General features: G+C 56.2%; 63 protein-coding genes, 2 tRNA genes, 17 pseudogenes and 1 riboswitch (1 of these 83 cut by a window edge). Of the genes and pseudogenes, 19 read left to right on the top strand and 63 right to left on the bottom strand.

From position 1 onward, the window contains the following. On the top strand, positions 1-259 hold the 3' portion of the coding sequence (locus ACTBDU_RS00410) for a GNAT family N-acetyltransferase (protein WP_438805214.1). The gene continues 107 nt to the left of window position 1, outside the view; only the last 259 of its 366 coding nucleotides appear in the window; its start codon lies beyond the left edge, outside the window; it ends in the stop codon at positions 257-259. Between the two features lie 155 nt (positions 260-414). Here the strand turns inward: ACTBDU_RS00410 and ACTBDU_RS00405 are convergent. Then, a protein-coding gene (locus ACTBDU_RS00405) for an IS3 family transposase (RefSeq protein WP_438805148.1) occupies positions 415-1,583 on the bottom strand; the annotation gives its coding sequence in 2 pieces (ribosomal slippage) (positions 415-1,334 and positions 1,334-1,583; 1,170 coding nt in all). A gap of 188 nt (positions 1,584-1,771) precedes the next feature. Here ACTBDU_RS00405 and rluD point away from each other — a divergent pair. The 3 genes and pseudogenes from rluD (at position 1,772) to clpB (ending at position 6,103) form a co-directional block, all read left to right on the top strand. Next, complete coding sequence (rluD, locus tag ACTBDU_RS00400; protein ID WP_438805147.1) at positions 1,772-2,752, top strand: 23S rRNA pseudouridine(1911/1915/1917) synthase RluD; 981 nt, start codon at positions 1,772-1,774, stop codon at positions 2,750-2,752. Further along, positions 2,749-3,399, top strand: a pseudogene (locus ACTBDU_RS00395) (laccase domain-containing protein). Before rluD ends, ACTBDU_RS00395 begins: the two are co-directional and overlap by 4 nt. Before the next feature lie 130 nt (positions 3,400-3,529). Beyond that, on the top strand, positions 3,530-6,103 hold the full coding sequence (gene clpB, locus ACTBDU_RS00390) for an ATP-dependent chaperone ClpB (RefSeq protein WP_438805146.1): 2,574 nt from the start codon (positions 3,530-3,532) through the stop codon (positions 6,101-6,103). A 206-nt stretch (positions 6,104-6,309) separates the two neighbouring features. Here the strand turns inward: clpB and ACTBDU_RS00385 are convergent. Further along, positions 6,310-7,480 (bottom strand): annotated as a pseudogene (locus tag ACTBDU_RS00385) (IS3 family transposase). Between the two features lie 76 nt (positions 7,481-7,556). Next, positions 7,557-7,632: transfer RNA gene (locus tag ACTBDU_RS00380), tRNA-Val, on the bottom strand. Positions 7,633-7,878: 246 nt separating this feature from the next. Between ACTBDU_RS00380 and gltX the strand changes: the two genes are divergently transcribed. Together gltX and ACTBDU_RS00370 are read left to right on the top strand one after the other, a co-directional pair. Beyond that, on the top strand, positions 7,879-9,306 hold the full coding sequence (gene gltX / locus ACTBDU_RS00375) for a glutamate--tRNA ligase (RefSeq protein WP_438805145.1): 1,428 nt from the start codon (positions 7,879-7,881) through the stop codon (positions 9,304-9,306). A gap of 108 nt (positions 9,307-9,414) precedes the next feature. Continuing rightward, positions 9,415-9,490: transfer RNA gene (locus ACTBDU_RS00370), tRNA-Ala, on the top strand. A gap of 18 nt (positions 9,491-9,508) precedes the next feature. Here ACTBDU_RS00370 and ACTBDU_RS00365 read toward each other — a convergent pair. The 10 genes and pseudogenes from ACTBDU_RS00365 to ACTBDU_RS00320 form a co-directional block, all read right to left on the bottom strand. Beyond that, positions 9,509-10,683, bottom strand: a pseudogene (locus tag ACTBDU_RS00365) (IS3 family transposase). A 96-nt stretch (positions 10,684-10,779) separates the two neighbouring features. Then, complete coding sequence (locus ACTBDU_RS00360) at positions 10,780-11,310, bottom strand: tail fiber domain-containing protein (protein ID WP_438805144.1); 531 nt, start codon at positions 11,308-11,310, stop codon at positions 10,780-10,782. After that, on the bottom strand, positions 11,307-11,789 hold the full coding sequence (locus ACTBDU_RS00355; RefSeq protein ID WP_438805143.1) for a hypothetical protein: 483 nt from the start codon (positions 11,787-11,789) through the stop codon (positions 11,307-11,309). Before ACTBDU_RS00355 ends, ACTBDU_RS00360 begins: the two co-directional genes overlap by 4 nt. A 30-nt stretch (positions 11,790-11,819) precedes the next feature. Next, on the bottom strand, positions 11,820-12,008 hold the full coding sequence (locus ACTBDU_RS00350) for a hypothetical protein (RefSeq protein ID WP_438805142.1): 189 nt from the start codon (positions 12,006-12,008) through the stop codon (positions 11,820-11,822). Next, positions 12,005-12,514, bottom strand: a complete 510-nt coding sequence (locus ACTBDU_RS00345) for a YmfQ family protein (RefSeq protein ID WP_438805141.1) — start codon at positions 12,512-12,514, stop codon at positions 12,005-12,007. The genes ACTBDU_RS00350 and ACTBDU_RS00345 overlap by 4 nt, the downstream gene beginning before the upstream one ends. 347 nt (positions 12,515-12,861) lie before the next feature. After that, positions 12,862-13,122: a baseplate J/gp47 family protein gene (locus tag ACTBDU_RS00340; protein WP_438805213.1), complete on the bottom strand. Its 261-nt coding sequence runs from the start codon at positions 13,120-13,122 to the stop codon at positions 12,862-12,864. Between the two features lie 60 nt (positions 13,123-13,182). Continuing rightward, positions 13,183-13,398: a hypothetical protein gene (locus tag ACTBDU_RS00335; protein WP_438805140.1), complete on the bottom strand. Its 216-nt coding sequence runs from the start codon at positions 13,396-13,398 to the stop codon at positions 13,183-13,185. A gap of 5 nt (positions 13,399-13,403) precedes the next feature. Next, the gene (locus ACTBDU_RS00330; RefSeq protein ID WP_438805139.1) at positions 13,404-14,132 is read right to left on the bottom strand and encodes a hypothetical protein; all 729 of its coding nucleotides are present in this window, start codon (positions 14,130-14,132) and stop codon (positions 13,404-13,406) included. Beyond that, positions 14,102-14,659 carry a DNA-binding protein gene (locus ACTBDU_RS00325; RefSeq protein WP_438805138.1) on the bottom strand — a complete coding sequence of 186 codons (558 nt, stop codon included), beginning with the start codon at positions 14,657-14,659 and terminating at the stop codon, positions 14,102-14,104. The genes ACTBDU_RS00330 and ACTBDU_RS00325 overlap by 31 nt, the downstream gene beginning before the upstream one ends. A gap of 2 nt (positions 14,660-14,661) precedes the next feature. Then, the gene (locus ACTBDU_RS00320; RefSeq protein WP_438805137.1) at positions 14,662-14,898 is read right to left on the bottom strand and encodes a helix-turn-helix domain-containing protein; all 237 of its coding nucleotides are present in this window, start codon (positions 14,896-14,898) and stop codon (positions 14,662-14,664) included. A gap of 170 nt (positions 14,899-15,068) precedes the next feature. Between ACTBDU_RS00320 and ACTBDU_RS00315 the strand changes: the two genes are divergently transcribed. From ACTBDU_RS00315 to ACTBDU_RS00305, 3 genes are all read left to right on the top strand, one after another. Next, the gene (locus ACTBDU_RS00315; protein ID WP_438805136.1) at positions 15,069-15,347 is read left to right on the top strand and encodes a helix-turn-helix domain-containing protein; all 279 of its coding nucleotides are present in this window, start codon (positions 15,069-15,071) and stop codon (positions 15,345-15,347) included. 21 nt (positions 15,348-15,368) lie between these two features. Further along, positions 15,369-15,647, top strand: a complete 279-nt coding sequence (locus tag ACTBDU_RS00310; protein WP_438805135.1) for a hypothetical protein — start codon at positions 15,369-15,371, stop codon at positions 15,645-15,647. 292 nt (positions 15,648-15,939) lie between these two features. Further along, positions 15,940-16,416, top strand: coding sequence for a hypothetical protein (locus ACTBDU_RS00305; protein WP_438805134.1), 477 nt, complete (start codon positions 15,940-15,942; stop codon positions 16,414-16,416). A 230-nt stretch (positions 16,417-16,646) separates the two neighbouring features. Here ACTBDU_RS00305 and ACTBDU_RS00300 read toward each other — a convergent pair. The 3 genes and pseudogenes from ACTBDU_RS00300 to dgt form a co-directional block, all read right to left on the bottom strand. Beyond that, positions 16,647-17,804, bottom strand: a pseudogene (locus ACTBDU_RS00300) (CdaR family transcriptional regulator). A 208-nt stretch (positions 17,805-18,012) separates the two neighbouring features. After that, positions 18,013-19,421: pseudogene (gene degP / locus ACTBDU_RS00295) on the bottom strand (serine endoprotease DegP). Between the two features lie 153 nt (positions 19,422-19,574). After that, complete coding sequence (gene dgt / locus ACTBDU_RS00290; RefSeq protein ID WP_438805133.1) at positions 19,575-21,089, bottom strand: dGTPase; 1,515 nt, start codon at positions 21,087-21,089, stop codon at positions 19,575-19,577. 88 nt (positions 21,090-21,177) lie between these two features. Between dgt and mtnN the strand changes: the two are divergent. From mtnN to ACTBDU_RS00275, 3 pseudogenes are all read left to right on the top strand, one after another. Then, a pseudogene (mtnN, locus tag ACTBDU_RS00285) lies at positions 21,178-21,878 on the top strand (5'-methylthioadenosine/S-adenosylhomocysteine nucleosidase). Further along, positions 21,879-22,673: pseudogene (locus ACTBDU_RS00280) on the top strand (ABC transporter substrate-binding protein). Next, a pseudogene (locus tag ACTBDU_RS00275) lies at positions 22,571-23,041 on the top strand (TRIC cation channel family protein); the annotation flags it as partial. The pseudogenes ACTBDU_RS00280 and ACTBDU_RS00275, both read left to right, overlap by 103 nt. An 80-nt stretch (positions 23,042-23,121) precedes the next feature. Here ACTBDU_RS00275 and erpA read toward each other — a convergent pair. Beyond that, positions 23,122-23,466 (bottom strand): iron-sulfur cluster insertion protein ErpA, encoded by a 345-nt coding sequence (gene erpA / locus ACTBDU_RS00270; protein ID WP_438805132.1) that lies wholly within the window; start codon positions 23,464-23,466, stop codon positions 23,122-23,124. 82 nt (positions 23,467-23,548) lie between these two features. Next, positions 23,549-24,194 (bottom strand): annotated as a pseudogene (locus tag ACTBDU_RS00265) (chloride channel protein); the annotation flags it as partial. A 292-nt stretch (positions 24,195-24,486) separates the two neighbouring features. Here ACTBDU_RS00265 and hemL point away from each other — a divergent pair. Continuing rightward, entirely contained in the window at positions 24,487-25,767 is a 1,281-nt protein-coding gene (gene hemL / locus ACTBDU_RS00260) for a glutamate-1-semialdehyde 2,1-aminomutase (RefSeq protein WP_438805131.1), read from the top strand. Between the two features lie 227 nt (positions 25,768-25,994). Here the strand turns inward: hemL and ACTBDU_RS00255 are convergent. The 3 genes and pseudogenes from ACTBDU_RS00255 to ACTBDU_RS00245 form a co-directional block, all read right to left on the bottom strand. Next, positions 25,995-26,952 (bottom strand): annotated as a pseudogene (locus ACTBDU_RS00255) (iron ABC transporter permease); the annotation flags it as partial. A 3-nt stretch (positions 26,953-26,955) separates the two neighbouring features. Further along, a pseudogene (locus ACTBDU_RS00250) lies at positions 26,956-27,655 on the bottom strand (ATP-binding cassette domain-containing protein); the annotation flags it as partial. Positions 27,656-27,942: 287 nt separating this feature from the next. Then, the gene (locus ACTBDU_RS00245) at positions 27,943-28,566 is read right to left on the bottom strand and encodes a TetR/AcrR family transcriptional regulator (protein WP_438805130.1); all 624 of its coding nucleotides are present in this window, start codon (positions 28,564-28,566) and stop codon (positions 27,943-27,945) included. A gap of 356 nt (positions 28,567-28,922) precedes the next feature. Between ACTBDU_RS00245 and ACTBDU_RS00240 the strand changes: the two are divergent. Both ACTBDU_RS00240 and ACTBDU_RS00235 read left to right on the top strand, forming a co-directional pair. Beyond that, a pseudogene (locus tag ACTBDU_RS00240) lies at positions 28,923-29,141 on the top strand (enoyl-CoA hydratase/isomerase family protein); the annotation flags it as partial. A gap of 19 nt (positions 29,142-29,160) precedes the next feature. Next, positions 29,161-29,418, top strand: coding sequence for an enoyl-CoA hydratase/isomerase family protein (locus ACTBDU_RS00235; RefSeq protein ID WP_438805129.1), 258 nt, complete (start codon positions 29,161-29,163; stop codon positions 29,416-29,418). 494 nt (positions 29,419-29,912) lie between these two features. On the opposite strand, the pseudogene ACTBDU_RS00230 reads toward ACTBDU_RS00235, so the two are convergent. From ACTBDU_RS00230 to ACTBDU_RS00095, 28 genes and pseudogenes are all read right to left on the bottom strand, one after another. Beyond that, a pseudogene (locus ACTBDU_RS00230) lies at positions 29,913-31,048 on the bottom strand (IS3 family transposase). A gap of 42 nt (positions 31,049-31,090) precedes the next feature. Further along, positions 31,091-31,438 carry a phage GP46 family protein gene (locus tag ACTBDU_RS00225; RefSeq protein WP_438805128.1) on the bottom strand — a complete coding sequence of 116 codons (348 nt, stop codon included), beginning with the start codon at positions 31,436-31,438 and terminating at the stop codon, positions 31,091-31,093. Positions 31,439-31,783: 345 nt separating this feature from the next. Beyond that, positions 31,784-32,137: a hypothetical protein gene (locus ACTBDU_RS00220; RefSeq protein ID WP_438805127.1), complete on the bottom strand. Its 354-nt coding sequence runs from the start codon at positions 32,135-32,137 to the stop codon at positions 31,784-31,786. After that, positions 32,097-32,669, bottom strand: coding sequence for a phage protease (locus ACTBDU_RS00215; RefSeq protein ID WP_438805126.1), 573 nt, complete (start codon positions 32,667-32,669; stop codon positions 32,097-32,099). The genes ACTBDU_RS00220 and ACTBDU_RS00215 overlap by 41 nt, the downstream gene beginning before the upstream one ends. Next, the gene (locus tag ACTBDU_RS00210) at positions 32,635-32,868 is read right to left on the bottom strand and encodes a phage protease (RefSeq protein ID WP_438805125.1); all 234 of its coding nucleotides are present in this window, start codon (positions 32,866-32,868) and stop codon (positions 32,635-32,637) included. Before ACTBDU_RS00210 ends, ACTBDU_RS00215 begins: the two co-directional genes overlap by 35 nt. Beyond that, positions 32,759-33,052 carry a phage protease gene (locus ACTBDU_RS00205; RefSeq protein ID WP_438805212.1) on the bottom strand — a complete coding sequence of 98 codons (294 nt, stop codon included), beginning with the start codon at positions 33,050-33,052 and terminating at the stop codon, positions 32,759-32,761. Before ACTBDU_RS00205 ends, ACTBDU_RS00210 begins: the two co-directional genes overlap by 110 nt. Before the next feature lie 421 nt (positions 33,053-33,473). After that, positions 33,474-33,731 carry a hypothetical protein gene (locus tag ACTBDU_RS00200; protein ID WP_438805124.1) on the bottom strand — a complete coding sequence of 86 codons (258 nt, stop codon included), beginning with the start codon at positions 33,729-33,731 and terminating at the stop codon, positions 33,474-33,476. Between the two features lie 26 nt (positions 33,732-33,757). After that, positions 33,758-34,420, bottom strand: a complete 663-nt coding sequence (locus ACTBDU_RS00195) for a hypothetical protein (protein ID WP_438805123.1) — start codon at positions 34,418-34,420, stop codon at positions 33,758-33,760. 89 nt (positions 34,421-34,509) lie between these two features. Continuing rightward, positions 34,510-34,665, bottom strand: a complete 156-nt coding sequence (locus ACTBDU_RS00190) for a hypothetical protein (protein WP_438805122.1) — start codon at positions 34,663-34,665, stop codon at positions 34,510-34,512. After that, positions 34,637-34,786: a hypothetical protein gene (locus ACTBDU_RS00185; protein ID WP_438805121.1), complete on the bottom strand. Its 150-nt coding sequence runs from the start codon at positions 34,784-34,786 to the stop codon at positions 34,637-34,639. The genes ACTBDU_RS00190 and ACTBDU_RS00185 overlap by 29 nt, the downstream gene beginning before the upstream one ends. A gap of 276 nt (positions 34,787-35,062) precedes the next feature. Further along, a complete protein-coding gene (locus tag ACTBDU_RS00180) occupies positions 35,063-35,401 on the bottom strand; it encodes a phage portal protein family protein (RefSeq protein WP_438805211.1) in 339 nt (112 codons plus the stop codon). After that, positions 35,385-36,338, bottom strand: coding sequence for a phage portal protein family protein (locus tag ACTBDU_RS00175; RefSeq protein ID WP_438805120.1), 954 nt, complete (start codon positions 36,336-36,338; stop codon positions 35,385-35,387). The genes ACTBDU_RS00180 and ACTBDU_RS00175 overlap by 17 nt, the downstream gene beginning before the upstream one ends. Beyond that, a pseudogene (terL, locus tag ACTBDU_RS00170) lies at positions 36,338-37,932 on the bottom strand (phage terminase large subunit). The gene ACTBDU_RS00175 and the pseudogene terL overlap by 1 nt, the downstream one beginning before the upstream one ends. A gap of 30 nt (positions 37,933-37,962) precedes the next feature. Continuing rightward, positions 37,963-38,175 carry a hypothetical protein gene (locus ACTBDU_RS00165; RefSeq protein ID WP_438805119.1) on the bottom strand — a complete coding sequence of 71 codons (213 nt, stop codon included), beginning with the start codon at positions 38,173-38,175 and terminating at the stop codon, positions 37,963-37,965. A 14-nt stretch (positions 38,176-38,189) separates the two neighbouring features. After that, the gene (locus ACTBDU_RS00160) at positions 38,190-38,372 is read right to left on the bottom strand and encodes a hypothetical protein (protein WP_438805118.1); all 183 of its coding nucleotides are present in this window, start codon (positions 38,370-38,372) and stop codon (positions 38,190-38,192) included. Next, a complete protein-coding gene (locus tag ACTBDU_RS00155) occupies positions 38,365-38,766 on the bottom strand; it encodes a DUF1804 family protein (RefSeq protein WP_438805210.1) in 402 nt (133 codons plus the stop codon). Before ACTBDU_RS00155 ends, ACTBDU_RS00160 begins: the two co-directional genes overlap by 8 nt. After that, a complete protein-coding gene (locus ACTBDU_RS00150) occupies positions 38,720-38,821 on the bottom strand; it encodes a hypothetical protein (RefSeq protein ID WP_438805117.1) in 102 nt (33 codons plus the stop codon). The genes ACTBDU_RS00155 and ACTBDU_RS00150 overlap by 47 nt, the downstream gene beginning before the upstream one ends. Positions 38,822-39,026: 205 nt before the next feature. After that, the gene (locus ACTBDU_RS00145) at positions 39,027-39,269 is read right to left on the bottom strand and encodes a hypothetical protein (protein ID WP_438805116.1); all 243 of its coding nucleotides are present in this window, start codon (positions 39,267-39,269) and stop codon (positions 39,027-39,029) included. 20 nt (positions 39,270-39,289) lie between these two features. Next, on the bottom strand, positions 39,290-39,643 hold the full coding sequence (locus ACTBDU_RS00140; protein WP_438805115.1) for a hypothetical protein: 354 nt from the start codon (positions 39,641-39,643) through the stop codon (positions 39,290-39,292). Continuing rightward, positions 39,624-40,112: a hypothetical protein gene (locus ACTBDU_RS00135; protein ID WP_438805114.1), complete on the bottom strand. Its 489-nt coding sequence runs from the start codon at positions 40,110-40,112 to the stop codon at positions 39,624-39,626. Before ACTBDU_RS00135 ends, ACTBDU_RS00140 begins: the two co-directional genes overlap by 20 nt. A 142-nt stretch (positions 40,113-40,254) precedes the next feature. Continuing rightward, entirely contained in the window at positions 40,255-40,590 is a 336-nt protein-coding gene (locus tag ACTBDU_RS00130) for a hypothetical protein (RefSeq protein ID WP_438805113.1), read from the bottom strand. 92 nt (positions 40,591-40,682) lie between these two features. Further along, positions 40,683-40,889, bottom strand: coding sequence for a hypothetical protein (locus ACTBDU_RS00125; RefSeq protein WP_438805112.1), 207 nt, complete (start codon positions 40,887-40,889; stop codon positions 40,683-40,685). Beyond that, the gene (locus tag ACTBDU_RS00120) at positions 40,855-41,013 is read right to left on the bottom strand and encodes a hypothetical protein (RefSeq protein ID WP_438805111.1); all 159 of its coding nucleotides are present in this window, start codon (positions 41,011-41,013) and stop codon (positions 40,855-40,857) included. The genes ACTBDU_RS00125 and ACTBDU_RS00120 overlap by 35 nt, the downstream gene beginning before the upstream one ends. A gap of 201 nt (positions 41,014-41,214) precedes the next feature. Next, complete coding sequence (locus ACTBDU_RS00115) at positions 41,215-41,532, bottom strand: phage protein GemA/Gp16 family protein (protein ID WP_438805110.1); 318 nt, start codon at positions 41,530-41,532, stop codon at positions 41,215-41,217. After that, positions 41,516-41,893: a 3'-5' exoribonuclease domain-containing protein gene (locus ACTBDU_RS00110; RefSeq protein WP_438805109.1), complete on the bottom strand. Its 378-nt coding sequence runs from the start codon at positions 41,891-41,893 to the stop codon at positions 41,516-41,518. Before ACTBDU_RS00110 ends, ACTBDU_RS00115 begins: the two co-directional genes overlap by 17 nt. Continuing rightward, positions 41,862-42,173: a 3'-5' exonuclease gene (locus tag ACTBDU_RS00105; RefSeq protein WP_438805108.1), complete on the bottom strand. Its 312-nt coding sequence runs from the start codon at positions 42,171-42,173 to the stop codon at positions 41,862-41,864. Before ACTBDU_RS00105 ends, ACTBDU_RS00110 begins: the two co-directional genes overlap by 32 nt. Positions 42,174-42,260: 87 nt before the next feature. After that, positions 42,261-42,467, bottom strand: a complete 207-nt coding sequence (locus ACTBDU_RS00100) for a hypothetical protein (protein WP_438805107.1) — start codon at positions 42,465-42,467, stop codon at positions 42,261-42,263. Positions 42,468-42,785: 318 nt separating this feature from the next. Continuing rightward, positions 42,786-43,403: pseudogene (locus ACTBDU_RS00095) on the bottom strand (DUF3164 family protein). A gap of 91 nt (positions 43,404-43,494) precedes the next feature. Between ACTBDU_RS00095 and ACTBDU_RS00090 the strand changes: the two are divergent. After that, complete coding sequence (locus tag ACTBDU_RS00090) at positions 43,495-43,641, top strand: hypothetical protein (RefSeq protein WP_438805106.1); 147 nt, start codon at positions 43,495-43,497, stop codon at positions 43,639-43,641. Between the two features lie 275 nt (positions 43,642-43,916). Here the strand turns inward: ACTBDU_RS00090 and ACTBDU_RS00085 are convergent, their stop codons facing one another. The 7 genes from ACTBDU_RS00085 to ACTBDU_RS00055 all read right to left on the bottom strand — a co-directional run bounded on the left by ACTBDU_RS00085 (position 43,917) and on the right by ACTBDU_RS00055 (position 47,051). After that, positions 43,917-44,375, bottom strand: coding sequence for a hypothetical protein (locus ACTBDU_RS00085; protein ID WP_438805105.1), 459 nt, complete (start codon positions 44,373-44,375; stop codon positions 43,917-43,919). After that, the gene (locus ACTBDU_RS00080; RefSeq protein WP_438805104.1) at positions 44,332-44,634 is read right to left on the bottom strand and encodes an AAA family ATPase; all 303 of its coding nucleotides are present in this window, start codon (positions 44,632-44,634) and stop codon (positions 44,332-44,334) included. Before ACTBDU_RS00080 ends, ACTBDU_RS00085 begins: the two co-directional genes overlap by 44 nt. 5 nt (positions 44,635-44,639) lie before the next feature. Next, positions 44,640-44,816, bottom strand: a complete 177-nt coding sequence (locus tag ACTBDU_RS00075) for a helix-turn-helix domain-containing protein (RefSeq protein ID WP_438805209.1) — start codon at positions 44,814-44,816, stop codon at positions 44,640-44,642. Between the two features lie 80 nt (positions 44,817-44,896). Further along, a complete protein-coding gene (locus tag ACTBDU_RS00070; protein ID WP_438805103.1) occupies positions 44,897-45,571 on the bottom strand; it encodes a Mu transposase C-terminal domain-containing protein in 675 nt (224 codons plus the stop codon). Next, positions 45,550-46,206: a hypothetical protein gene (locus ACTBDU_RS00065; RefSeq protein ID WP_438805102.1), complete on the bottom strand. Its 657-nt coding sequence runs from the start codon at positions 46,204-46,206 to the stop codon at positions 45,550-45,552. Before ACTBDU_RS00065 ends, ACTBDU_RS00070 begins: the two co-directional genes overlap by 22 nt. A gap of 258 nt (positions 46,207-46,464) precedes the next feature. Further along, positions 46,465-46,779, bottom strand: a complete 315-nt coding sequence (locus ACTBDU_RS00060; protein ID WP_438805101.1) for a hypothetical protein — start codon at positions 46,777-46,779, stop codon at positions 46,465-46,467. 53 nt (positions 46,780-46,832) lie between these two features. Further along, entirely contained in the window at positions 46,833-47,051 is a 219-nt protein-coding gene (locus ACTBDU_RS00055) for a helix-turn-helix domain-containing protein (RefSeq protein ID WP_438805100.1), read from the bottom strand. Between the two features lie 194 nt (positions 47,052-47,245). Here ACTBDU_RS00055 and ACTBDU_RS00050 point away from each other — a divergent pair, with 194 nt between their 5' ends. After that, a complete protein-coding gene (locus tag ACTBDU_RS00050; RefSeq protein ID WP_438805099.1) occupies positions 47,246-47,524 on the top strand; it encodes a helix-turn-helix domain-containing protein in 279 nt (92 codons plus the stop codon). A gap of 551 nt (positions 47,525-48,075) precedes the next feature. After that, entirely contained in the window at positions 48,076-48,507 is a 432-nt protein-coding gene (locus ACTBDU_RS00045; protein ID WP_438805098.1) for a hypothetical protein, read from the top strand. A gap of 44 nt (positions 48,508-48,551) precedes the next feature. Here the strand turns inward: ACTBDU_RS00045 and thiD are convergent, their stop codons facing one another. The 3 genes from thiD to ACTBDU_RS00030 all read right to left on the bottom strand — a co-directional run bounded on the left by thiD (position 48,552) and on the right by ACTBDU_RS00030 (position 51,454). Then, a complete protein-coding gene (thiD, locus tag ACTBDU_RS00040; protein ID WP_438805097.1) occupies positions 48,552-49,355 on the bottom strand; it encodes a bifunctional hydroxymethylpyrimidine kinase/phosphomethylpyrimidine kinase in 804 nt (267 codons plus the stop codon). Next, complete coding sequence (thiM, locus tag ACTBDU_RS00035; protein ID WP_438805096.1) at positions 49,352-50,140, bottom strand: hydroxyethylthiazole kinase; 789 nt, start codon at positions 50,138-50,140, stop codon at positions 49,352-49,354. Before thiM ends, thiD begins: the two co-directional genes overlap by 4 nt. Positions 50,141-50,185: 45 nt before the next feature. Further along, positions 50,186-50,286, bottom strand: a riboswitch (TPP riboswitch). Between the two features lie 445 nt (positions 50,287-50,731). Continuing rightward, positions 50,732-51,454, bottom strand: a complete 723-nt coding sequence (locus ACTBDU_RS00030) for a LuxR family transcriptional regulator (protein WP_438805095.1) — start codon at positions 51,452-51,454, stop codon at positions 50,732-50,734. Between the two features lie 267 nt (positions 51,455-51,721). Here ACTBDU_RS00030 and ACTBDU_RS00025 point away from each other — a divergent pair. Beyond that, positions 51,722-52,209: pseudogene (locus ACTBDU_RS00025) on the top strand (GNAT family N-acetyltransferase). 21 nt (positions 52,210-52,230) lie between these two features. Here ACTBDU_RS00025 and tsuB read toward each other — a convergent pair. The 4 genes and pseudogenes from tsuB to ACTBDU_RS00005 all read right to left on the bottom strand — a co-directional run bounded on the left by tsuB (position 52,231) and on the right by ACTBDU_RS00005 (position 54,241). After that, positions 52,231-52,455: a thiosulfate utilization sulfurtransferase TsuB/YeeD gene (gene tsuB, locus ACTBDU_RS00020; RefSeq protein WP_438805208.1), complete on the bottom strand. Its 225-nt coding sequence runs from the start codon at positions 52,453-52,455 to the stop codon at positions 52,231-52,233. Between the two features lie 22 nt (positions 52,456-52,477). Then, a pseudogene (locus tag ACTBDU_RS00015) lies at positions 52,478-53,500 on the bottom strand (YeeE/YedE thiosulfate transporter family protein). Positions 53,501-53,629: 129 nt separating this feature from the next. After that, positions 53,630-53,833 (bottom strand): hypothetical protein, encoded by a 204-nt coding sequence (locus ACTBDU_RS00010; protein WP_438805094.1) that lies wholly within the window; start codon positions 53,831-53,833, stop codon positions 53,630-53,632. A 3-nt stretch (positions 53,834-53,836) separates the two neighbouring features. Then, positions 53,837-54,241, bottom strand: a complete 405-nt coding sequence (locus ACTBDU_RS00005) for a LysR substrate-binding domain-containing protein (RefSeq protein ID WP_438805093.1) — start codon at positions 54,239-54,241, stop codon at positions 53,837-53,839. Positions 54,242-54,433: the final 192 nt, after the last annotated feature.

Raw genomic sequence — 54,433 nt, 5'->3', positions numbered from 1 at the left:
TTTCACCATCGAGGATTCCGTGTATATTCATCCGGCCACATCCGGACGCGAGCTCGGCTCGTTACTGCTGCGCGAGGCCATTACCCGGGCGGAACAGGGTGGCTGGCGTCAGATGCTGGCGATTATCGGCAATGCGGAAAATCATGCCTCGTTACGTTTGCATCAAAAGCTCGGCTTTCAATTGATAGGACAGCTGACGGCGGTGGGCTTTAAACATAACCGTTGGGTAGATACCCTGTTGATGCAGCGTAGTCCGTAGTGATGCAAAATATTCTGGACTAATTCGCAGACAATTCTGGGCTCCCTTAAACCCTAAAAAATGACTATTTTGGACAGTCCAGAATTGATTGCAAAATCTATAGCTAAGGCGGGCGTCAAGCTTCTCCAGCTACTCCCCTTCGGAGATTGTAGTGGTCAACTAAAACTGGCCACCGCGTTAGCGTTTTTCCAGTATCTATTTTCTGATTCGTTTGGTGGCAACCCACCATTATATTCATGCGGCCTGAGTGCGCTGTAATATCCCACGATATAGTCGGTAATTTCATGAGCTGCTTCGCTGAAGCTTATGTGGCCCGTTACCGGTATCCACTCGTTTTTCAGACTTCTGAAGAAGCGCTCCATCGGACTGTTATCCCAACAGTTACCACGCCGACTCATGCTTTGTTTGATCCGGTAACGCCACAGCAACTGTCGGAACTGCCTGCTCGTATAGTGGCTACCCTGATCGCTGTGGAACATCACTCCGGCTGGTTTACCACGCGTTTCCCATGCCATTTCCAGTGCTTTGATGGTCAGTCTGCTGTCCGGGGAGAACGACATAGCCCAGCCCACCGGTTTCCTCGCGAACAGATCAAGAACAACCGCAAGGTATGCCCAGCGTTTCCCGGTCCAGATATACGTCACATCGCCGCACCATACCTGGTTTGGCTCCGTTACAGCGAACTGGCGCTCAAGATAATTCGGGATCGCAACATGCTCCTGACCGCCACGCTTATACCTGTGCGTCGGCTGCTGACAACTGACCAGCCCCAGCTCTTTCATGAGCCTGCCTGCGAGCCAGCGCCCCATGCGGAAGCCTCTCTGGGTTGCCATGGTGGCGATACTTCTCGCGCCAGCGGCATCATGGCTGATACTGTGCAGTTCATGAACCTGACTGCGCAATACTGTTCGCCTGCCGTCTGGCCTGTCAGGACGACTTTTCCAGTATTTGTAACTGCTGCGATGAACCCTGAACACGTGGCAGAGTGTGGCCACAAGATAATGCGCTCCAAGTTTCCCGATTAACGAGAACTGTTCAGGGAGTCTGACATCAAGAGCGCTGTAGCCTTTTTTAATATTTCGTTTTTTATTTCAATGCGTTGTACCTTCTTCTTGAGCTCACGTATTTCGATTTGTTCCGGGGTTATGGGAGAGGCTTTTGGCGTTTTCCCCTGTCGCTCATCACGCAGTTGTTTTACCCATTTCGTCATCGTAGAAAAACTGACGTCCATGGCTTTTGCTGCTTGCGCGGCGGTGTAATTTTGGTCGACAATCAGTTGAGCGGATTTGCGTTTGAATTCAGGACTAAAATTTCTTCTTTGCATTGGTGCACCCGTGTTGTTCTGAGGTGAGCATATCACCTCTGTTCAGGTGGCCAAATTCAGTATGCCACCACACTCAGAGTGTTGGTCCGGGAGAGTGTCCGTTTAGCTCCCGGATGAGACCAGCTACAATAGCATACTATTTTAAACGGCATCGCTGTGAAAACCCAACGTTAACGAAGATACCTTATATGGCACAGCATCAACACCTCACCGGAACGGTGAGCGAATCACAACTCGGGCAACGTTTAGATCAGGCTTTGGCGGAATTGTTCCCTGATTATTCACGATCGCGGATAAAAGCCTGGATCCTTGACGGCCTGGTGCGGGTGAACGGACAGGTCACGGCAGTCCCCAAAGAAAAAATGCTTGGCGGTGAATATGTTGAAATACAGGCGGTTATCGAAGAAGTGCCGCACTGGGAAGCGCAAGCTATACCGCTAAATATCGTTTATGAAGATGACGATATTCTCGTCATCAATAAACCGCGTTATCTGGTCGTGCATCCCGGCGCCGGCAATGCCGATGGCACCGTGTTGAATGCGCTGCTGCATTATTTTCCGCCCATTGTGGATGTTCCTCGTGCAGGTATCGTGCATCGTCTGGACAAAGACACGACCGGCCTAATGGTGGTGGCCAAAACCGTGCCGGCGCAGACTCGTCTGGTGGAGTCGCTGCAGGCGCGGGAAATTACCCGCGAATACGAAGCGGTCGCTATCGGCACCATGACCGCCGGCGGCACCGTGGAGCAGCCGATCGCGCGCCACGCTACCAAGCGGACGCATATGGCGGTGCACCCGATGGGCAAGCCGGCGGTGACCTATTACCGTATAATGAAGCACTTCCGCGCCCATACGCGTCTGCGGTTGCGTCTGGAAACCGGACGAACGCATCAGATCCGCGTGCAGATGGCGCATATCAATCATCCGCTGGTAGGCGATCCGCTTTACGGCGGGCGCCCGCGACCGCCGAAGGGGGCTTCCGATGCTTTCAATGAGGTGCTGCGCAGTTTCGATCGCCAGGCGCTGCATGCCACCCTGCTGCGGCTATACCATCCCATTACTTCGATTGAAATGGAGTGGCATGCGCCGCTGCCGCAGGATATGGTGGCGCTAATAGCGGCGTTGAAGGCAGATACAGACCTGTTCAAAGATAGCATGGACTGGCTGTGAGCCGGCTTATCCTGCCCGACTGGCCTGCTCCCGCCCTGGTCCGGGCCTGCAGCACAACCCGCGAGGGCGGCGTGAGCCGCGCGCCCTGGCATTCGCTAAATGTAGGCGACCATGTCGGGGATAATCCCGAGGCCGTGGCGGAAAATCGTCGCCGGCTGGTGGCGCTGGCAGATTTACCCGCCGCGCCGCGCCGGGTAACGCAGGTGGCACGGTATTGATGTGGTCACCCTCAATGGTGCCCCGCCGCCGCCGATGCGTGGTGATGCGGTTTACACCCGGACGACGCCCAGCGAGGATTGTGCGCCGGCGTGCTTGAGCAGACGCTGGCGGCGTTTCAGACGCCGCGCGCGGATATTCTCGCCTGGCTGGGGCCGGGGCCGGCCATCGGTCCCGAGGCGTTTGAAGTGGGCGCCGAAGTCAAAGATGCCTTTGCCCGTTACGACCCCGCGGCGGCAGATGTGTTTGTCCCCCTAGGCGAAAAATATCTGGCTGATTTCTATCAACTGGCGCGTTTGCGTTTGCGGACGGCCGGGATCCACGCCGTATATGGCGGTCAGCATTGCACGGTGCAGGAAAACGATACTTTTTTCTCCTATCGGCGCGAAGGTGTCACCGGACGTATGGCAACCTTGGTCTGGCTGATATAATCTCTTGCCCAAGACGATCCAGGATGGATAGCAATTATCTTCCAGCTTATTGGCGAAATATCCTTGAATTTTAAATAAACGACCTTATTTAATCTCCAGAGTAGCAATTTTGACCAATATGGGAGGAGTTATGCGTCCGGATCGTCTTACCAATAAATTCCAGCTTGCCCTCGCCGACGCCCAGTCCCTGGCTCTCGGGCGCGACAACCAATTTATCGAACCACTACACGTGATGGCGGCCCTGCTAAAGCAGGAGGGCGGTACCGTGCGTCCGCTGCTGCAATCCGCCGGGGTTAACGTGGTGCCGTTTATCAGCTCTGTGGAACAGGCCTGCGAGCGTTTGCCGCAGGTGGAAGGCACCGGCGGCGACGTTCAGCCTTCGCAAGATCTGGTGTGGGTGCTGAACCTGTGCGACAAGCTGGCGCAAAAACGCACCGACAGTTTTATCTCTTCCGAACTCTTCGTTCTCGCGTCGCTGGAGTCGCGCGGCATGTTGGCCGCGCTGCTGAAGTCGGCGGGCGCTACGACGGCATCCATCACCCAGGCCATTGAGCAGATGCACGGCGGCGAGCAGGTGGACGATCAGGGCGCGGAAGATCAGCGTATGGCGCTGAAAAAGTTCACCATCGACCTGACCGCGCGCGCCGAACAGGGCAAACTTGATCCCGTTATCGGGCGTGATGAAGAAATTCGCCGCACCATCCAGGTGCTCCAGCGGCGCACCAAAAATAATCCGGTCCTCATCGGTGAACCCGGAGTAGGTAAAACCGCCATTGTTGAAGGGCTGGCGCAGCGTATCGTCAACGGCGAAGTACCCGAAGGCCTTAAGAACAACCGGGTGTTATCGCTGGATATGGGCTCGCTTGTGGCGGGCGCGAAATATCGCGGTGAATTTGAAGAGCGACTGAAAGGCGTTTTAAGCGATCTGTCCAAGCAAGAGGGCAATGTCATCCTGTTTATCGATGAGTTGCATACCATGGTAGGCGCCGGCAAGGCCGATGGCGCGATGGACGCCGGTAACATGCTCAAACCTGCATTGGCGCGCGGCGAACTGCACTGCGTTGGCGCAACGACGCTTGATGAATATCGCAAATTTATCGAGAAGGACGCCGCGCTAGAACGGCGTTTCCAGAAGGTGTTTGTCGCCGAGCCGAACGTAGAGGATACCATCGCTATTCTGCGCGGCTTGAAAGAACGTTATGAGGTGCATCACCATGTGCAGATTACCGATCCGGCCATTGTTGCCGCCGCGACGCTGGCCCATCGCTATATTGCCGACAGGCAACTGCCTGACAAGGCTATTGATCTTATTGATGAAGCCGCATCCAGCATTCGTATGCAGATCGATTCCAAACCAGAAGAGCTTGACCGGCTGGATCGCCGGATCATCCAGTTGAAGCTGGAACAGCAGGCGCTGAAGAAGGAATCGGATGACGCCAGTCTCAAGCGATTGGCGATGCTTAATGACGAACTGGCGCAAAAAGAACGCGATTACTCCGAACTTGAAGAGGAATGGAAAGCGGAGAAAGCCTCTTTGTCGGGCACCCAGCATTTGAAGGCGGAATTGGAACAGGCAAAAATCTCGATCGAACAGGCGCGGCGCGTTGGAGACCTGGCGCGGATGTCCGAGCTGCAATACGGTAAAATTCCCGAGTTGGAAAAGCAACTGGCGGCGGCCTCGCAAGCTGAAGGCAAAAGTATGCGCTTACTGCGCAATCGCGTGACCGACATTGAGATTGCCGAAGTATTAGCCCGCTGGACGGGAATTCCGGTCTCGCGGATGCTGGAAAGCGAGCGGGCAAAGCTACTGCGTATGGAGCAGGATTTACATCAGCGGGTCATTGGGCAAAATAAAGCAGTGGAAGCGGTTTCCAATGCTATTCGCCGCAGCCGTGCCGGCTTGGCGGATCCTAACCGTCCCATCGGCTCCTTCATGTTCCTGGGACCTACCGGGGTAGGTAAAACGGAATCGGGTAAAGCGCTGGCCACGTTCTTGTTCGGTAGCGACGGTGCAATGGTGCGTATCGATATGTCTGAATTCATGGAAAAACATTCGGTGTCGCGGTTGGTTGGCGCCCCTCCCGGCTATGTCGGTTATGAAGAAGGGGGGTATCTGACCGAGGCGGTGCGCCGCCGTCCTTATTCAGTCATTTTGCTGGATGAGATCGAAAAGGCGCATCCTGACGTCTTCAATATCCTGCTGCAGGTATTGGATGACGGCCGACTGACCGACGGTCAGGGACGCACGGTGGATTTTCGCAATACCGTGGTCATCATGACCTCCAACCTGGGTTCGGATGTTATCCAGAAACGCTTTGGCCAGATGAACTATCCGGAAATGGAAGATATGGTGCTTGATGTGGTCAGCCACCATTTCCGGCCGGAGTTTATCAACCGTGTGGATGAAGTTGTCGTGTTCCATCCGCTGAGCCGGGAGCATATTACCGAGATTGCTCAGATCCAACTGCAGCGTCTTTATCAGCGCTTGGAAGAACGAGGTTACACCACGACTATCAGCGATGAGGCGTTGGCGCTGCTGGGCAAATCCGGCTTCAATCCCGTCTATGGCGCACGCCCGCTGAAACGCGCCATTCAGCAAGAGATCGAAAACCCGTTATCGCAGCAGATCCTGTCCGGTCAGCTATTGCCGGGCAAACCCATCAGACTGGATCTACAGGACGATCATATCGTCGCCAGCCAGTAAACCCGCGGCGGCGGGCCGGGACGATTACCCCGGCCCGCGCAGTTTGGGTATGGCATGTTGCCCCCCCTGTAACCGGTCTTCAGGGTAAAACCTGTCCCTGACACCTTCCCGCGTTAACTACCAACATCCTGTTACGGCTGCTGCAAATTTTACCAGTTAACACTTATTTTGCGTTTAGCGCTTGCCACCGGCTGGGAATGTAGTGGTCAACTAAAACTGGTCACCGCGTTAGCGTTTTTCCAGTATCTATTTTCTGATTCGTTTGGTGGCAACCCACCGTTATATTTATGCGGCCTGAGTGCGCTGTAATATCCCACGATATAGTCGGTAATTTTATGAGCTGCTTCGCTGAAGCTTATGTAGCCGGTTACCGGTATCCACTCGTTTTTCAGACTTCTGAAGAAGCGCTCCATCAGGCTGTTATCCCAACAGTTAGCCCGCCGACTCATGCTTTGTTTGATCCGGTAACGCCACAGCAACTGTCGGAACTGCCTGCTTGTATAGTGGCTACCCTGATCGCTGTGGAACATCACTCCGGCTGGTTTACCACGCGTTTCCCATGCTATTTCCAGTGCTTTGATGGTCAGTCTGCTGTCCGGGGAGAACGATATAGCCCAGCCCACCGCTTTCCTCGCGAACAGATACAGATCAAGAACAACCGCAAGGTATGCCCAGCGTTTCCCGGTTTAGATATACGCCACATCGTCGCACCATACCTGGATTGGCTCCGTTACAGCGAACTGGCGCTCAAGATAATTCGGGATCGCAACATGCTCCTGACCGCCACGCTTATACCCGTGCGTCGGCTGCTGACAACTGACCAGCTCTTTCATGAGCCTGCCTGCGAGCCCCAGCGCCCTATGCGGAAGCCTCTCTGGGTTGCCATGGTGGCGATACTTCTCGCGCCAGCGGCACCATGGCTGGTACTGTGCAGTTCATGAACCTGACTGCGCAATACTGTTCGCCTGCCGCCTGGCCTGTCAGGACGACTTTTCCAGTATTTGTAACTGCTGCGATGAACCCTGAACACGTGGCAGAGTGTGGCGACAGGATAATGCGCTCTAAGTTTCCCGATTAACGAGAACTGTTCAGGGAGTCTGACATCAAGAGCGTTGTAGCCTTTTTTAATATTTCGTTTTCTATTTCAATGCGTTGTACCTTCTTCGTGAGCTCACGTATTTCGATTTGTTCCGGGGTTATGGGAGAGGCTTTTGGCGTTTTCCCCTGTCGCTCATCACGCAGTTGTTTTATTCATTTCGCCATCGTAGAAAGGCTGACGCCCATGGCTTTTGCTGCTTGTGCGGCGGTGTAATTTTGGTCGACAACCGGTTGAGCGGATTCGCGTTTAAATTCAGGACTAAAATTTCTTCTTTTTATTGCGGCACCCGTCTTGTTCTGAGGTGAGAATGCCACCTCAGTTCAGGCGGCCAAATTCAGTCTGTTACTACAATCGTGGTGGGTGATGACGGGATCGAACCGCCGACCCCCTCCTTGTAAGGGAGGTGCTCTCCCAGCTGAGCTAATCACCCCCGCTGTGTGGGGTCGCATTATAGGGAACCGCCGAAATGAGTCAACGATTTTTCCCGTGAATTTGCGTGTTCGTATTAAATTTAGCCATCCCGGGCGGTTTTACCCCGGTCTGAGCAAAAAAACCTGCCGGATGTGGACAGGCGTTGAGGATTCGCCCTCAAGTGGTAGACTATTCCCCACTTTTTATTGTGGGGCGGAAACGCCATTCCGGCTGTTCGCCCTGCGTAATGAAGGCAATGTAGCTGATGAAAATTAAAACCCGTTTCGCGCCCAGTCCCACCGGCTATTTACATGTCGGTGGCGCGCGCACCGCGCTCTATTCGTGGCTGTTCGCCCGTCATCTGGGTGGGGAGTTTGTGCTGCGCATAGAAGACACCGATCTTGAGCGCTCAAAGCAGCAGGCGATTGACGCCATTATGGAGGGTATGAACTGGCTCAACCTGGACTGGGACGAAGGCCCCTATTTTCAGACTAGACGTTTCGACCGCTATAACGCGGTCATTGACGATATGCTGTCCAAGGGCACCGCCTATCACTGTTATTGCGCTAAAGAGCGGCTGGAAACGTTGCGCGAAGCGCAGATGGCCCGGGGCGAAAAACCGCGCTACGACGGCCGCTGCCGCGACAGCCATGAGCATCATGCCGATGATGAACCCTGCGTGGTGCGTTTTCGCAACCCGCAGGACGGCTCGGTGGTGTTTAATGACCTCATCCGTGGACCTATCGAATCTAGCAATCAGGAGCTGGATGATCTCATCATCCGCCGCACCGACGGGTCGCCGACCTACAATTTCTGCGTGGTGGTCGACGATTTTGATATGGCGATAACCCACGTTATCCGCGGGGAAGACCATATCAATAATACGCCGCGCCAAATCAATATCCTCAAGGCGCTGGGCGCGCCGGTGCCGGTTTATGCCCATGTCTCGATGATTCTGGGCGATGATGGCAAAAAACTCTCCAAACGCCATGGCGCGGTAGGGGTCATGCAATACCGCGATGACGGTTTTTTGCCGGAAGCGGTGCTGAACTATTTGGTGCGCCTGGGATGGTCCCACGGCGATCAGGAGATTTTCAGCGTCGACGAAATGAAACAGTTCTTCAGCCTTGAGGCGGTGAGCAAGTCCGCCAGCGCCTTCAACACCGAAAAGCTACTGTGGCTGAATCGTCATTATATTAATAACCTGCCGGCCGACTACGTCGCGACACATCTGGTCTGGCATATCGAGCAGCAGGGAATTGATACCCGCACCGGCCCGCGGCTGGCGGCGCTGGTGAAGCTGCTGGGCGAGCGCTGCAAGACGCTGAAAGAGATAGTAATCAGCTGCCGCTACTTCTACGAGGATTTCAGCGAATTCGATGCCGACGCGGCCAAGAAGCATTTGCGCCCGATGGCGGTCTCGGCGCTGAAGGCGGTACGCGCCAATCTGGCGGCGCTCAGTGAATGGACGCCGGCCACAGTACATGCGGCTATTGAGCAAACGGCCGAGGCGCTACAGGTCGGCATGGGTAAAGTCGGTATGCCGCTGCGCGTTGCGGTTACTGGCGCCGGCCAGTCTCCCGGCCTTGACGTCACCGTGCATGCCATAGGCCAGTCGCGCTGTTTAGCGCGCATCGTTAAGGCGTTGGACTTTATCGCCCGTCGGGCGCAGGAAAGCGCGGGTCAGCACTGATTTGCCGACTTTTTCAGCGTTTAACCCGTTTGGTGAATTTAGCCGTTGACAGAGTTTGTTGGAATTCATATCATTCGCCTCGTCCACCAGAGGCGGCATCCGTAGTACGGGGCTATAGCTCAGTTGGGAGAGCGCTTGCATGGCATGCAAGAGGTCAGCGGTTCGATCCCGCTTAGCTCCACCAATAAAAAAACTGTAGTGATCAACTAAAACTGATCACCGCGTCCGCGTTTTTCCAGTATCTATTTTCTGATTCGTTTGGTGGCGATCCACCGTTATATTCATGCGGCCTGGGTGCGCTGTAATATCCCACGATATAGCCGATAATTTTATGAGCTGCTTCGCTAAAGCTTATGTAGCCCGTTACCGGTATCCACTCGTTTTTCAGACTTCTGAAAAAGCGCTCCATCGGACCATTATCCCAACAGTCACCCCGGCAACTCATGCTTTGTTTGATCCGGTACACCACAGCAACTGTCGGAACTGCCCGCTCGTATAGCGGCTACCCTGATCGCTGTGGAACATCACTCCGGGCTGGTTTACCGCGCGTTTCCCATGCCATTTCCAGTGCTTTGATGGTCAGTCTGCTGTCCGGGGAGAACAACATAGCCCAGTCCACCGGTTTCCTCGCGAACAGATCAAGAACAACCGCAAGGTATGCCCAGCGTTTCCCGGTCTAGATATACGTCACATCGCCGCACCATACCTGGTTTGGCTCCGTTACAGCGAACTGGCGCTCAAGATAATTCGGGATCGCAACATGCTGCTGACCGCCACGCTTATACCTGTGCCTGTGCATCGGCTGCTGACAACTGACCAGCCCCAGCTCTTTCATGAGCCTGCCTGCGAGCCAGCGCCCCATGCGGAAGCCTCTCTGGGTTGCCATGGTGGCGATACTTCTCGCGCCAGCGGCATCATGGCTGATACTGTGCAGTTCATGAACCTGACTGCGCAATACTGTTCGCCTGCCGTCTGGCCTGTCAGGACGACTTTTCCAGTATTTGTAACTGCTGCGATGAACCCTGAACACGTGGCAGAGTGTGGCCACAAGATAATGCACTCTGAGTTTCCCGATTAACGAGAACTGTTCAGGGAGTCTGACATCAAGAGCGCTGTAGCCTTTTTTAATATTTCGTTTCCCATTTCAATGCGTTGTACCTTCTTCTTAAGCTCACGTATTTCGATTTATTTCGGGGTTATGGGAGAGGCTTTTGGCGTTTTCCCCTGTCGCTCATCACGCAGTTGTTTTACCCATTTCGTCATCGTAGAAAAACTGACGTCCATGGCTTTTGCTGCTGGCGCGGCAGTGTAATTTTAGTCGACAACCGGTTGAGCGGATTCGCGTTTGAATTCAGGACTAAAATTTCTTCTTTTCATTGGTGCACCAGTGTTGTTCTGAGGTGAGCATATCACCTCTGTTCAAGGTGGCCAAATTCAGTATGCCACTACAATTGACGAAATAATCTCTTTCATTTAGGGTGTCTCCCCGTCATTATCCATATTCTGAGTCTGTGCCGGTGATTCGGCCACGTCCAGCGCTGAGCGCATTACGCTTTTCAGTACCTCAATCTCTGCCTGCTGCGCTTTCACTTTCGCGGACAGGTTTTTTATTGCTTCAATCAGCAACGCAGTGATACTACCGTAGGCGACGGCTTTTACATTCTTGACAGCCGTGCCATCACTCTCGTGGTAGTCCCCCGAATTACCTACTGCCTCAGGCAGGACCTTTTCCAGCTCATCGGTTATCACACCCGCCTGACGATGTTCGGCAAGGACATACGTGTAGCCCGTCAGCGTTTCGACTTTTGCAAGGCCATTTTCTATTTTCGCAATATCGCTTTTTATCCGCCGGTCCGAGTTATTTTGCCAGTGCCCCTGCATGGCATAAGCGCTACCGTCATACTCAAAAACGAACCACTTAATGTTACCGCCACCGCGATTAATAATAAGGCGATGTTCATAATGACTGCTCACCACATCGGCACCGTAAAATTCCGTGCTCATGGGATTGCCTGGATAAGGGTAATAGCGGCATTCACCTGAACGTGTATCGTTGCCGCTTTGCCCCGGCCATAAAAATGCGGAATATCCGTGAGATAGCCGCCACCGGATAGCGAGACGGCTTTGCCAACGGTTGCTCCGCCACTGGCGGTCAGTTTTCCACCCACTTCAAGGTCTTGTACCCAATGCAAGCGCTGGGTATTCCATTCGCCGGTTTTGACGTTGTTGGCGTACAGCGCCACGCTGCCTTTGCCATTGGCAATCAGCCCTGAATCGCTGTCGCCGACATTGACCGAATGGGTGATCTGCAGACTGCCGTTAACCGTGCCACCGGCACGTTTGTCCAGTGCGTTTTGTGCCTGTTCAACGGTATTTTTTAACCCCAGATTGGCCACGAACGCCGCTTTATCCAAGATATCCGCGCCGTTGTTTTTCCTGAGCAGGCTGCGTTTTTCATTCTCCTGCCGGGCTTGCGCAATCAACCCCTTGATGGCCTCGGCCAGCTGGTTATGTTACGCCGGGTTGGGCTGCATTCCGGCGGCCGCCAGAATATTTTTCTGCTCGGTCTGGGTATCGATGACCGCCCCCTGCATGGCGTTCAGTTCCCGGGCGTAGACCACGGTCCCCTTGACGCCGCCGGCCGGGTCGCCGTCATGAAACAGCCCGTCCTCGCTGTCAATCGGCGCGATAATATCCTTCATGGGCGCGTTTTCTCCCTGTAGTTAAACACCACCTGGGTGTGCGCGGGTTTCAGGTCCTTAAACAGCCCTTCAATCAGGTTCTGCCCAAAGGTCAGCAGCTTTTCCCCGGCCACCGAGCTACCGGGGCGGAAGCGGTAGACCGGCACCTGTGCGTTATCAATATTGACTATCCACAGCCAGATAATCTCCGGCACCCAGATACGCTCGCCGGCCCGGCCAATGCCGTCGCGGAACGGCTCCGGCTCGTCGATGGTGACGCGGTAACCCAGCGATTTGGCCAAGCTGATAAAGTATTGCCGGCTCAAGCCACCAGTGGCGTTAATCTTGGCCAGTACCTGCTGGCGACACTGCTGTAGCGTCGTACTGCTGTCGGAGGAAATTCCCAACATCCGCTCCCAGTCGACCAGCAGCCCGACTGCCAGAAAGGGCGTGATACCCGTCAGACACTTCGCCGGCGCGGATTTCCAGCTGTGCCAGGCTTTTCCCCTCGGCCTGCAGTTCGACACCGAGTCGCTTACCGGGTCAGCGCATAGCTTTTCGGTGGCAGCAGGGCACTGAGCAGCTGCGCGTAATCGCGGCTGTTCATGGCATTTTCTCCACTGTGATGGTGCCTGCGTGTATTCACTGCACGGTCTGCTTGTTCACCACCGGCACTACATTGGCGCTGGGGGCAAGCAACTGGTAGTCCACCACGCCGACCACATCGGATATCAGCGCCCCCAGCTGGGTTCTGACCGCCACCTCACCGGGGGTCACAGGCGGTTAACATAGTCACTGAGCGCGGTCGTAATCTGTTTGCGCGCGGCCTCCAGCGTCAGATTGCTCAGGCTAACCTGGGCCGTGATACCGGCTTTCACCACCTCGGGGCCAGTACCAGACAGTTTTTCGCGGTGATCGGGCGCATCTCGTCAAGGTAGCGCTGCACCGCCTTAAGCGTCTCCGGCGACGGCAGGTCGTTATGGGTGACTATCACCACATCCACCGTACCGTAGCCCCGGCGCAGCGGGTAGCCATGGGCTTCGGTGACGCCGGGCAGGGACACCGCCCAGCGATGGTAATCGTATTGATTGCCGCCCGCCGGCGGGCGGCGTATCACTTCCAGCAGGCGTGCCAGCAGGGCGGCGTTATTGATTTACCGTTGACCTTGGGTAGCGCGCTGTGCTCGTGGCTGTGGTTATAAGCGCTGCACCTCCTCCTCGATAGCGGCTATCAGCTGCCGCCAGCTGGGCAATATCGCCAGCGTCTTTTGCTGCGTGGCGTTCAGCTCCTTCCCCTGACGTAAGGCATTCGACAGACTCAGCAGTTTTTGCCCCTGCACCCGCGCCCCATTGGGGTCAGTGCTTAGTCCGTTATAGGTCTGAAAGCGCAGGGCCAGCCTGCGTGGCAGCACGCCGTTCAACCGCTCGATAATGCCCCGCGCCTGCGGGTTACTGGGGATACCGGTAATATGCTCAATACCCAGCCGGGGAAAATCTCGGTGATATCCTCATCTAGCATCTTGTTGGTCTCACCGCCGCCGTTATCGGAGTAGGCAAACAGCGGCTTGCCGTGGTGCTGGATGCCATAACGCCACGCATCCGCTACTGCGATAGCGTTTTCTGCCAGTGACAGGCGCCAGCCCACGAGATAGCGGGTACGCCCGTCGAGCACCAAAGTCAGCTCCGGGGTAAAAGGTTGCCCGTGTATCGGATGCGCCACTTTCATGTTTAGCGACTTGCCGTCGGCTATCCAGCAGCCATTTACCAGCATCTGCGCCCAATCCTGCTGCTGATACACCTGATACGCCTTAAGCGCCGAGCCGGTGACCCGGCCCTTGACCCTTCGGTTGGGCGCAACACGCTTGACCATGCTATTGACCTTGTCGTAGGTCGGCGGAGCCGCCAGCCTGGCAGGCTGGTCATGGTATTTACTCTGCCAGTCCGCCTGAAATGCGCGGTAGGCTTCCAGCACCGTCGGGCCACAGGGTCGGGCATAATGCGGCCAGAACAGGGTGTAGAACCACGTCATGTCCTCGGGGCGCTGCTTCTTCAGCTTCCCGGGAGCAGCCAGTATCGCCAGACGCTCCTGGGGCCGCTCAGCGCTGAGATAGAGACTCACCCATTCCTGTAGGCTGCTTTTGCCCACCCCTTGCCGGGGGTGCGGCCCTTTTTGGCGTTAGCCAGCGTGGCGGCGCGCTGCAGGGCCTCGGGCAATGTGCCGGCCTTTGACTCATCGACGATAAAGGTCACCGCCGCAATGCGGGTCATGCCGTCCTGCTGTAACCGGGCCACTTCCTGTGCCAGCATCATGTGCGCATCGGCAATCTGCTTCTGCTGATCGTTCAGAGCCTGCACCTTGCGCTCGAGCAGGGCCGGACATTGACGCATGATCGCCAGCTCATCGCGCGGCTTGATGGCGGTACTGTGCTTGACTGACTCATCAACCGGCTGGGCCGCTGATTTCGCAATCAGGGATTTATAGTGCCGTTGTTTGATGATCTCGCGTGTTTGTTCCGGCAAACAATCGATGTGGTACTCGAAAGCCTTGGTGCCTGAACACTTACGGACTAAATCGGGTGAATTTGCAGTCCACTTATTCAATGACCAGCGAAGTCCCTGCAAGGTGCCAGGCAATCTAGGTAAATCGGCTAACTCACTCACCGTAACAAACATAATTACGACACCTTGCTCGTATAACGACTCGGCCAAATGCTGGCCGGATCCACATTGAGTGCATTAGCGATAATGCGTTCACCTTTGGGATAAGGACGATACAGCGCGTTTTTTAACGTGCTGGACGCCAGCCCCGAGCCGCGGGAGAGATCTTGCATGGTGATCCCCTTCTTGTGCAGGGAGGCCAGGATATCAATCCGGTACCAGTCACGATGATTAACTTCATTTCTATCTATCATTCGATTACCCTAAAAAGTTAATTATGCGGGTAAGTCATGGGGCTTACCCATACAGCAATGACATCTCAAACTTAAGACAAGTAAAGTAAATAATGAATTTTCTTTTCTGATCGCCCCATATGAGAAATATTTTTATATTTTATTAACTATAATCAATAAGTTATAGAGAAATGAAAAAAAATAAAACAAGTAATTTTGCTTTTGGTATGGATGGAAAAGAAAATTTTGTCGCACGCCTTAAACAACTTACAGGCAATAAAAGTGCCAGAGCTGCTGCAACTAAATGGGGGTTATCCTTCTCAAGATTGCACAACTATTTAACTAGAGGTACAGAACCATCTTTTACAGTGGTGCAAGGCATTGCATATAAGGAACACGTCAGCCTGGACTGGCTTGCATTTGGTTCATCATGCACTCAAAACGAAGTGGCCTCAACTAGCGAGATTTAGTCGATTAACGAGGAAAGCCTAATGGAGGATCCTTTAGAAGCTACTTGGCATATGATTTATAGGTCTCTGAATAAAAAAGATTTAAAGGCATTAATAAGCCTGCTTTTGCAAGAAGGGGCAAAGGGTGTATTGGCGTTATCAGGAGGTAAAGATGACTTAGATAGCCTGTTATTCCAACTTCAAAAAGAAGGAAAAGAACGTCTGATAGCCCTACACGAAGCTAAAAAGGGGGCGGTATCTGAAGAGTGTGCAGTAAAAGATGTGGCAAGCTTAAACTGTAAGAAAAGTGGAGCGGCCTAAATAAAGATTAGGCCATTATCTATCTCATTTCATTATTTTTATGGTTTACTAATATTTTTAGCCTAAGTTACATATATCTAATGGATGCCCAAAAGGCGTTTAAACTACCTTTAAATCTGCTCAAACTACAGTCATTCGAGTCTAGAATTTAGTGCAAAAAAAATCACTTTTTGTCCATTTTTTTGCGACGAGTCCAGAATCTGTAAAATCTCTGTAAGCCGCGCTATTAAAGAGCTTTCGGCTAATCCATCGTTTAACTTAAGAGTCCAGAAATGATTGCCACCCCACAGGGATGTCGATTCTTGAGGCAGACTTTGCGGCTGCATCGCCGGGGTGCTGGGCAAGGTTGTTCTCCGACTATCTGCTTAATTGGGGCTACTCCCTGTCGGTGGCGCGTAAAACGCCGATTATCGTCGAGATGCTGTTATGCACCAGCATGGTCATCTGTAACTACACCACCTCCGGTGTGGTGGTGGTGGCGGCAATGAGTCTGGCGTTCTTCAGCAAAGGCGTCGGCGCTTTAGGCTGGACGGTGAACGCCGACAGCGCACCAAAACAGATTGTCGGTCTTAGCGGCGGCGTGTTGAATCTGGTGACGCAAATCGGCGCGATTACCACCCCCATCGTGATTGGATACATCTTGCAGCGCACCGGCTCCTTTGACGGAGCGCTGATTTATGTCGCTGCCAACGGCTTGATGGTCATCGTTAGTTATCTGTTCATTGTCGGCAAGATCCAACGGCTCGAACTTAAACCTCTCGCGGCCTGAGAACAGGGGGACGCGCCCTCATCGGCGCGTTTTTTAATGGCGCGTCCCTTGGCGGCGCATCTATCGCCTCCGGCCTTGGCCGAATAGGATCCAGCGCAATACGCTCAGGCTTTCGCTGCCGCGGGTGGTGACCGACGGCGGCAAGCCCGACAACGCCTGCGCTGCCCGGTTCGCCGCACGCCGGGCAAGATCAGTCCCCCTGCGCCGGCATAACGGGCCGCCCCGCCGCCTCAGACATTATCGTCCAGTTGCAGCGCCACATACAGCAGCAGACGATCATCAAAGTTGGCCAGATCCAGGCCGGTCATTTCGGAAATGCGGTTCAAACGGTATTCCAGGGTGTTGCGGTGAATAAACAGCGCACGCGAGGTGGGCGTCGGCTGCACATATGGCGAAACCAGGCGATAAGGGGACGCCGCAGCAGGCCGTTACTGTCCATCGCTTTGAGTTTTACCAGTGGCCGCACCAGTTCATTGGCTTGCCATCCGCCGCGTAAGCTGTCCAACAGTACCGGCAGCATCAAATCGGGATAAAAGTAGCGCCGCTCATCACTGTTCAGCGCTTGCCTACCCCCATGGTTGTACAGGCGGGACGCCAGGAACGGGCAATGCCGCCGGGTCCGGTAAAGAAGTTCCCCAACGCGATACCTACCTGCAGGCAGCTGCTTTCTGTCATGCGCGAAAACAGACTGTCCACCCGGCGCCGGTGCTTCTCGGCATCCCAGCTGCCATGGCTGTTAAGCGCCGGCTTCAATACCACCCATTTCGGTCAGGGAGACAATAGCGATAAGATTGTCCCGCTCCGGCGTGGTCAAAAGGATTTGCAATTGCTGCAGTTTGGCCATGGTGCTATCAACGCCGAACTGCCCGCTGTCCACCTCCACCACCGTCGCCACGCGCGGCTGATGAATATCGATCTTCAGGCGCTGCGCCCATTCGGTGAGCGCCGGCGTCACCTCTTCGGCGCGGATAAGATTCAGCACCAGTTCCTCGCGCAGCCGGCTGTCCTGCGCCAGCATATGCAGCAATCGCGCCTGCTCCAGCATCATCTCGGTGGTCATGCACACCAGTTCGTTATATTGACGCAGCTGGCCGGGATTACCGGTTAACCCGATAACGCCGACGATATTACCGTCGATTTTCAGCGGCAGATTGATGCCGAAGCGCACGCCATGGAGGTGCTTGGCCACACCATCGTCAAATATCCACCACCTGCGCCTGGGACAGCGCCAGCAGCGCCCCTTCATGCAGCTCGCCGATACGCTCTCGATCGCCGCTGCCGATAATCCGGCCGCGGGCGTCCATCACGTTAATGTTACTGTCGATAATCTGCATGGTTCTTACTACGATTTCCTGCGCCAGCCTGGCATCAAGATGATAGGTTGCCATCGCCGTCCTCACCGCTGATTGCACAATCCTTGCAGCATACTCAACGTGACGCCATCAAACATTGTGCAGATGCACAAAGTCAGCGGCGGCGCATGCAAGTTGTGGTTAACATCATGTTTTTTGACGGAAAAAAACCGGACGGCCAGCGCGCCGTCCGGTTTTAATTAAAGCAGCGATGTATTGACAGCGATGTATTGACAGCGATCTATTACGCCAATAAATACAGCGAGGTATCGCCGAAGCGAATCTTCAGCGCCAGTACGTTAAATTTGGTGTCGAGGATTTTGCGCAGCTCACCGATATTTTCCACCGGCTGCTGATTCACACCCAAAATGACATCCCCTTTCTCCAGCCCGACCCGCTCGGCGGTGCTGCCGGCTGTCACGTTATCGACCCGCACGTTTTTCTGACCGTCAAGCTCGGTATTACTGAGCTCCGCTCCCTCAATACCGGTAAAAATCATTCCGGAGTCGACCTGAGACTGCGTACTTTGCTCAAGGGTAATATCGACCGTCACCGGTTTACCGTCACGCAGCAGGCCAAGGGTCATTTTGGTGCCCACCGGCTGCGAGCTAATATCTGCCCGGAACGAGGCGAAGCTGTTCAGCGCCTTGCCGTTCATGGTCACGATGACATCTCCCGCCTTGACGGCGGCTTTCTCCGCAGCGGATTTCGGCATCACCTGACTGACGAACTCGCTGCGCCGGGCGTCGATTTTCATCGCTTTGGCCAGCTCTGGCGTTAACTCGGTGCCGAGGATGCCGGTTTCGCCGCGTTTAACCTGGCCGAATTCAAGAATCTGTTTGGTCAGATTTTTCACCATATTGCTCGGTATGGCAAAGCCGATACTGATTTTGCCGCCGTCCGGCGGCAAAATGGTAGTGTTAATGCCGATAAGCTCGCCGTTAAGATTAACCAGCGCGCCGCCGGAATTGCCGCGGTTAATTGCGGCATTGATCTGAATAAAGTTTTCATAATTTTCAATATTCAGTCCGCTGCGTCCCAGCGCCGACACAATCCCAGACGTTGCCGTTTCCCCCAGGCCGTAGGGATTGCCGATGGCCACGGTATAATCCCCAACGCGCAGCTGATCGGAGTCCGCCATTTTGATAGCGGTCAGATTTTTAAAATCGATCAGTTGCACCAGTGCAATATCAGAACGCGGATCCTTACCGATAAGCTTGGCGTCGAATTTGCGACCATCGTTAAGCTGTACCTGTATTTTGGAAGCGTCATTGACCACATGATTGTTGCTCACCACATAGCCTTTCGCGGCATCGATAATGACCCGGCACCCAGCGCCTGGAATTTTTCCTGGGCCGGCGCGCTGCAGCCCTCCCCTCCGTCATCGCTTCTCTCATCGCTGCCGCCCTGGCACAAAAGCGAGTTTTGGCCGAAGAATTGTTTTGACTGATCGGGCATTTGCCGCGACGTGACCGGCGTGCTGCTCTCGACGCTGATACTCACCACTGAGGGCATGACCTTTTCCAGCATCGGCGCCAGGCTGGGTAACTGCTGATTGGTCGAGGCGGTTTCTGCCACAAAGACAGAGACAAGACTCAGCGCCCTGCCCAAATTCAGAGCAAGCGCCGTCAGGGCCAACGTGGATTTTTTCATCTGTGATTGTCTCGACTAAAATTAAGGGGCCATGATGCAGAATGTGTTGCATTTCTCCATGAGAGTAATGAAATAACCTGTAGTTCAGCGCAAAGAAAACGGCAAAGGTAAATAAATATTGATCCGCTTTACAAGTGACCACCGTTACCGCCGCTACTCGGCGGCCATCAACCGACGATATTCATCCCAGGCATAAAGATCGGTCATTCCGCTAATATAATCCTGAATCAAACGGGCGCGATAATAAAATTCCATCATGGATTGCTGGCCGGCGGGATGGCGGTTGACCGTTTCCATGGCTTCGCCATAAGTCAGACGATGCTTGGCGGACAGTTTATGATACAGCAGGCTAGCGATGGGATGCGCGGGATGGTAGTCCTCTGTCACCAGCCGCTGGAAATCCGCCTGAGACATCTCGAGCAGGGGATTATAAATTTCCAGCAGGCCGCTTATCACACGGTAACCCTGCAGTTCCAGCTGCTCTACTTCCGGGTGATTGAACACATGCTTGAAAGCAATACTTTTAAATATCTTTAACAACCGAAATGCCGGACTTGAGTCCTCCAGCAGCGCCTGATTGAAACGGCCGTCGTAAATAGGCGCCAGATTATCCAGAAAACGCAGCGCCGCGTGGGGCACGAGTCGCGCCACGGTATTGACCCGTAAATACATAAAAAACTGGTCGCCGCTGCGCAGCCCTTGATAACGTCTTATTTTATTAAACGCCTGGCCGATGACTTTATCGAACAGATCGCCTTTAACGACGCTGCCCCATTCTTTTTGCAAGAATAGGTACAATTGTTCCACGGTAAAGATTTTTTTCTCCACCGCGTCTTCCAGGTCGGCAATGCAATACGAAATATCATCGGCGGCTTCCATGATATACGTCAGCGGAAAGCGGTGGAATTCACCCAGGGATAATTCGCGGCGCAGCGTCTGGACATACTCCTCTTCTGCCAGATAAAAGCCGGGCTTCTTCATCAAATAGCTGAAGGGCGCCGGGGCCGGCCCATGCCAGTAGGCCGGCCGGGTGTATTTGAGAATGCAGCCGACCTGCGCATAGGTCAAATTAAGCTTCAGCAGGCTATGGACCATACGGATGGCCTGGGCGTTGCCTTCAAAATGGCACAGGTCGAGGCGGATACGGCTGCGCAGCGCATTGTTGTCTTCGTCGCCGGTGCGCAGGCGCAGGCTGCCTACCTGACAGCGGTCATTGCCGAGCGCGTCCTGTTCCAGACCGGCGATATCCAGCCGGCGGCGAAACCAGTCATTGATCGCTGCTTCGCCGAAATGGCCGAACGGCGGATTGCCGATATCGTGCATCAGGCAGGCCATTTCGACCATACTCTCGCAGGGAGCTTCCAGTTGCGATAATCCCAGTGCGCCAATGCGCCCGTCGTTTTTAAGATGATGAAATATCTCTTTCACGATATGGCGCCCCACCTGCTGTACTTCCAGCGAATGCGTCAGGCGCGAACGCACCGCGGCATTGCGCTCCAGCGGAAAAACCTGGGTTTTTTGCTGAAGCCGGCGTATAGCGGCGGAATTGATGATTCGCCCGCGGTCGCTTTCAAACTGGCGAATAATGGCATAATCATCCTGGGCGCTGATCGCCGGACTATAGGGCCGTTGAAAACTGATTTTATGACTGAAGTCGATCTCGGACATCTTTTGCCCCGTGCCAGGCATGCTAGAATGCAGCCTATAAACGCCCTTCAACATTTCAGTCCGCATTTTTTTAATGGGGACACTTTTTATGAAAATTGGCATTATCGGCGCAATGGAACAGGAAGTCGCGCTGCTGCGCGATCGCATAGACCATTCTACCCTGTGGTAGCAGGCAGGGTGTGAAATTTATACGGGTCAGCTACACGGTGTTGAAGTCGCGTTGGTGAAATCCGGCATCGGCAAGGTTTCCGCCGCGCTGGGCAGCACACTATTGCTGGATCATTTTAAACCGGAGCTGGTTATCAATACCGGTTTTGCCGGCGGTTTGGCGCCGTCGTTGAAGGTCGGCGATATCGTGGTGTCACATGAAGTGCGCTATCACGATGTCGATGTGACCGCTTTCGGCTATGAACCCAGCTAGATGGCGCAGTGTCCGACGTCGTTCAATGCCGCCCCGTCACTGGTAGCGCTGGCGGAGGAGATCGTCGATCGTCTGGGTATGCATGCGGTATGCGGTCTGGTGGTCAGCGGCGATGCCTTTGTTAACGGCGCCGACGGCCTGGCCCGTATCCGCCAGACCTTCCCGCAGGCGATCTCCGTGGAAATGGAGGCGACGGCCATCGCTCATGTGTGCCATCAGTTCGCCGTCCCCTTCCTTGTGGGGCGCGCGATTTCCGATGTCGCGGATCAAGCATCCCATCTGAGCTTTGAAGAATTCCTCACCGTGGCGGCGCAAAGCTCCTCCGCCTGGTGGAGGAAATGGTGCAAGCCCTGGCCGGCCAGCGGTAAATGCGTTACCGACGCGCGGCGCAACGAGTGGTCAACCTCGCGCCCCACGCCACGGAACTGGCTTACGCCGCCGGCATGGGGGGCGGCGCTGGTGGCCGCCAGCGCCTGGTCGGATTATCCTCCCGCGGCGCGACATCTTGAGCGGGTCGCCTCGTGGCAGGGCGACAATATCGAGCGCATACTGGCGCCTAAAACCGGATCTGGTGCTGGGGTGGCGTGTCGGCAATCCGCAGCGCGCGTTAGAGACGTTGGCCGCCTTCGGGATTCCGGTGGCGACCCTGGATCCGCAAAGCATCGACGGGATGGCCGGCGCGCTGAACACCTTGGCCGCCTATAGTCCGGATCCGGAACAGACTCGGCAGCCGGCCGCTGTTTACCGCCGGCGCCGCCACGCTGCAAAACCAGATCCTCGCGTTTTGCGGCGTGCGCAATATTTTTGCCGACAGCCGCGTTCCCTGGCTGCAGGTCAGCCGCGAGCAGGTGCTGCTCCGGCATCCGCAGGTGATTATCGTGCCGGGGGACACCACCACCGCCTGGCAGATTGGCGGCTTTTGGCGGCCGCAGTTGACGGCGCCGGTGTTTGCCCCCAATGAGAACAGTTTTGCCCGTCCGGGGCGGCGCATCCTGCTGGCGGCGCAGCAGCTTTGTACGCAACTGGCGCCAATCCGCGCTGCCCTCCCGGCAAAGGTACCCTGGCGCCGTACTGGTGGCTGGATATTCTCGGTACCGCGCTATTCGCCATTTCCGGTGTTCTGCTGGCCGGCAAATTGCGTATGGATTTCTTTGGCGTGGTGACCGCGGTCACTGGCGGCGCCATCCGCGATATGGCGCTGGCTAACGGCCCCGTATTCTGGGTATGCGATCCCACCGATTTGGTGGTGGCGATCATCACCTGCTTCGTCACCTTGCTTGTCATCGGCCAGCCGCGCCATCTGCCGAAATGGATCCTGCCGCTGCTGGATGCTATCAGGCTGGCGGTATTTGTCGGTATCGGCGTCAATAAAGCGTTCGCCAGCGGCACGGTGCCGCTTATCGCGGTGTGTATGGGGGTCATTACCGGCGTGGGAGGCGGTATGCTGCGGGATGTGCTGGCGCGGGAAATTCCGCTTACCCGGCGCACCGAGGTTCACGCCGCCGCCTGTATCGCCGGCGGATACAGGCATAGGGCCCTATCGAGGGCATAAAAAAATCAGCACGCGCCGAGTCCCAGTCTCGATGTCATGCCGGCTTGGCGCGCGGCGCGTCAGATGCTAAACGACGACCCGCAGCCGCAGGTGGTCTTGGCAGTAGGGTTGGTGACGATAAAGCGCGATCCTTCCAGCCCTTCGCTGTAGTCAACGGACCCGCCCACCAGGTATTGCAGGCTCATGGGGTCCACAACCAGCGCGACACCCTGTTTCTCGATGGTAAAGTCGTCTTCGTTGACTTTATCATCAAAGGTGAAGGCATACTGGAAGCCGCTGCAGCCGCCGCCGGTGATGTAAACCCGCAATTTCAGATTCGGATTCTCTTCGTCTGCGATAAGGTTTTTGACCTTGCTTGCCGCTGAATCGGTAAACTGTAATGGCAAAGCTGCCGTTGCACTCATAATTCTACTCCCGGGCCATCGTCGGGCTGAAGGCACGTCAACCCGATCGCTAGGGCTATTATCCGTTAGGCATCATTTACGTTCAAGTATTGCGTATCGGGGAAATCGCGTTTGCTGCAACGTGCGCTTGCCGGGCATCCTTTTCCTGCCCCAGACGCTGCAAGGTGTGCGCTAACAGGGAGGAATAAAGTGGCTTGCCCCCCAGGAACTGCGCCACCAGCGTCGCGCCCAGACAGGTGATAGTCATTGGCAGGATAAGTTGATAGATCGGTTATCTCCAGCACCAGCACAATACCGGTCGGGGGTGCCCTGACCGAGGAGGCGAACAACGCGCCCATACCGGCGGTGGCAAAGGTGCCCGCCTGCAAGCCGTTCTGGGGAAATAACATCATGGCACCCACGCCGAAAGCCGTACCCAGCAGGGTGCCTAACGCCAGCATCGGCGCGAAAATGCCTCCTAGCGCGCCTGAACAAAAACACAAGAGCGTGGTAAGCATGCGCGCGAGAAAGATGAATATCAGCATGCCGAAGGTATAGTGTCCGGCTGCGGACAGCGGCATCAGGCTGAAACCACCGCCGGCGGCAAACGAACCGACCAGTACTAGGACGCCGCCGGCATCAGCAGCCAGGCATGCTTGCGGCAATAACGCCAGCGCAGCGAGACGCAATGCCTGCACGCCATTGACCGCTTTCTCGAAAAACACGCCTACCAGCCCCCCCAGCGTGCCCTACCAACGCGGCCATTACAAGACAAGCACCGGCGTTTTATCGCGGTAAAGCAGCCGGCGGACCATATGTCGGCGCGCCTGCCGCTCCTGCGGCACCGACGTATTAAGAAGGATTGGATTTATTCATAACACTCGTTAGTTTAACACTGCCCTTTGATGTTAAATGCCAGGCGCGGTCATGCCGCCGTTGCCCCTGGCGGCGCGGATGCGCATCGACGCGGTGATTTCACAATAGCCGCCAGTTGATTACACTACAGGGGTCAGGTTAATTTTGCCATTCAGGAGTTGATTGATGAGTTATTCCGCAAGTTTGTACGCCGAGGCGCAGCAGCTGATCCCCGGCGGGGTCAATTCACCGGTGCGTGCATTCAATGGCGTTGGCGGTACGCCGCTGTTTATCGCCAGCGCCGACGGCGCCCGTTTGACCGACGCCGACGGTAACAGCTATATCGACTATGTCGGCTCTTGGGGCCCTATGGTGCTGGGCCATAATCATCCGGCGGTTCGCCAGGCGGTGCTGGACGCCGTGCAGCGCGGTCTGAGTTTTGGCGCGCCCACGGAAATCGAGGTGAAAATGGCGCGGCTAGTGACCGAGTTGGTGCCCTCTATCGAGAGTGTGCGCATGGTCAACTCCGGCACCGAAGCCACCATGACCGCCATCCGGCTGGCGCGCGGCTATACTGGCCGCGACAGGGTAATCAAATTTGAAGGCTGCTATCACGGCCATGCGGACGGACTGCTGGTCAAGGCCGGATCGGGGGCGCTCACTCTGGGGCAGCCCAGCTCTCCCGGCGTCCCGGCGGATTATGCCAAGTATACTCTCACCTGCAGCTATAACGATCTGCAGTCGGTACGCGAGGCGTTTACGCTGTACCCGCGCGGGATCGCCTGCGTCATCGTTGAACCGGTGGCAGGAAATATGAACTGCGTCCCGCCGCTGCCGGAATTTTTGCCCGGACTGCGCGCGCTGTGCGACGAGTTCGGTGCGCTGTTGATTATTGATGAGGTGATGACCGGTTTTCGCGTCGCGCTGGACGGTGCTCAGGCTTATTATGATGTAAAGCCGGATTTGACCTGCCTGGGCAAGATCATTGGCGGCGGCATGCCGGTGGGCGCCTTCGGCGGCCGTCGTGAGGTGATGGCGGCGCTGGCGCCGACGGGGCCGGTCTATCAGGCAGGAACCCTGTCGGGCAACCCGGTCGCCATGGCGGCGGGCTACGCCTGCCTGCGCGAGGTCGCCCGGCCGGGTGTACATCAGCAGCTAACGCAGCAGACCGAACGTCTGGCGCAGGGACTGCTGGCGGCAGCGGAAGCCGCGGGCGTGCCGCTGGTGGTCAACCGCGTCGGTGGTATGTTCGGCCTGTTCTTTACCGAGTCGCCGACGGTGACCTGCTTCCAGGACGTCCAGGCGTGTGACGTGGATCGTTTTAAACGGTTCTTCCATCTAATGCTGGCGGCGGGGATTTATCTGGCGCCGTCGGCGTTTGAAGCCAGCTTCATCTCCCTGGCGCACGGCGACGCCGAGATTCGTCACACCGTGGAGGCCGCAGCACAGAGTTTTGCCCAGCTGTGACCCGTCTGTCGCCAGACTTGTGTTTGCGCAGTATGCCCGACGGCACCCCCTGAGCCGCACAGGTCCGACAGGCGCGGTGTTGCCCGATGGCGATTACTCGACAGTGCATGTCCGGCTTGCGCGGCTTTTCCCGAAGTAGCCCCTATGCCACACAGCCCCGGCTTACGTAATTTGCTCCCGGCCCCGCCTGACGGCAGTAGCCGAACAGCGTACCGCGTCGCCCGTTTTGTCCGGCGACGCTGCCGCCAGATAAAATAAGGCGTGCCGATAAAGGTCGCCAGCAAGCCGGCGGGAATTTGGTTCGGAAACATCACCATACGACCGTACCAGTCGGCGAACATCATCAAGATGCCCCCCCTCTATCGCCGAGGCCATCAGCCCCTGCGCCAGTGGTTTGTGGAAGCCCAGCATGCGCGCCATATGCGGGGCCATCAGCCCGATAAAGCTCAGCGGCCCCACCGTTAGTGTGGCGCCGGCGGTCATAACGGCCGCCAATAACAAAATCGACAGCCGCACCCTCACCAGCGGTACTCCCAGCGACAGGGCGCTGCCCATCGGCAACAGCGTCAGGTAGCGTCGGCACAGCGGCACCAGCAGCAGGCAGAATGCGGTCACCGCGCTGAAAACGGCTTGTTGGGGGCCGATACCGTAGGTCGAGCCGGATATCCACGACAGCAGGTCGCCCAGGCGCGGGTCGCCGCTTAGCAGCAGCAGCGTTATCAGCGTGGTAAACGCGGTACCGATGGCGATACCCGCCAGCAACATGCGCTGCGGTGAGAAGTGACGGCGCCCGGACACCAGGATTATCGCCCCCAGCGTCAGCGCGGCGCCGAGGCTGCTTGCCGGCAATTGCCAGGCAAACGCATCGCCCGGGATCAACAGCATAACGAGAATGACCGCGCCGGAAGCGCCGGCGCTGATGCCCAGCACTCCAGGGCTGCCCATGGGATTGGCGGTCAGCTTTTGGATTAGGGTACCCGCGGTGGCCAGCATTACCCCGGCGCTCTGCGCTGCCAGCGTGCGCGGCCAGCGCCAGGGCAACAGACGCAGCATCTCTTCGCCGTGGGCCCAATGCCAGCTTTCGGCATTGCGACCCAGAGTCAGCGACAGCCCGACGCCCACCAGAACCAGTACCGCACCCAGCCACACCACCGACTGGTCGGTAAGCCACAACAGTAATGCGCCGAAGGCGGCCCCCCCCTCGGCGATAAGCCGACCGCCGCGCAACACCGTCAGATGGTCGCGGTAGCGTGCTGCCATATTGGATATCATGCAACACGGCAATTACCGTCAGACCATGCTGGCGGCTTAGCCGCTGAATCAGCGCCAGCTCCTCAACCTGATGGGCAATATCCAGTGCCGACGTCGGTTCATCGAGCAGCGGGCAGCGGCTGTCCTGCGCCATTGTCATCGCCAGCCAGCCCCGCTGCCGCTCGCCGCCGGACAAACTGTCCACCAGCCTATCGGCGAGGCCCTCGAGCCTCACCAGTTCGATAGCCTCGTGCACATGCTCGCGATCGGCGATGCTGAAACGGCCAAGCGCCCCATGCCACGGGTAGCGCCCCAGCGCCACCAGCTCCCGCACTGTCATACCCTCCGCAGCAAGCAATTGCTGCGGCAGATAGGCCACTTGACGGGCGAAGGCTTTATTCTCCTATTCCGCCAGCGGCCGATCATTAAGCCGCGCTTCGCCGCCGCTCGCCGGTTGATGGTGGCCAAGAATTTTTAGCAGCGTTGATTTTCCTGAGCCATTGTGGCCAATCAAACCACAGACCTGGCCGGGGGGGAAAGTAAAATCCAGCGGATGCAGCAGCGTTCACCCGGGCACGGCAAAGCTAAGTCCGCGCCGGCTGAAATGAGCGTGTGTTGGTGGGTTTGCGTTAGGCATAGGCTCTATCTGGTTCGCGGGCGCAGCGGGCGCGTCCTGGCAAAATGTACGTGATGTATCATGACGATGGCGGTAGTCCGGCGCGCGACGTCAGGGCGGCGGGCATCGTCTGTCGGGTATCCGTTGACAGACCGTCGCGGCCGGCGACATCACGCGCGCGCATAACATAAAGGTAAATAATAATTATTCAATTAGTGATAATAATATGCGTAACAGGAATCATGCCGTAAGCACAATTCGTGGCGTCGCCGGCGCGTCTCTACCCGGCGTTTTTAGCCCACCCGGCTTCAGGGTTTGAGCAGACGAAGGATGATATCGACATTAAACGCGAAACGCGCTTCGAGAGCGTCGGCGGAAACAAAGTTCTGACCATAGATGACTTCAAGAGTATAGCGATTGTTGAGATAATGATAGCCGACTGACGTTATCGTAATATAAAGATGCCTCGGGTCGACGCCCGCGCGGAAAACGCCGGCCGCTACGCCGCGATCGAGGATACGTTTAATTCTATCGACAAAATTTACATGCAGCAGCGCAAAACGTGAAGATCGCTTAACGTGCACCGCTTTATGCAGATTTTCGCTATTGACCAGCGACATGAATTCCGGACGCTTCAGATAATAATTCCAGGTGAAGCGCATCAGGGCGCAAATAGCCTCAACCGGATCTAATTCATCCAGCCCCAGCGCCGCTTCAGCGGTGCGCACATCGGCATAAATATCCTCCAGCACGGCCTGAAAAAGGTCATCTTTGCTATTGAAATACCCATAAATCAAGCGTTTGTTTACGCCCGCCTTTGCCGCAATACCATCAATGCGCGCGCCGCCCAACTCTAGGCGCGCGAATTCATCCATCGCCGCCGCCAGGATCAGCGCTTTGGTCTGTACCGGATCGCGCGGACGCTTTTTCACGACGCTTTTTTTGGCAGATTCTATTGCATAAGCTCAACTGAGTTATTCTATTTAGATGAAAACTATACGCTAATTTCCGCTCCTTTGGCACCGTTCCGATCGCAATTCCCGCAGAGCATTCCCCCCGCCTAGAGCCAAGCAGCCGAGCATCACGTCCGGCCTCCCCCTTGCTTTTGACCCACCTGCGGGGATGGGCCAGGCATCGCTTTGCGTTCAGGAATATGATCGTTATCTCACATTGACACTTTTTTCGAGCGCAAGCGAGGCTGAAATGCGCCGGACTATTGAGGACGGCAAAATGGAGTGATAGCGTAAGTAACGAACAAGTTCGTTACATAATAATTAAGAGGAACATTATGGCGCAACACCACGAGATCGCGCTCAGCATCAAACAGGGCATCGCCAAATTCACACTCAACAAGCCCGCAACCCACAATACGTTAACGCTGGATATGCTGCGCGCGCTGGATGAGGGACTCGCCCGGTTGGAAGGGCTGACGGAAATCCGCCGCATCCTGTTTTGCTCGACCAGCGAGCGTTTCTTTTGCAGCGGCGCGGATATCAAAGAATTAAGGGGACATTGCCCCTGCAGAGATGAGCAGCCGCTTCATCCGCGCCGGCAATCGCGTGTTCCGCCGTATCAGGGAAATGGATGTTCCTACCCTGGTGGTCCTGTCCGGTCATGCCCTGGGCGGCGGGCTGGAGCTGGCGCTGGCATGTAATTTCCGCTATGGCGCCGAGGGGATCAAACTCGGCTCACTTGAGGCCACGTTTGGCACCATCCCCGGCTGGATGGTGCGCGCAACGGCTGTGCGCGCTGGCGGTAGGCAAACGCCTTATGCGCATGATTGAACCACAGGCCTTGGATATCGCTTATGAATTCGCAGCATCGGTGTGCAAGGGGACGGCAGATGCCCGGGAAGGCGTCGCGGCCTTTCGGGAAAAACGTCCGGCCGATTACGGAGGCGCTCGGGACAATGCCGCCCTTCCCCACCGTCATCCGGCCGGGTAAGGCGTCTAACAAGCAATGATAACGTCGCCTCGCAATGGGGGCACCGGTCTGCGGCCGATAACGCGTTATGCCATTACGCGACGATCTTTTTATCTGACGTCAGTATCACTTCGAAGGTAATCACTATGAAAACCGGTTTAGTGCATTATCGATGGCGTATCTGCGCCCTGCTCTTTATCGCTATCACCATTAATTACTTCGATCGCCAAGTGTAGTGGCACACTGAATTTGGCCACCTGAACAGAGGTGATATGCTCACCTCAGAACAGCACGGGTGCACCAATGAAAAGAAGTGTAGTGATCAACTAAAACTGGCCACCGCGTTAGCGTTTTTCTAGTGTCTATTTTCTGATTCGTTTGGTGGCAACCCACCGTTATATTCATGCGGCCTGAGTGCGCTATAATATCCCACGATATAGTCGGTAGTTTTATGAGCTGCTTCGCTGAAGCTTATGTAGCCCGTTACCGGTATCCACTCGTTTTTCAGACTTCTAAAGAAGCGCTCCATCGGACTGTTATCCCAACAGTTCCCCCGCCGACTCATGCTTTGTTTGATCCGGGAACGCCACAGCAACTGTCGGAACTGCCTGCTCGTATAGTGGCTACCCTGATCGCTGTGGAACATCACTCCGGCTGGTTTGCCACGCGTTTCCCATGCCATTTCCAGTGCTTTGATGGTCAGTCTGCTGTCCGGGGGGAACGACATAGCCCAGCCCAGCGGTTTCCTCGCGAACAGATCAAGAACAACCGCAAGGTATGCCCAGCGTTTCCTGGTTTAGATATACGTCACCTCGCCGCACCATACCTGGTTTGGCTCCGTTACAGCGAACTGGCGCTCAAGATAATTCGGGATCGCAACATGCTCCTGACCGTCACGCTTATACTTGTGCGTCGGCTGCTGACAACTGACCAGCCCCAGCTCTTTCATGAGCCTGCCTGCGAGCCAGCGCCCCATGCGGAAGCCTCTCTGGGTTGCCATGGTGGCGATACTTCTCGCGTCAGCTGCACCATGGCTGATATTGTGCAGTTCATGAACCTGACTGCGCAATACCGTTCGCCTGCCGTCTGGCCTGTCAGGACGACTTTTCCAGTATTTGTAACTGCTGCGATGAACCCTGAACACGTGGCAGAGTGTGGCCACAGGATAATGCGCTCTGAGTTTCCCGATTAACGAGAACTGTTCAGGGAGTCTGACATCAAGAGCGCTGTAGCCTTTTTTAATATTTCGTTTTCCATTTCAATGCGTTGTACCTTCTTGTTGAGCTCACGTATTTCGATTTGTTCCGGGGTTATGGGAGAGGCTTTTGGCGTTTCCCCCCGTCACTCATCACGCAGTTGTTTTACCCATTTTGTCGTCGTAGAAAGGCCGAGGTCCATGGCTTTTGCTGCTTGCGCGGCGGTGTAATTTTGGTCGACAACCAGTTGAGCGGATTCGCGTTTGAATTCAGGACTAAAATTTCTTCTTTTCATTGGTGCACCCGTGCTGTTCTGAGGTGAGCATATCACCTCTGTTTAGGTGGCCAAATTCAGTGTGCCACTACAGTATCGGCGTCGGGCAACTGGTTGCGGATATCGCGCAAGAGCGTGTCGGCAATCTCGGTATAAGTGGGGGTGTGCTGTACGCCATGGGGATATTCCGTTTAAATGACCTTTTACCGGGTGAGTAAAGGTTTGCAAATTGCCGTTGGCGGCCACGACGTCGATATGCAGCCGCAAGTCACCTTGTGCCGGACGGCTAACTCGGACGTCAATGCGGCGGGCGCAGTTATCGGCCAGCAGTGGTTGCAATGCCTGTTCGGCATATTGCTGGGCCAGTCGCCGGGTGGTGGCCGAGTCTTTGGCCCGCGCCAGTTCGTACAAACGTGAGCCCAGCTGCAGATCAGCCCAATATTACCCGCGCGGCGCCATCAGGCGTAGGTAGACCGCGTTTATGCAGGTCAGTGGTGCGAGTGCCGGTGTAATTAATCACCGGTCTGGCTGTCAATCAGTGCGTCCATGGCGTCAGGGTAAGGTAGGCGACGGGGCGGGAGGAGTGACGCGGGCGTAGAGGGTAACTGGTACGGTGGTGTGCGTCGCGGGCCGCGACGCTATCCTACCCGTTAACCGGTCCGTCGGACAGCCCGGAAGGTGTCAGGTGCCTGTGTCCACTTTACCGGATGCCGTTGATTTCCACCTCGCCGCTGCGCAGGGGTGCCGCCCTGGTACTCAATACCTCCCCCCCCCCGCAAGGCGCGTCACCGCGCCGTCGCCGCCGCTAATCGTCATACCGCTGTGGCCGTTGATAGGCCCCTCGGCGGTCAGTGCCTGTGAGGTTGACAGCATCGGCGTCTCGAAGCCGGCGCGCTCTTCGGCCTGAGCCTGATAGCGTTTGCATTTAACCCGATACTCGTCGCATTCCATCTCGATAATTCTTTCGCGCCGGATAACGATTTTGGCGCCTTCGTCACTGTAGAGCGCCACCTCGCTGTTTGCCAGTCCTTGCAGACGGTAGGTGCTGTGTTCGGTGGCAATCACGATACTATGGCGGGTACGGCCGCCCACCGGCAACACCACCGCCATGGTGCCGGCCGGCCGAGGTCAGGCCGTAGTGCTGGAACAGCCCCACGTCCGGCGTACTCTCCCCGGCTAGCGCCGGCACATCCAGTGCGCGCCCAGGGGCGATGGCCGCGCCTCGACACCCAGCCGACGCGTTGCCGCCGGTCTGTAGCCGCGACAGCGCGGCAATCGGCTGATGGGTGGCCAGGTGCTCACGCAGCTCATTGGCCACGCTGACCGGGGCATAGGTAGCCGGATCAGGGGGCGTGCTGGTCTGCTGTGATAGCGCGGCAATCTGGTTATCCTTCTCGCCAAGCAGCGACAGCAGATTGATGCGGGCGGCCGCCGTCCCTTGTCCGCCCGACAGGCGATCAATGAGTTTTTTCAGCTCAACCGTCATTTCCTCAGGCGTGGCCGACAGCGGCAGATTCAGCATCCAGTGTAGTTGTTCTAACAGTTCATCCACGTTATTTTCTCCCGTGAGTTGTTGTGACGTCGCCGCCAGCAGCGCCACCATACCGTCAAGCGCCGGCACGTTGGTCAGCGCGGCATTCACCAGGCAAGGGCACATTGCCCTGCCTGTCGTACTGAAACAGCGGGGAGACAAAGCGGTACTCCCCGGCGGCAATCAGGGTGCGGGCACGCTCAGTCCATTCGACATCCACCGCAAACAGCCCCAGGCCCTCGACCCATTCCAGCTGCGAATACCAGCCGGCGGCCGGCGCGGGCTGGCCATTTCCCCGGGCATCGGGCATGGGTAGCCTGGTGCTCATAGTCAAAGTGGTACGGCGTCAGGCGCGCCTGGGCAGCGTTAATCAGCCTCCGGGCCCGCGGTTCCTCCAGCCGCCAGTGCGCCACGTCGGTGGGGCGTGTATCCCGCGAGCGAAAGGTGCCGGCCGGAAACAGCTGGACACGGGTACCGGCGCTCTCCAGCGCCACGGTCAGTGCGGCAAGGCGGACGGTGTTTTTCACGCGGTGGCGGTCCCAGAAAGTGTATTCATGGGAAACAGTCTAATCTGGGCGTCGGGTATCTCGTCGTAACGAGGGTGTAGGGGGTAAGAGTACAAACGGACTGTCATCAGACTACACCGCTGACGTGGGCGGCGATACCCCGTTTAAAACCCATTTAAATCGCTCCAGAATCGCTTAACGCGGTTTCACCCGCATCACCCCCGCCTGCCTGACTATCAAAAAACGCGCCACGGCCTTTACAGAGTGTTACTCGTCTAGCGCGCGCTGAAGGTAATCATTGACGGTGTGCACCAGGGCCTGATAGTCTTGGCCGGTCAGACCGAAACTGAGAAAGAACCGCTCTCGTATCGTTGAGGCGGGATGATTGGCGGGTTTTACCACCCGACCGTTAAAAACCAGCGCCTTTATTATAGCGGGGGCAAATGATATGGGCCGGGTGGTGCCGCCCTGATTGCTGCAGGATTTTGCCGGCGCGGTCAATGGGCAGCCAGCGCAGGCGGCATTCCTGCTCGAAATTCTCCATCACCGCGTCACACAGGTCTTCACCGAGGGTGCGCATTAACGGCTGGCGGTGTCTCAGGGACTGTGACAGCCGCTCAAGGGCTTGTCGCAGGGTATCGGGAACAGTGATCGTGACGTCAATCATGGTGTATACTCATGACAGTGTGGTTGTTACCAATGGGTAACGGTTGCTGTCGCGCTGCCAGCATGATCCGGTTCAAGTCCGGCATCGGCTGCTGTCGGTCGTAGATAATCGCGCGCGGCTGGCGCAGCGATGATACCAGGGTCGCCCAGAAGCAAGAAGAAGGTAGTCGGCAGCGCGCCCTGCTTGCTGTCGCGAGTGGCGAGCAGCAGGTTGGCGTCCGTCAGGGTAATCACTACCGAGTCCGGCACCGCGCCTTTGCAGAACAGCGTGTCCACCACGGCAGGCCGCAATGCGCCGACAAGGCGAACGTCGCCGTGTGCCTGCTGCCGGGCCATCATCTGACTGACCCAGATACCGGTATCGCGGTTGAGGGCATGAAGCAACGCCGGGTGGTCCAGCGTTTCCTTTACCGCCTGCGCTGCTAGCCGGGTATCGGCGCGGTTGAGCAGCTGCTCGCCGAGGTGGCTGAGGTAGCCTTTGCCGGGGCTCAGATGAAAGCCTGCATCCGGGGTAAATACATGGGCGTGGCCGGTTTTGGGGTCTTTCAATCCTGTCGCCGGTCGCGTCTTGCCGTTCACGCCCTGCGGCTGGTCAACCGTGACGCGATAGTCGTCGGTGGACTCCAGTCCGATGGGGTGACGTGCAAGCTGCTCGACGTTCTCGCGCAGCCGCTGATAGTGTCCGGCCATATAAACAGACTAGGTATTGGTGCGAAAAATAGTCTCCAGTCGGTAAGGCAACAGCTTTTTCCCCTCCAGCTCGCCGTCTGCTGAGACTTTTAGCCCTTTGCCCAGTCAACCCTTGCGCTGAAGTAAGGTAAGACCTCATCCTGGAACTGTGTCAGTGTCTTGCCGTGGCGCAAGCTGTCCGCCAGCGCGGTTTTCATGTCAGTTAACACATCCGGCTTAAGAATACCCGCCACCGTAAAAGGCACGGGCGTGCGCCTCGTCGGCCATGTCCTGCCAGCGAAAACCGAAGGCGTAGCCCTTTGATTCAAAATGCGCCACCGCCTTTTCCGGCGTCAGGGTCGTGGCATAGCCCAGGTCAACGGTCATTAAGTCGCCCCCCAGATCTCCGCGACAAAAATGGCCTAGGCTATCAGCTGCCGCAAGGTTTGGTCGTCAAGCTGGGGCCAGGCTTCCGCCAGCATGACGGTCACCGCCTCCGGCGTCTGCCCCTGCTGCAAGGGCGGGCCAGCGGGGTCAGCAGCGTCTGCATGGTCTGGTTGACCGGCGTTGCCAGTCCGCCGGGGGCGTCTTCTAGGGCCTGCTCGGTGGCGGTAGGCGTGTGCGCAACGCTCAGCGCCGCCATGCCCGCTTAGCACTTCGGCATCAGCCTGGCCCGCTAAAGGTCGGCAGGTTGCCCGGCGGCTGCAGCAGGGGCTCGTCGTCCCGGGCTGTGGGAATGCCGCTTTCCGCCGGCGCCCAGGCCAGCGGCGCCGGCACGCCGCTGCGCACCAGGAGATCCAAGGTCTCGGCGGTCTCCTTCATATCGCGTGGCTGGCGGGTATCAAACTCAAAGTCAAAGCGGCGCATGCGGCGCGGGGTGATATTGCTATAGCCGTTAAGCTTGAGCAACGGGTAAGGCAGGTCGCGGGTCAGCGTACCGGCCAGCTGCACCGCATCACTGGCGGTCAGCTCATGGCGCACCTCGTTATGTACGTTGCCCAGGGTATTGGTGCTGCTCTTGCCGTCCGCTTGGGTGGTCAGGGTGCCCGCCCAGAACGACCTTGGACTGGCTGCTTTCGCACCAATGCATCATATACTGGAAGGGGTCGACCTGCCTTTGTGCAGCGGACTCAAAGCGGATAGCGGCGCGTTCGTGGATAATGCCGCCGGCGTTATGCCCCAGGTCGCGCAGCGCCCACAGCAGCATGTTTTTCTCTTCCTCGCTGGCCCCGTCGGAATAGGTGTCCACCCGCGTCGGCAGGCCGTAGATTTCCAGAAACCCTGCCGGGTCACGGGCGGCAATATTCTTGAACAGGTAGGTCCATACCAGTACCCGGAACAGGCCGCTTTTGGCCTGGTGACGGTGCAGCAGCCAGCCGAAGAGGTTAAGCTCAGCGCCGTCGAGGCTGCCGTCAATCAGGCGGATGGCGTTACGGTTATGGGTCGCGGTCTGGAACCAGCGTTGCTGGCGCTTGTAGAAGGCGCAGGGCAGCCAGATATTTTCCGCCTGTTTCCAGCCGATTTCCACGGCGGCAAAGCCGTGACCAATGGCGTCCAGCAAGTCGAACAGCAGCGTTTCAAACTCCGACAGGTCTGAAAACCATTCCGTCGCGGCGTCCGCCATAGTTTTTTCCTGTGAGCTGGGATGACGCGGCGGCACAATGCGCCAGGCGAGCGGCATCACCGAACGGCGCCGCTTGCTCATCTCGGCAAACAGATGGCCATCGTGCTCATCCATATCAAAAAACGGGTCAGCCTGGCGCACCAGATGTCCCTGTTCGGGCTCGCTCAGGATGTCATACACCCGGCGGATATCGATGCCCAGCGAGGGATGCTCGGTCAGTTGTTGATAACGCAGGTGGCGGTCATCGGCAGTCTGTGGCTGCGTCAGGGTGCGCCGGCGCAACAACCGGCCGTAAATATCGGTGAGCATGCCCATTACCAGCCTCCACAGGAAAAGCCCAGCCGTCCGGGGTGACGGTCACCGGACAATGAGCGGTATTCAGTTTTCGGGCCGTGGGTCATGGCCAGCGTCCAGAGCGTGTGCAGCGCATCCGAGCCGTCGTCATGGTCGGCGCGGGGAAAGTGGCGCAGCTGTTGTATCAGGGTGGTATAGCTGGCGTGCAGCCGGATAAGCCCGTTTTCTATATGGGGCTGCAGGGTCCCGATACGTAACGGCTTGTCGGCATGGGAGATAATGGCCCGCGCCGACACCGGGTGATCCAGCCGTGCCGCGCGTTTAATCAGCTCGGTGCGCAGGAACTCCTGGAACTGCACCGCCTCAATATCCCAGACCAGGTAGTGCTATTTCTTTTGCAGGGCGATGATGTTGCTGATAATGACGTCCGGCAGCCGCTTGCGTATCTGCGCTTCCACCACATCCAGCACCCGGTGGTGCGATTAAAACCGCCGACCAGCAGCGCTGACGGGTCACGGCTAGCCCCGGCCTTGCCGAGGCTGGGGTCGCAGGCCCCGTAGAAGACCCACTCGTTAAGCCGGCTGACCCAGAAATGCAGGCCGTGGGCAAACGGCGCATCCTCACCGCTGACCGGGTCATTCTGGTACTCGGCGTCAAAGGTGGCGTGACCGCGTCCCGGCCGCGGATATGCATCAGGGTCAGCAGCGAACGGGCGGACCAGGAGACTTCCGCGCCTTCCTCCATCTCGGTACTGTGTGACGTATAAAAATCCTGCGTCGCGGCCTCCCACAGCGACAGGTTCACCGGCCACTGGCGCAGGGCCTTAAACCGTGCCTGCCGCCACAATGGGTTATTCAGGGTGCGTGATAACAGCGAGTCGTAATGCAGGATGGTGCCGATATACACCACATCGAGTTTTGCGCCCACGCCGCCCAGCGGCAGTACAGTTTTTCTCAGCCAGCTTTCCAGTCCCGGTTGCGCACCTGCTCGTCGTTCTCAATATCGTCCAGTATCACCAGGTCAGGGCGGTACGGCCCGTGGCGCAACCCGCACAGCTTTTTGCCGCTGTCGGCCACCTGCACCTTGATATCATTGCGCGTCAGGATGGTGCCCATCTGCCAGACGCGACCGACACCGCAGGCTTCGGGGAAGCCGGTTCGCAACCGGGGGCTAAATTCCAGCTCGGCCTTGATGGCTTCGAGTATCGGGTACGCCTGGTCGATGGAGTCCATTACTATCAGGGCATAGTGCTTGATGCCACGTACCAGACACCACAGCACAAACAGCTGTCTGACCAGCGTTGACTTGGCCTCTCCGCGCGGCGCGGCGATGGCGTCCTGCTCGCCTTTCGGGCTAGCGACTATCTTGTGGCAGCCGCTGAAACAGATAGCCATGCAGTTCACTGGGGTCTGCATGGCGGATTATAGTGCGGAAAATAGGTCTGCACAAAATAGCGATAGCCGTTCACCGGGTCGGCCACCTGTGAACACCGCGTCGCCATGGCTTCCGCCCCGGTATTAAAACCCAGGCATTCGGCTTTGATGGTGCGGCGCAGGCTGGACGCCAGCGCAGCCAGCGAGTGCTGGAATTCACGGATGGAAAATTTCGCCGCCATATTTCGCTTTAAATCCCCGGTAAACGCGGTTTACACGCCATGATGGCGCTCAGCCAGTACCGCATTGATGCGCGACACCAGGGTCTCTGCCACCGTGTCAACGCTGCCGGCGACGCTCGCCAAACATAAAAAATGTGCACCGCCGTCCAGACCGACAGACACATTCTCGCCGGCGACCCTGACCACGCTGATCTCGGCCGGGTCGAGGTGCGCGCCCGGCAACAGCTTGACCAGCTGCTTCAATGCCAGCGCCGCCTCTATCTGGTTTTTGATGTGAGTTGACGCCTGAAGGGTGTTTCGCCATAGGCGACATCCACGGCATGCACCGCGCCATCGCGCAGCTTGAGAAACACCTCGCCGCCGTTGCTGACCCAAACCTTGGTGATTTCCCCGGCGATAACGGCCACGTCATCCCGGATTTCAACAAATTGATTAGCCATAATGTTTTTCCAATACCGGCCCGAAAGCCTCAAGAATGTCAACAAACGCCGCCAGATGTCGGGGGTGTTTGTCCTGAATAAACGCCGAGAGCAGCTTCAGGGTCTCCATGGCGGTGGCCAACTGGCTGGTCTCGGGCAGGCTTTTTTTGCTGGCGGCAATGGACTTGCTCCACGCATCCGTTAAGCGTGCTAGCAGCTCAACCCGCTCTGGGGCACTCAATGTGTCAGCCAGGTTGACTTTTTTCAGTGTCTCCTGAAACTGCGCCATCAGGTTGGTCAGGATGGCGCGCGCGATATCTTCCGGCGCGCCGTTGGCCAGCAGATGGGCGCTGCGTATCACCTCCCAGTCATCGCCACTGTTCAGCGTCTCTTTTTTTCCAGCGCCGGGCGGAATGCACACTGACGCCGCACTGGATTGCCGCCCGCTCCAGAGACGGGTTGCCGAACACATAAGCCCGCCGCAGCCCCTGGTGGGGTGGCCCTGGAATGCGCCATTACACCCCCAGTCGCGCCCGTATGAGCGTCGGCCCGTGCGCCCTTCATCTGCAGGCGGTCAAGGCGGCGGTTGATACCGTCGAGCTGGGTACGAATGGTGCGCAGCTCTGCCAGCACCGGCGACATCACATCCTGTGGTTTCATGAATCAGGCTCCTCGTTATTTGTCGGCCTTGCGGTCGAGCTTGTTATCGATATGTTGAATACTATCCTTGATGTCCTGCATCATGCCGGTCATTAGCTGCAGGTCGCGCTGTGCATCCTTACGCCGCTGATAGTCCTGCCGTACTTGGGTCAGTTCATACTGCAGGCGGCGAAGTTCTTCACTGACGCTTTTAAGCCACAGGCCGCCGAGCGCCGATAGCAGGCTCAGGGCAATATTGAAGGCCAGATCAAGGCTCATCGCGTGGTCTCTCCTGTGCGCTATAGAAAGCGTTTATCGCCTGCAGCTGGGCTCGCAGGGTCAGACACCAGGCCCCGTAGTCGCTGGCGTGGTGCAAGCAACGCCTCCGGGCCAAGCCCCTTTACAGGAGGGAGGCGGTGTGGCGACATGGGCGGCAACACCAGCAGGTTAACCGGCGGACGCGGACAAGGCAGAGTATTATCGTCGGCGGGGTAGCCGAGGGCGGCGCGGTAGCGCTGCAGCCCATCAGGTCCCAGACCGGTATAAGCAGCGCCATCATGGGCCACCGCATAGGCAATACTCCTGTGTAACTGTTGGGTTTTTAGCGTCAGGGCGTGCTTGTGTGGTTTCCAGCTACGCACTGAGCCGGTCATTGGCCCCCTGCAGCTGTTGCTGCCGGGTCAGGGCGGTTTTCAGCGCCTGTTGTGTGACCTGCGCCTGCTGGCGTTGTCGAGCTTCACACTCGGCCTGCCGGGTGGCCAGTGTTGCCTGGGCAACCAGCCTGGCCTGCTGTGTGCCGCGCCAGTAGTCTGCACCACCGGCCAGAGCGGCAACCAGTACGACTATCCACCACGGACGGAGAATGAACTTAATCAGTGCGAGTAGCCGTGTCATTAGCATCTCCCTGTTTACGGGCGCGCCGTCCGGCGTAAAGCGGGCGACGCTGCCATGGGTGACCAGGCGTCGAGATAGACCCCGAGCGTCAGGTCGGTCTCCTGACGACTCCAGGCAACAGTCCGGCACCACCAGGGAGCTGACCAGAAACCCGCCGACGACAATCACATCCGAGGTCGACAGCCGCCCCTCGGGATTGCTGACCAGCTCGGCCAGACGCGCCATCATAAAATACGCTCACACAGATGGCCGCGCAGCGGCGCGAAGTTCCCCGACGCCCAGGCCGGTATTGAAAATCTTGGGCACAGCCTGCTGGAAAATTCATTGTGGTGACCGTGCAGAGCGGCTTCGGGACAGTGCACACGCAGTGTCAATACCTGGGTGCACAGCACGGCCCACTGCGCCGACGTAAACTGGTCGGTGCCCACCACAGGCAGAGACCCAGCGAATCGGCGTTATGGCCGCGCACATGGGCACCCACTTCTTCCACATCGCGCCTGGTCAGCCACTGACCGTCAGCGTCAATCACCCCATGGTAGCCAATGCTGGTCCGGCCGTTATCATTGGCCGGGGCGTCACGGTGAAAACCGCGCGCCCGGTGCCAGCGGTCAATCACCTGGGCGGCGTTTTCGTTGTCCCGGCCCAGGACGCGCCCATTGGGTGTGGTGGCACAGTGAATAATGATGCGATGAATGGCGAGGGACATAAAAACCTCATGCAGAACATGAGGCTATTGTGGCGCAAGGTTGTGGCGCAAGGTGATCGGCGGTGCTGATGACGGGGCGTAGAGGGTAATACTCAGAACAGGGTGGGTTGCTCGGGCGGTGACCCCGCCTGACGCTGGCGCACCAGTTCGCGGGCGCGGGTCGCGACGATGCCATAGCGCGGGCACAATAGCGTCAAGGGCCATGGTGGTGGACTTCCCTTCAGCCAGCAGCCGGTCCAGCTCAGCCAGAAAGCAGCGGTTGCGCTAGGCGCGCCACGCTTTATCACAGCGGTGGACATACAGCTCCTCGCCGCCAAAATGGCGCATCAGCAGCGCCACCTGAGAGGGCGTCAGAACTTCCTGCAGCAGGGCAATGCGTCGCTCCCCCGCGCCGCGCAATCCCTTGCCGATGCGGAACGGCACCCCGCCGAAATGACGAATAAGCGCCTCGGTGGCCCGGAAAGCCTATCAGGCCGGCAATCTGCTGCACTGACTCCGGCAGCAGCGCCTGCCCCTCGGCGTAATCGGGCTGCAGCGACGGTTGCATCACGGCCTCCCGTGCCGTTTGGCGTCCATAATCAGCATCTGCATCAGCTGGCGCCCCTGCGCATCATCGATGCCATTCTACGGGCTTTTTTCGCCCAGCATACGCGCAATCATGCCATTGAGGTAGCCCCAGGGCCGCCCGGCGCTCGCGAGCAGTGCCTTAATCTCGCTGAGCATCCCCTGACGTCTCGCTGCCACACGGGGCTTGCGGCCCTGTTTGGGTGACGTGGTAAAGCCCTGGCTGCGCATATAGCGCAGCACGCGCGCCAGCTCGGCGACAGTGCAGTCCCTGGCGCTATTTTTACCGGTCTCGCGCAGCAGGAAGCCCCGGTAGGTCTCCTCATCCCAGTCGAGTTTATTTTTACTCGCATGCACCACTTTAATCAGATTTTTCATGAGCATCACTCCGAAGGGTCACCGCATGAGAGTGCCGTCCCGGCGAAAGCATCTCCCTCTCATCGAAGAAAGACACTAAAGGCAATAACCCCAGTGCGGTCAAGGCGCGCTTGCACTCGGCAAGCGGGTATTTGGTTACTGACGCATAAGACTGGCTCTCATCAGGAAATAATCGCTGCCAGGCGGCCTGCGCTATCTTGACCTGCAGCAGGGCATCCGCCAGTGCCTGATGCTTTTCACCATCAAACGGGATGGTGCGCACATCTATCCCCGACAGCCGCACCAGTGTGCGCAGGTCGGCGACATCCCAGAATGACCAGGGGTAACGGTCATTGCCCTGGTCGTTTTTTTTGCGGGTCAACGCGGGCGAACCAGCTCTCCAGCAGGGGAGTATCGAATACCGCGCCGTTACCCCAGGGCACGCGAGGTTTAGCGCAGTGGGTGGCGATAAAAGTCCGCAAGGCGCGCGCCACAACGTCGGGGCGCGCTTTACCGCCAAAAGCCTCGTGACATGCCTCATCACTCTGTTTTTGCCACCATTGCAGGGTCTCGGCCTCTGGCTCACCATATTTGAGTGCGGCCTGATAATCGATACGCGCATAAAACGTCGGTCTAACCCGCCCCGTTGCTGGTTCAAACATCACCGCCGCCACCGATAAATATCGGGCAACCGTCTTTTTTACCCAGCGTTTTGATATCGAGCATCACATTATTCATGGGTCTGTTCATCACTTGTCCTCAATGCTGTTTTTATAGCACATTACCACCTGTTTCATTTGCTGGCGAATAGCGTCTGAATAAATCATGCGTTGCCGGGCATCATAAAAACGCAGGCTAAAGGGCACCGGGACGAGGCGTGATTCCTGTACCAGACTGCGGTCATTAAGATAATAAAGACAGCGATTGCCGTTATCCCCATATTCACATTTAATCACGCGATATAACATATTTATGTCCTCCCGGATGGGTTGAGAAAAACAGGCATGACGTTTATTTGGCGCAAGCCACCACCGGCGGATTGATGCCATTCTAAAACAGAGTATTAATACATTATTTATTCAGCATTTCGGTGTCAGCCACAGAATGTTTGCAAAATAAGGGGCTACATTAATTTTAACCTCCCTGCAAACGATTAAATCCATTGCCCTGTCCAGTGTTATTATTAATGTGCCTTCTTTTAAAATCCGATTAGGTTGATAAATAAAGTACGCGCCGACCGGATAGCATTGATTAAGCTGTTCTGCCTTCATGATTCATACCCCGGCGATATCCGGCGACAGCGGCCGATATTGCCCGGTCTCGTCGATGCGCTCATAAAGGCGGATATAGACCACCTGCACCTCTTATGCCAGCGCATCCATCGCCCGCAACCAGCGCGAGTCGGTAATATCATGGCGACGCAGCTGCAGAATACGGGCCGGATTAATATCACCGTTCTTATCAATGGAAAAGGCTTGATCAATAATGGCCAGCAGCTCCGGTCGCGCATTCTGCGTTCATTCCGTCATGCAATCATCAATTAACGCCTTGGCGGCCTGGATGCGCTCATCAAAGGTAATGCGGTCTTGCAGCGCGCGAATGACCTTGTAGCAGCCATTAAAGGAATACAGCGTCACATTGCCTTTTCTGCCGCCACGCTTCACCCCGCACTGCTCAATCGACAGGTCAATCAATGCCTGGATATCGACAAACGCGCGATGTTTAAAATCTCGCAATGCCTCATGCAGCGGACGGGCGCGTGCCACAATAAATTTGACCAGCGCGTCGCGCTCCTTATCAATGGGCTTTACCATGGCGTCGGGTATTAATGCGCCCTTGGCATCCTGCCAGTAATTGGCGGGCACCGTATTGTCATGTGAGTTAGTAAACATGATAACCTCTCCTGTTAAATGTATTGGCAATAGAGCCTTTATTGATGGCCTCGAAATCAGCCCGGCACGATAATATGGTGGCAAGTGCATCGTGAATAAACTGGGCTTCTTTCTTTTCAACTTCACTGCCCGTACCGCTGGCACTGATATTTACATCAATGCCGATGAGGGTTTGCTAAACAATAATGTTAATTTCAATTGTCATGGTGACCTCAATATAATGATGCTGACCAAATAACCTTGCATCCATTTTTTATGAATACCCCTTGCTTAAAACCACCCCGTGCGTTTTTGCCAACGGGGATATAATCCGGTTGACCCTTTTTAATAATTGCTCACAGAGCGTATGGTGTTCAATACGGATAACCGGCTTGCAGTCATGCAATATCACGCCTTTTACACTCACGCCTTTTATCGTTAAATACTGTATAACGGCTTCTGCCTGCGTCATCGCAGCGATAAGATGATTGTTAGTCGATACCTCTTTATGATGGACTGACATACTTTTCTTCTTCAATGAATCAGCATTTCTGCATAGCGGTCGATTAACGTCACGGACATCCCCTGATTGCCGATAGCACTTGTCCGGGCCACCCCGCGCGCCAGTTTAAACAGGCGGCGATAATTGCCCCGTGAATGCTTGCGAAAAACAGAGGCAATCTTGAGCGCAAGCGGGTTATCCGAGACCTCGTTGTTCGATAGCAGGCTGCCGAGAATGGCGCTGAAATCCTCGGCTTCGCTCTCTTTCCTGCGGGACGCCAGGTCTAACGCCATGCCCACTCGGCTATAAAGCTGGGCGTATTCCCCGCGTGAGCCTTTCAGATTGAGCAGCAGGCGCGGCATGCCCGCCAGGACAATGGCCGCCCCGGAACGGTCGTGAATGCGGCGCAGGACCTCAAGCGCCCTGTAGGGCAGCAGCTCGGCCTCGTCAACCAGGACCAGCCAAGTTTTTGTCGCGCAGCCCCTGCACACACTCCTCGACCAGCTCGTGCATCTTGCCGGTTTTCTGCAGACCCAACCGGGCGCACAGCGCCTGCAATAACACCTTGGCGGTATAGCCGGGGTCGGCTTCAATCAGGATGACGCCTTTATTAACGCTGTTGGCGCGCACATACTCTTTCAGTACCATGCTTTTCCCCATGCCGACCGGGCTGTATATCACACCGATATCGCCGAAGTCGTGTGTGGCACTAATCAGGTCGAGCGCCACCCTGGCCAGATGGGTCGGCACAAAATTTACCTTAATGTCCCGCCGGTAGGCGCGCTCTGTCTCACGGTCAAAAAATCTCGCAGTGTGCCCTCGACGTTATCAATATTGCCGTTGTAAACCCCCTTTAAATATTGTGAAATGGTCGCGCCGCTTAATCCAGTTTTATCGGCCACCTTGCGCTGGGTGTAGCCTGACCGCGCCATCAGCTGGAAAATACGTTCTCGCGTTGTCATACAATATATTTTTACCGGTTATTACCGACCTGCTTGATATCGTGCTCATATTAAGATTTAAACAAATACACCTTATCTTTTTCGGGTGCCGATACCTGGGGTATCAGCAGGCTGTAATCGCTCTCCCTGGGTGCATCAATCACCGGGCGTAATTCGTCTTTTGCATCCTGAATTTTGCTTTTGGCCAGTTTAATGCGACGCTTGGCGCGCGCTTCCGGCGCTTTTTCCACTCTGGAGACCGGCACCGGCGAGGCAGTATTGCCATTCCACAGCGCAGTACAGAGATAGGCCCCGTCCATCTGGCGAATAATCACTTCATTAGGCTTATGGATATCGTAAGCCACTCGCACCGTCTGGCGGTCTACCTCAATCAGCTCCCTGGCAAAATACTGGTTATTCAGTAATTCAAGCCAACCGCGCTGGGCCACACGTTTTTCTTCCGGCATAAACATCTCGCGCGACTCGCCTGGCGTCAGGTATTCAATATCGTCCCCTTCCTCAGCCAACAGAACCTTACGGTAGGCGGCCGGCGTCATTGATTTACCGTTGACCTTGGGCAGGGCGCTGTGCTCGTGGCTGTGGTTATAGCGCTGCACCTCCTCCTCAATGGCGTCTATCAGCTGCCGCCAGCTGGGCAATATCGCCAGCGTCCTTTGCTGCGTGGTGTTCAGCTCCTTCCCCTGACGCAGGGGATTCGACAGACTCAGCAGTTTTTGCCCCTGCACCCGCGCCCCGTTGGGGTGGCGCTCAATCCGTTATAAGTCTGAAAGCGCAGGGCCAGCCTGCGTGGCAGAGCGCCGTTCAGCCGCTCGATAATGCCCCGCGCCGGCGGGTTACCGGGGATACCGGTAATATGCTCAATACCCAGCCGGGGAAAAATCCCGGTGATATCCGCATCCAGCATCTTGTTGGTCTCGCCGCCGCCGTTATCGGAGTAGGCAAACAGCGGTTTGCCGTGGTGCTGGATGGTATAACGCCACGCATCCGCTACCGCGATGGCGTTTTCTGCCAGTGACGGGCTCCAGCCCACCAGATAGCGGGTACGCCCGTCGAGCACCAAAGTCAGCTCCGGGGTAAAGGGCCGCCCGTGTATCGGATGCGCCACTTTCATGTTCAGCGACTTGCCGTCGGCTATCCAGCAGCCATTTACCGGCATCTGCGCCCAATCCCGCTGCTGGTACACCTGATACGCTTTGAGCGCCGAGCCGGTGACCCGGCCCTTGACCCTTCGGTTGGACGCAGCAACCCGCTTGACCATGCGATTGACCTTGTCGTAGGTCGGCAGGGCCGCCAGCATGGCAGGCTGGTCATGGTATTTATTCTGGCAGTCCGCCTGAAATGCGCGGTAGGCTTCCAGCACCGTCGGGCCACAGGGTCGGGCATAATGCGGTCAGAACGGGGCGTAGAACCACGTTATGTCCTCGGGGCGCTGCTTCCTTCAGCTTCCCGGGAGCCAGTATCGCCAGATGCTCCTGGGGCCGCTCAGCGCTGAGATAGAGACTCACCCATTCCTGTAGGCTGCTTTTGCCCACCCCTTGCTTTGGGGGTGCGGCCCTTTTTGGCGTTAGCCAGCGTGGCGGCGCGCTGCAGGGCCTCGGGCAATGTGCCGGCCTTTGACTCATCGACGATAAAGGTCACCGCCGCGATGCGGCGGGTCATGCCGGCCCTGCTGTAACCGGACCACTTCCTGTGCCAGCATCATGCGCGCATCGGCAGTCTGCTTCTGCTGATCGTTCAGAGCCTGCACCTTGCGCTCGAGCAGGGCCGGGGATTGCGCAATCAGGGATTTATAGTGCCGTTGTTTGATGATCTCGCGTGTTTGTTCCGGCAAACAATCGATGTGGTACTTGAAAGCCTTGGTGCCCGAACGCTTACGGACTAAATCGGGTGAATTTGCAGTCCACTTATTCAGTGACCAGCGAAGTTCCTGCAAGGTGCCAGGCAATCCGGGTAAACCGACTAACTCACTCGCCGTAACAAACATAATTACGACACCTTACTCATATAACGACTCGGCCAAATGCTGGCCGGATCCACATTGAGTGCATTAGCGATAATGCGTTCACCTTTGGGATAGGGACGATACAGCGCGTTTTTTAACGTGCTGGATGCCAGCCCCGAGCCGCGGGAGAGATCTTGCATGGTGATCCCCTTCTTGTGCAGGAAGGCCAGGATATCAATCCAGTGCCAGTCACGATGATTCACTTCATTTCTATCTAATATTCGATTACCCTAAAAGGTTAACCATGTGGGTAAGTCATGGGGCTTACCCATACAGCAATGACATCTCAAATTTAAGAGAAGTAAAGCAAATAATGAATTTTCTTTTCTGATCGCCCCATATGAGAGATATTTTTGTATTTTATTAACTATAATCAATAAGTTATAGAGAAAATAAAATGAGGAAGAGGAAAACAAGTAATTTTGCTTTTGATATGGATGGAAAAGAAAATTTTGTCGCACGCCTTAAACAACTTATAGGCAATAGAAGTGCTAGAGCTGCTGCAAATGAATGGGGGTTATCCTTCTCAACATTGTACAACTATTTAACTAGAGGTACAGAACTATCTTTTACAGTGGTGCAAGGCATTGCATATAAGGAACACGTCAGCCTGGACTGGCTTGCATTTGGTTCATCATGCACTCAAAACGAAGTGGCCTCAACTAGCGAGATTTAGTCGATTAACGAGGAAAGCCTAATGGAGGATCCTTTAGAAGCCACTTGGCATATGATTTATAAGTCGCTGAATAAAAAAGATTTATAGGCATTAATAAGCCTGCTTTTGCAAGAAGGGGCAAAGGGTGTATTGGCGTTATCAGGACGTAAAGATGACTTAGATAGTTTGTTACTCCAACTTCCATAAAGAAGGAAAAGAACGTCTGATAACCCTACACGAAGCTAAAAAGGGGGCGGTATCTGAAGAGTGTGCAGTAGAAGATGTGGCAAGCTTAAACTGTAAGAAAAGTGGAGCGGTCTAAATAAAGACTAGGCCATTACCTATCTCATTTTATTATTTTTATGATTTACTAATATTGTTTAACCTAATTTACATATATCTAATGGATGCCCAAAAGGCGTTTAAACTACCTTTAAATCTGCTCAAACCACAGTCATTCGAGTCCAGAATCTGTAAAATATCTGTAAGCCGCGCCATTAAAGGGCTTCCGGCTAACCCATCGTTTAACTTAAGAGTCCAGAAATGATTGCCACCCCACACAAAGCCCGCTGGTGCAATTTCCCCATCTCACCGATAAGACGCTAAAACAACGGCTGGAGCTGGAATGGCAGGCGGTGAATGATTATGTCGGCATGGCGTGTTACCAGATGGAAAACGACACGCCACTGTGCTGGACGCTGGCGGGCAACATCAGCGCCGGCGCCCTCGTCGCCCACTGGGTCGCCTCCCCCCGCTTCGACGACAAACGATTGCAGCAGGACGGGGAATTCACCAGGTTCTGGGCGGGCAATGTTTTTATCAGCCGTCGCCGGGGCGTCGGCCTGGTGCTGCAGTTGCTCTGGTGTGATGCGCAAAACCAGATCCAGCCGGGTTACATTTACACCCTGACCGCCAGCACCGCCGCGCGGAGCGTCTCGTCCGGCCGCAGCGCGCCGAGACCAGTTTCGTGCTCAACGCTTTCGATGCGCGGCATCTCCAGTTAGCGTACGGTCTGCTGACCTATGCCATCGGCATTCTTGAGGGCGTGTCACCACCACTCATGGAAATGATGGACCGGCCCGATACCTTGCCCCACGCTTAGATCATCGGCATGCATCAGCGCCTGCTGCAGCCAGGCTTTGGCCGCGCGCAGCGTTTGCGGCCAGTCATCATGGCGCGGACGTAGCGCGACTAAGGCGGCAGACAGTGTGCAACCGGTTCCGTGGATGTGCCGGGTCGCCACCCGCGCGCCTTCAAACCGCAACTCATTGTCGGGGCTGATAAACCAGTCCGGACTCGCGTCGCCGGCCAAATGGCCACCTTTCATGACCACCGCCTGACAGCCTAGCGCCAGCAGTGCGCGACCTTGCTGACGCATCTGATGCTCATTGACCGCGGGCGCGCAGCCGAGCAGAACCGCCGCCTCCGGCAGGTTGGGCGTGATAATTGACGCCAGGGGCAACAGGAGATCCTGCAGACTGGTCACCGCATCCTCATCCAATAGCGCATCGCCGCTCTTGGCGACCATGACCGTATCGAGCACCAGCCAGGGTATAGCGTGCTCCCTGAGCTTGGCTGCCACCGTGCGGATGACCGCTGCCTGGCCGAGCATACCGATTTTAGCGCTATCAATACGCACGTCGCTAAGCACTGACTCCATTTGCGCCGCGACGAAATCGGCGTCGATAGGATACACCGACTGTACGCCGCGGGTGTTCTGCGCCACCAGCGAGGTCACCACCGTGGTGCCATAGGCGCCGAGCGCCGAAAAGGTTTTTAAATCCGCCTGAATACCCGCCCCGCCGCTGGGATCGGTGCCGGCGATGGATAACGCATGATAAATCCGGCTCATTGCACATCCTCCGCACACAGACGATACAGTTCATCCAGCATTCCGCTGGAAAAGCTGCCTGGCCCCGCGGCCCATGCGGCGGTAAGACGCCCGGCGCGGGCCATCAGCCGGCAGGCGCCAGCAACGTTATCCAGCCGCTCGCCGGGCAAGGTGCAGCAGGCCGCCACCACCGCCGACAGGGCGCAACCGGTACCGGTCACACGCGTCATTATCGGATGACCATCGTCTACCTGCCAGGTACGGTTGCCGTCGGTAATCAGATCCACCGCGCCGGTCACCCCCACTATTGCGCCGCACGCTTTAGCCAAGGCCCAAGCGGCGGGCAGCGCCTGCACGGAATCATCGCCGCTATTAACGCCGCGACCGGCCGGAGCAATACCGGCCAGCGCCAGGATTTCCGAGGCGTTGCCGCGCACCGCCGCAGGCTGCAGGGTCAGCAGATGCCGGGCGAAATCAGTACGGTAATGCAGCGCGCCGACGCCGACGGGATCCAGCACCCAGGGGGTGCCTACCGCGCCAGCGGCCGCGATTGCCGCCAGCATGGCGGCCGCCCGCTGCTGGCACAGCGTACCAATATTAATCAATAGGGCATCGGCGATGGCGCTGAACTGCGCGGCCTCTTCCGGCTCCACGACCATCGCAGGGGAGGCGCCCAAGGCCAGCAGCGTGTTAGCGGTGAGGGTTTGCACTACGTCGTTGGTGAGACAGTGGACCAGCGGCGCCTGCTGGCGCAGCTGTTGTAAGGTATGGGCGGCAATTGCGCCCGGCAGTTCGGAGGGTTGCATGGCTCTCATTCTCCCACCGGCGATCAAGAAGGCGGTTCCGCGGGTGAATGGATACCGTGACCTCCCTACGCTGGCATGATCCAGTTCAGGTAATACGGGTATTTCTCAGCCTTCACCTGGCGGTCATGGCAGCCCGAGTCATTGATAAATATGTGGTTTTATTGCTTGATGTCTGTTTATTCCTGCAGGTCTGCAGACCTGCAGACATGATAGCGTAATGCCCAAGCAAAATACAATCGATTTACCCTTGTACGTCCGGCAAAAATGTTAAACAACGAAACGGCGGCGTGCCCGGCCCTCGTCACGCGTGCTGCCGGCTCGGCACACCGCCTGCGCGGCGTGGGTCAAGGTCTCACGGCGTGTTTATTCAATCTGAACGTTTTTCTGCTACCCTAATACTCAGATTATTTGTCCGTGCCGTCATAGACGCCAGGCCGGTCTGGGAGCAAAGTACATCACTGTTGTGGGAACTAAAGGAATGGAATAGGCATCCTTCTCAGCAACGTGTTTTTCACAGGTTAAATAAATACAATGGATTAATTAACAGGACACCGCCGGCGCCGATGGATCAAGATGGAAATTTCTCGCCGGCTAGCTTAACAATTTAAGTTCCATTGGCCAGGTGATAGCATGTTTCGCGTTAGCCACACCAAGTTTACTGATAATATTGCGAATATGGAATTTAACTGTTCCTTCGCGAATTGACAGGATAGTCGAGATTTCATTATAGGTTTTACCTACGATTGCCCAGAACAGCACCTCTTTTTCCCGCGGCGAAAGCCGGCAAGGTTCCTCTTCTGGCCCACCTCCTTGCTCCTTACGCGCGTCGAAAAAGCGTATAACCTTTTCATGGGTGGTAATGAGCAACATCTGAAAATTATTTTTCTCTTTTTCTATTATATCATAAAATACAGCATTTTGCTTCACCTGGCTTATCGTTAGCGTGGCTAGGTTTTTATCGGGATCATGTAGCGTGAAGGTATAACCATTGTCAAGTGCGTAATCACTCGACATCTTATAAAAGTTTTGATCTGGCATATTGGGATTATTTTGCTGGCTAAAAGGCGTAAACTTACGGCAGGCGATTATTATTACCGGGTCAATTTTTTGATAACCATAATTACGATATTGGGTTAGCCAACCCGTCGGGTGATCAGATATCATAAAGACAGGGTGTCCATCATCCTTATTCATTATGGAGTAGGCAAAAGTAAAAACATTAAAATCGTTAAATATATGTGAAAGATAAAGTTTAATATTTTTCTTCATCTGGTTGATAAATAGCATATAATCCTTATCGCTTGGGTCACCCATTGTCTCTACCTGTTATATTTATTTGAATGAACGAAATAATCGCACCAGGGATGGAAATTTGGTGCTGCAGTTATTTTACTTTATGATTATTGAATGGTATAAAAAGCCCACAATGGAAGCAACCACTAATAGAGTTGTTTATAATTATCCATCACAGTATCGCGACACGTAATACCCTTTGACTCGGCCACCATAATTAGCCTAAACATTAAATAATATAATTATATCCCCAATACCTCTTTGGTCATCCGGCAAGCAGGACACGCAATGAACAGGAATAGCGGCGCCATTGCCGTCAGACACTATCAGGAAGCGGACTGTCCTTTCTTGCGCACGCTTTTTTTGGCTTCGCGCAAAGCGAATTGGTTATGGGCTGGACGATAGCCAATGGCAGTTGGAGGATTTTGACGCGGTTACGCTGGGGGAAAAAATTCTGGTGGCGGAGATCAACCAGACTATCGCCGGCTTTGCTTCACTTTCGGTGCAGGATCGCTTTTTACACAATTTGTTTATAGCGCCACAATGGCAGCGGCAAAAGGTCGGCACCGCTTTGCTGGACGCCTGCTATCCCTTATGCCGGGGCACAATGGCGCTAAAATGTCTGATCCTTAACCAGCGAGCGCTGCGCTTTTATCTAAACAATGGCTGGCGGGTTATTAACTACCGGCCTGGCGGAAAACGGTGAATACTATTTGGTGCATCACCGCCAGCCTTCGGCATCCTCGCGGCGGCAAACCGCTTCCGGACGCCCTTGATGCGGCGTCCGCACCGCTGTCTTAAGCTTTTTTGAGCGTGATGCTCCACCGGGCTGCGCCCACTTGCTGATAATCGGTCACGACATGTCCCTGCTCCGCCGCCCACTGCGGCAGACTTTCCGTCGCCTGTGTACAGTCGAAGTCAATAATCAGTTCATCACCGACCTGCAATGTCGCCATAGCGGACTGCGATTCGATAAGCGGGAAAGGGCAGCCCTGGCTAATGACATCAAGTTTCTTAATTATTTTTTTCTCATTAGGGTAATCATCAGATTGATGCAGCGCGTACCGTTTCCTGACGCCGCGGGCGGACGAACAGATACCATGACGCTGTCTATAACACCGAGAATCATAAAGGCCAAACCGATCCGACCCTGCCAGGTCAGTATGGCGGTCATTACCAGACCGTTGCCGATAAAACAACCGCCGGCGCAGCTGCGGACCGAGGTGGAGGCATCGGCAGCGCGCAGGCGGAACTCGCCGCTGCCTTTGGCGGCGATAAACGCGCCAAGAAAGATCCCTAATACTAAAAACACACCCCAATTGATGAATTTGTCATCCCCTATGACCAGATACTGGACAATATTGGCGCTCGGCGCGGTAATGCCAAGGCCAAAGTGGCGTCCGGCGGCGATGCTCAACAGCCAGGCGAGCGTAGCGATGAGGTTTATCAGAACAGCGGTGGCAAACGGATGCCAGCGTTTTTCAAACAGCAAATGGGCCCGGGCCGGTTTTTTTGGCCGGTAAAGCGGCGACCGTCAACTTAGGTTTTTTCAGTTCCCTACGCGCCCGCCAGAGGGCCAGCAGCACCAACAGTGTAATAAACGGCCAGGGAGACAGGCCGAACGTGGCAGCTATCGCATTGTGCGCGGTACTGTAAGACGTCATCTGCTGGTTGAATGCGCCCCAGATGCAGAGAGCGCATAACGGCACTGGTTACCATGTAGGCGGCCAGGGCAATCCAGCTACCGATCAATCCTTCGCCGGCGCGGTACCAAGTGCCCGTCGCGCAGCCGCTGGCCATGACAATTCCAATGCCGAAGACGTAACCGCTGACGATGGTGCCAAGCCAAGGGAACGTGCCGGCGTCGTAGCTGAACTGACCGGCAACAATCAGGGTATACACGCCGAGGCTCTGAATCGCGATAACAATTAACAAGGTGTAGAACAGGCGATTGTTTTTGGCCAGATACATATCGCGAAAGCCGCCCGTCAGACAGAATCGTCCCCGTTGCATAACAAAGCCGAGTAGCGCACCGCAAAGGAGTCCGGTGAAAAGTGTTTGCAGCATAATTAATGTTCAATGTAAAATCATAAGTAAGATCAATTATTCCCCTCACATCTACCGCCCGCCAATAGCCAAACACCGTACTATATAAAGAAAAAATATTTCCCCCTTCGCCGGGCAGATATCTACGAGTTAATCGCTGCGCCGCTCCGTCGCCTGCAGCCGTTGGCGCCAGGGCACCTGCGGCCGAAATTGTTCCTGCATCATCCGCATGAACGCGTGCGTCCGCTCCGGCAACTCCGCGCCCTGATGGGTAAGCGCCACGGCGTTGGCGTCGGGCGGGCGCCAGTCCGGCAACAGCGGCATCAGTTTTCCCCCCGCCAAAGGATCGGCCACGTCCTACTCCGAGCGCATGATGATCCCAAGCCCCTCCACTGCCCATTGGCGGATCACTTCGCCATTGTTGCTGATAAGTATCGGCTGAATGCGAATATTTACCGTAGTGCGCCGCGCCCGCAGCTGCCACAGGGTGACGTCTTCGTTGTTTTCATGCAGAGCAATGGTTGGCAGAGTCGCCAGATCCTGCGGCTGTGCCGGCAGACCGTGACGCGCGATAAACGCCGGCAAGGCGCAGAGGATGTGCCGGTTAGGGGCGATGTAATAATGGCTTATCAGATTCGACGAGCGCAGTTCGCCAATATGAATAACCAAATCGCTCCGATCGCTGCTGGCGACCAGAGGTTGATCGGAGAGTGTCATCCTGATATCCACGTCAGGAGAGCGCTGGCGAAAGGCGGCGACCACCGACGCAACATAGCGTCAGCGGAAACCAAACAGAGCATTGATGCCGAGCCGACCGACTATGGCGGGCGTGCAGCGTCTCCATCAGCCCGGCGATCTCCTCGATAATGGCAGCGCCGCGCTGGCATTATCGAGGAGATCGCCTTCATAGGTGTATTTTTGCGTGCGAGCGGAACGGTCCCCCAAAATTGGGTT

Origin of the sequence: Sodalis sp. (in: enterobacteria) (genome assembly GCF_051710625.1) — a bacterium.
GTDB lineage: Bacteria > Pseudomonadota > Gammaproteobacteria > Enterobacterales > Enterobacteriaceae > JBPESN01.
This window is presented reverse-complemented; position numbering and strand designations above follow the sequence as displayed.

Bases quoted from the DNA above. Each gene is read 5' to 3' on its own strand.
- ACTBDU_RS00105 (WP_438805108.1), bottom strand. From the start codon at position 42,173: ATGTTTGAACCAGCAACGGGGCGGGTTAGACCGACGTTTTATGCGCGT.
- ACTBDU_RS00140 (WP_438805115.1), bottom strand. From the start codon at position 39,643: ATGACCGGCTCAGTGCGTAGCTGGAAACCACACAAGCACGCCCTGACG.
- ACTBDU_RS00145 (WP_438805116.1), bottom strand. From the start codon at position 39,269: ATGAGCCTTGATCTGGCCTTCAATATTGCCCTGAGCCTGCTATCGGCG.
- clpB (WP_438805146.1), top strand. From the start codon at position 3,530: ATGCGTCCGGATCGTCTTACCAATAAATTCCAGCTTGCCCTCGCCGAC.
- ACTBDU_RS00115 (WP_438805110.1), bottom strand. From the start codon at position 41,532: ATGAAAAATCTGATTAAAGTGGTGCATGCGAGTAAAAATAAACTCGAC.
- thiM (WP_438805096.1), bottom strand. From the start codon at position 50,140: ATGCAACCCTCCGAACTGCCGGGCGCAATTGCCGCCCATACCTTACAA.
- gltX (WP_438805145.1), top strand. From the start codon at position 7,879: ATGAAAATTAAAACCCGTTTCGCGCCCAGTCCCACCGGCTATTTACAT.
- ACTBDU_RS00360 (WP_438805144.1), bottom strand. From the start codon at position 11,310: ATGAGCACGGAATTTTACGGTGCCGATGTGGTGAGCAGTCATTATGAA.
- ACTBDU_RS00175 (WP_438805120.1), bottom strand. From the start codon at position 36,338: ATGGGCATGCTCACCGATATTTACGGCCGGTTGTTGCGCCGGCGCACC.
- ACTBDU_RS00125 (WP_438805112.1), bottom strand. From the start codon at position 40,889: ATGTCCACCGCTGTGATAAAGCGTGGCGCGCCTAGCGCAACCGCTGCT.
- ACTBDU_RS00235 (WP_438805129.1), top strand. From the start codon at position 29,161: ATGAGCAGCCGCTTCATCCGCGCCGGCAATCGCGTGTTCCGCCGTATC.
- thiD (WP_438805097.1), bottom strand. From the start codon at position 49,355: ATGAGCCGGATTTATCATGCGTTATCCATCGCCGGCACCGATCCCAGC.
- ACTBDU_RS00135 (WP_438805114.1), bottom strand. From the start codon at position 40,112: ATGATGGCGCGTCTGGCCGAGCTGGTCAGCAATCCCGAGGGGCGGCTG.
- ACTBDU_RS00130 (WP_438805113.1), bottom strand. From the start codon at position 40,590: ATGTCCCTCGCCATTCATCGCATCATTATTCACTGTGCCACCACACCC.
- ACTBDU_RS00200 (WP_438805124.1), bottom strand. From the start codon at position 33,731: ATGATTGACGTCACGATCACTGTTCCCGATACCCTGCGACAAGCCCTT.
- ACTBDU_RS00320 (WP_438805137.1), bottom strand. From the start codon at position 14,898: ATGATAGATAGAAATGAAGTTAATCATCGTGACTGGTACCGGATTGAT.
- ACTBDU_RS00195 (WP_438805123.1), bottom strand. From the start codon at position 34,420: ATGGCCGGACACTATCAGCGGCTGCGCGAGAACGTCGAGCAGCTTGCA.
- ACTBDU_RS00050 (WP_438805099.1), top strand. From the start codon at position 47,246: ATGAGGAAGAGGAAAACAAGTAATTTTGCTTTTGATATGGATGGAAAA.
- ACTBDU_RS00160 (WP_438805118.1), bottom strand. From the start codon at position 38,372: ATGGCTAATCAATTTGTTGAAATCCGGGATGACGTGGCCGTTATCGCC.
- ACTBDU_RS00315 (WP_438805136.1), top strand. From the start codon at position 15,069: ATGAAAAAAAATAAAACAAGTAATTTTGCTTTTGGTATGGATGGAAAA.
- ACTBDU_RS00185 (WP_438805121.1), bottom strand. From the start codon at position 34,786: ATGACCGTTGACCTGGGCTATGCCACGACCCTGACGCCGGAAAAGGCG.
- ACTBDU_RS00350 (WP_438805142.1), bottom strand. From the start codon at position 12,008: ATGAAGGATATTATCGCGCCGATTGACAGCGAGGACGGGCTGTTTCAT.
- ACTBDU_RS00075 (WP_438805209.1), bottom strand. From the start codon at position 44,816: ATGGCGCGGTCAGGCTACACCCAGCGCAAGGTGGCCGATAAAACTGGA.
- ACTBDU_RS00210 (WP_438805125.1), bottom strand. From the start codon at position 32,868: ATGCCCGATGCCCGGGGAAATGGCCAGCCCGCGCCGGCCGCCGGCTGG.
- erpA (WP_438805132.1), bottom strand. From the start codon at position 23,466: ATGAGTGCAACGGCAGCTTTGCCATTACAGTTTACCGATTCAGCGGCA.
- ACTBDU_RS00220 (WP_438805127.1), bottom strand. From the start codon at position 32,137: ATGGCGGTGGTGTTGCCGGTGGGCGGCCGTACCCGCCATAGTATCGTG.
- rluD (WP_438805147.1), top strand. From the start codon at position 1,772: ATGGCACAGCATCAACACCTCACCGGAACGGTGAGCGAATCACAACTC.
- dgt (WP_438805133.1), bottom strand. From the start codon at position 21,089: ATGTCCGAGATCGACTTCAGTCATAAAATCAGTTTTCAACGGCCCTAT.
- hemL (WP_438805131.1), top strand. From the start codon at position 24,487: ATGAGTTATTCCGCAAGTTTGTACGCCGAGGCGCAGCAGCTGATCCCC.
- ACTBDU_RS00305 (WP_438805134.1), top strand. From the start codon at position 15,940: ATGTCGATTCTTGAGGCAGACTTTGCGGCTGCATCGCCGGGGTGCTGG.
- ACTBDU_RS00030 (WP_438805095.1), bottom strand. From the start codon at position 51,454: ATGGGTGACCCAAGCGATAAGGATTATATGCTATTTATCAACCAGATG.
- ACTBDU_RS00325 (WP_438805138.1), bottom strand. From the start codon at position 14,659: ATGTTTGTTACGGTGAGTGAGTTAGCCGATTTACCTAGATTGCCTGGC.
- ACTBDU_RS00310 (WP_438805135.1), top strand. From the start codon at position 15,369: ATGGAGGATCCTTTAGAAGCTACTTGGCATATGATTTATAGGTCTCTG.